Origin of the sequence: Streptomyces sp. NPDC002088 (assembly GCF_040296605.1) — a bacterium.
In the GTDB taxonomy this organism is placed as follows: Bacteria; Actinomycetota; Actinomycetes; order Streptomycetales; family Streptomycetaceae; genus Streptomyces.
The window spans coordinates 1-55,039 of the sequence record NZ_JBEOXO010000044.1; the positions used below are offsets into that span (position 1 = coordinate 1).

Here is a 55,039-nt window from a genome sequence, read left to right on the forward strand (position 1 = left end):
TGTCCGTGCACAGCCACACGGCAGCCCAACAAGACGCTGCCACCGCGGGGTTCGGGGGGCCCGCCCCCCCCCCCCCCACCCCCCCCCCCCGGGGGGCGGACCCCGAGCCCACCCCCGCCCCCCCCGGGGGGCCCCCGCGGGCCCCCCCCGCGCCCCCCGCCCCTGTCGTACGGCGTCCCGAGTCAGCCCTGCTGGGCCTGACCGCCCTGCTGGCCGCCACCCGGGCCGCCGCAGCCACCGCCCTGACCGCCGCCGGGGCCACCCTGACCACCGCCGGGCGCGCCGCTCGGCATGCCCGACGGTGCGCCCGACTGGTTGCCGCTGGGAGCTCCCGACGGCGCGCCCGAGGGGGCGCCGCTCGGCCGCCCGGACGCGTTCCCGGTCGGCATGCCGGACGGCATCCCGGACGGCATCCCGGACGGTGCCTGACAGGCCTGCTGACCGGAGTTGCCGCTGTTCGAGGACGACGAGTCGCCCGAGCCGCAGGCCGCCAGGACCAGAGGCGAGAGCGCCAGCAGGGCCACTGCGGGAACGAGACGCACACGCTTCATGAGAGACAACTCCAGGGAAGATGAGGGAACTTTGAGAAGCGCACTCAACCAACGCCCCTTAAGGCTTCCTTGGGGGCGTGCTGTCCCCGGCCTGTCAATCAGGTAAAGCGCGAGTCAAGGCACCGCGCTGACCTGGACTTTCACTCGGAGCTTTCGACTACTCGCTGGTACAGGTCCGTGACAGAAACGCCCGCGGACCGCAACTCCTCGCGCACAACGCCCCCGACGGACCGCGTGACGGGCGCCCCTTCGAACCGCCCGTGCCGGCCCCCGAAGGAGCCGGCCTCTACGAACGGCCGGCCGCGCGGCCGGGCCGGGAGCCCGTCAGCCGAGCCTGACCCGGGCCAGCTGGCGTGACTGCGCCACCAGCCGGTCGGCGCTGTCCCAGACCTCGGCGTCCTCCTCCAGGAAGCCGCCGGCGAGGTTGCGGGTGGTGATGGAGACGCGCAGCGGGCCCGGAGCGGGGCGGCAGCGGACGTGGACCGTGAGCTCGACCGTCGGGACCCAGCCGGACAGGCCGATCTCGAAGGCGGTGGGCGGAAGGGCGTCCACCGCGAGCAGGAGGGACAGCGGGTCGGCGTCACGGCCGTCGGCGAGGCCGAACCAGGCCCGCATCTCCCCCTTGCCGGACGGCTGTCCGAGCGCCCAGCCCAGGGTCGACGGGTCGAGCTTGAGGAACAGGCGGTCGGCGATGGCCGAGCTGCCGGGGACGGGGCTCGGGCCGTCCTGGGGGCCGAAGCACTGCTCCAGCGGCGGGATCGCGGGCGGCTTCGCCGACGTACGGACGTCGTCGGGGAGGGAGTCGAGGTCGCCGTAGGAGGCGAGGACGCGGATCCGCTCGACCTCGTTGCCCTCGGCGTCGTACTGGAAGAGCGAGGCCTGGCCGGTGGAGAGCGTGCGGCCGGTGCGGACGAGGTCCGTGCGGACGACCGCCGGGCCGGGCTGCGACGCCGTCAGGTAGTGCGCCGAGATCGTGAACGGATCCGGGTGCGGCAGGGCGTCGGCGAGGGCACGGCCCAGGACGGCCAGCAGATAGCCGCCGTTGACGGCGCTGATGATGGTCCAGCCGGCCGAGAGGTCGATGTCGTAGACGCCGGGTTCGCGGCGGGTGAGCGCGGTGTCCCGGTCGAACTCGCTGTCGCCGACCATGGCCCGCACGGCCGGTGCGGAAGCTGCTTCTGGCATACCTGAACCGTACAAGAAGTGACTACTAAGCGGTAGCTTTGGATGTTGCCGCTACGTGACATCGGACCGCGCACCCGGGTGAGGTTCCGGCAATTTCTTGGTAAGTGCCCGTACTCGTCCGTAACCCGGGGCCCGTCATTGCCCTCTATGGGGACATGAGCCTTACCGGGACCGCGTTCCTCTCCACCCTGATCGTGCTGTCCATCGTCGCCGTCGCGCTGCCGCTGCTGCTGTGGTCACGGATGCGGGGCCCGAGGGTCGTCCGCGTGGCCGCCCGGATGCTGATGCTGCTGTTCGCCCAGGGCACGGCCGTCGCCCTGGTCTTCACCCTGGTCAACAACGCCAACAACCTCTACGACAACTGGGCCGACCTCCTCGGCACCGGCAGCCATGTCCAGCAGGCGGCCGACCTCGGTTCGGACGGCACCGGCGGCATAGCGCTGGAACGGCTGCCCAAGGTCGGACAGCGCTTCACCCACGCCGACGGACGGGGCATGCACGCCGCCGGCGGGGTCCGCGTCACCCAGCTGAAAGGCCGGGTCTCCGGCATCGACGCCGAGGTCTACGTCTGGCTGCCGCCGCAGTACGACGAGCCCGCCTACCGGCATCACAGGTTCCCCGTCGTCGAGGTGCTGCCGGGCTACCCCGGATCGGCGAAGGCGTGGTTCGGCTCGTTGCGCGCACACGAGCAGCTGCTGCCGCTGATGCGCTCCGGCCAGATCGCGCCGTTCATCCTGGTCGCCCCGCGGACCACGCTCCTCGCCGGGGTGGACACCGGTTGCGCGAACGTCCCGGGCACGGTCAACGCCGACACCTGGCTCAGCGTCGACGTGCCGAAGATGGTCATGGACAACTTCCGGGCCGAGCCCGCGCCCAGCGGCTGGGCGGTCGCGGGCTACTCGGCCGGCGCGCACTGCGCGGTCAAGCTGGCCGTCGCCCACCCCGACCGCTACCGGGCCGCGGTGAGCCTGTCCGGCTACAACGACCCGATCGGCGAACGCGACTCGCTCACCGCCCAGAACCCGGCCCTGCGCGCCGCGAACAATCCCTACCTGATGCTGCGCGGGGCGACCACCCCGCCCCCCGTCGCGCTCTATCTCTCCGGCCAGCCCCACGACGGCTACGAGGCCGCCGTGGCCCTGGAGCAGACCGCGCAGGCGCCGACGCGCGTGCACGTGGTGTACGTCCCGAGGAGCGCGGGCGGCCACACCATGGCACTGTGGCGGCCTCAGGTGGTCCCGGCGTTCCGCTGGCTGACCCAGCAGTTGGGCCGGCACCACGTCACCGTCAGGGGCGCTACTCCTCTCGTACCGTCGACCGGCGATTCCACGCGCGCGGCGCTCGCCAGTGGTACTTCATCGCGAGCAGGCGCAGAACGAAGGCAGTGAGGGCGGCGAATCCGCTGGCCAGCGGGGTGAGGGCGTCGTAGCGGATGCACACCACGACCATGATGGCGCCGACCATGGCCGGCACCGCGTACAGGTCGCGGTCCCAGCGCAGCAGCGACGGCACCTCGTTGGCCAGCACGTCCCGCAGCACACCGCCGCCGACGGCGGTGGCGAGTCCGAGGGCGGCCGACTGGGGCAGCCCGAGCCCGTAGTCGTACGCCTTCGTCGTGCCGGCGACGCAGAACAGGCCGAGGCCTGCCGCGTCGAAGACGTTCACGCCTGCCTGGATGCGCTCCACGTGGGGGTGCAGGAAGATGACCAGGAGGGCGGCGAGCAGCGGCGTGAGGAAGTAGCCCAGGTCCGTGAACGCGGCCGGCGGCACCGCGCCGATGATCAGGTCCCGGAACAGCCCTCCGCCCAGCGCGGTCACCTCGGCGAGGACGGCGATGCCGAAGACGTCGAAGTTCTTGCGGACGGCCAGCAGCGCACCCGAGATGGCGAACACGAAGATGCCGATCAGGTCGAGCGTGTGCTGGACGGAGGGACTGAATAGTTGCTGGAGCACCCTCACATTCTTACCTGCCGCAGGGTATGGACCTTACAAAGCGAGGCCTGCGGGGCAGATTGCTCCTGAACATGCCGAACGGGAGACCGCCATGAGTCGTCTTCGGACGCGGACGACTCTGCGCTCTCCCGTTTGGGCATGTGCATGACTTCGACATCTCGCCATGCGCTACTTGTCGGTCGACTCCTGCTTCTCGGCGTCACCGGGCTCGGGGGCATCGGCCTCGGCATCGGCGGGCTCGGCGTCACCGAGCTCGTCAGACGCCTCAGCGGAAGCCGCCTCCTCGGACGGGGCTGCCTCCTCGGCGGCAGGCGCCTCCTCGGTAGAAGGCGTCTGCTCGGTGGAAGGCGTCTGCTCGGTGGAAGCCACCGCCGCCGCCGCCACCGCCGCCGCCACCGCCGCCGACGTCTCGGCCGACTCGGCGAGGACCTCGTCCGCCACCAGCTCCGCGGCCTCCTTGGCAGCGGTCAGCAGCACCGTGTCCTGCGGGGCCTGGTCCGCGAAGTTCTCCGGGTGGTGGCAGGCGACCTGCTGGCCGGGCCGCAGCTCGATGAGCTTGGGCTCGGTCGTCCTGCAGATCTCCGTCGCCTTCCAGCACCGGGTGTGGAACCGGCAGCCGCTCGGCGGCGAGATCGGCGAGGGCACATCCCCCTTGAGCAGGATGCGCTCGCTCTTGGCACCCCGGCGCTTGGGGTCCGGGACCGGCACCGCCGACATGAGCGCCTTGGTGTACGGGTGCATCGGTGACTCGTACAGCGAAGTGCGGTCAGCGAGTTCGACGATCTTCCCGAGGTACATCACCGCGATGCGGTCCGAGACATGGCGCACCACGGACAGGTCGTGCGCGATGATCACGTAGGTCAGGCCCAGCTCCTGCTGGAGGTCGTCCATCAGGTTGACGACCTGTGCCTGGATCGACACGTCGAGCGCGGAGACCGGCTCGTCGGCGACGACCAGCTTCGGCTTCAGGGCGAGCGCGCGGGCGATGCCGATGCGCTGGCGCTGACCGCCGGAGAACTCGTGCGGGTAGCGGTTGTAGTGCTCGGGGCTCAGACCCACCAGCTCCAGGAGCCGCTGGACCTCCTTCTTCACCCCGCCCTCCGGCTCCACGCCCTGGAGCCGGAAGGGCGCCGAGACGATCCCGCCGATGGTGTGCCGCGGGTTCAGTGAACCGTAGGGGTCCTGGAAGATCATCTGGATGTCCCGCCGCAGCGGACGCATCCCGGCCGCGTTCAGCCTCGTGATGTCCTTGCCCTCGAAGTGGATCGAGCCGCCGGTCGGGTCCTGGAGCCGCGTGATGACCCGGCCCATCGTCGACTTGCCGCAGCCCGACTCGCCGACCACGCCGAGGGTCTCGCCCTTGCGTACCTCGAAGTCGAGACCGTCGACCGCCTTGACCGCGCCGACCTGCCGCTGGAGCACGCCTTTGCGGATCGGGAAGTGCTTCTGCAGGCCCTCGACCTTGAGCAGCACCTCCCGCTCCTCGGGAGCCGACGCCTGCTGCGGAACCGAGGAGGCCACGTCCGTTTTCTTCGTCTCACTCACAGCTTCGGCGCAATCTCTTCGGTCCAGATCCGCGTACGGTCCTCCGGCGAGAGGTGGCACGCGGAGAAGTGTCCGCTGCCGACCGGCTGGAGCTCCGGGCGCACGGTACGGGTGACATCGCCCTTGGGGACGTCCGCGTACGGGCAGCGGGGGTGGAAGGCGCAGCCCGAGGGGACGTTGATGAGGCTCGGCGGCTGACCCTTGACCGGGATGAGCCGCTCGGAGGTCTCGCGGTCGATGCGGGGCATCGAGCCGAGCAGACCCCAGGTGTACGGGTGCTGCGGGCGCTCGAAGACGTCGTCCACCGAACCTCGCTCCACGCACCGGCCGCCGTACATCACCAGGACGTCGTCGGCGATCTCGGCGACCACGCCGAGGTCGTGGGTGATGAGGACGACCGCGGAGCCGAACTCCTTCTGCAGGTCCCGGATGAGGTCGAGGATCTGCGCCTGGACGGTCACGTCGAGGGCGGTCGTCGGCTCGTCCGCGATGAGCAGCTCGGGGTTGTTGACCAGCGCCATGGCGATCATCGCGCGCTGGCGCATACCGCCGGAGAACTCGTGCGGGTAGCCGTCCACGCGCTTGGCCGGCTCGGGGATGCCGACCCGGTCGAGCATCTCGATCGCCCGCTTGCGGGCGACCTTCTTGCTGACGTCGTGGTGGACCCGGTACGCCTCCACGATCTGGTTGCCGATCGTGTAGTACGGGTGCATCGCGGACAGCGGGTCCTGGAAGATCATCGCCATCTCGCGGCCGCGCAGCCGGCGCACCTCGTCCGGGTCGGCGCCGACCAGCTCCTGGCCGCCGAGCCAGATCTCGCCGGACATCTGCACGTTCTTGCCGCGCGCGCCGAGCCGGTGCAGGCCCATGATCGCCAGCGAGGTGACGGACTTGCCGGAGCCGGACTCGCCCACGATGCAGAGGGTCTTGCCCTTGTCCACCTGGAAGCTGAGCCCGTCGACGGACTTGACCAGACCGTCGTCGGTGGGGAAGTGCACCTTGAGATCGCGGACCGCGAGGAACGCGTCGGGCGCGTTCGACGGCGAGCTCGTGGGTTCGCCCACGGCGGCACCGGTCTTGGAGAGTTCGGTCACGAGAGCCTCACGCGCGGGTCGGCGGCGGCGTACACCAGGTCCACCAGGAGATTTGCGATCACGACGAAGACGGCGGCGAGCAGGGTGACGCCGAGGATCGGGGGCAGGTCGTTGTCGGTGATGCCCTGCACCGCGTACTGGCCGATGCCGGGCAGCGAGAACACGGTCTCGGTGATCACGGCGCCGCCGAGCAGCAGGCCCAGGTCCATACCGAAGACGGTGATGATCGGGGTCAGCGCGGCCCGCAGCCCGTGCCGGGCCACGACCTTGCGCTCGCGCAGGCCCTTGGCGCGGGCCGTGCGGATGAAGTCCTCGTTCATCGTCTCCAGCATGCCCGAGCGGGTGAGCCGCGCGTAGATGGCGGAGTAGAGGAGGGCCAGAGAACACCACGCGGGGAAGAGCGTGTTGGCCCACTGGGCCGGATTCTCGGTGAACGGTACGTAGCTGCGGCCGAAGATCGGCCACTGGTAGGTGAAGAGCAGCAGCGCCAGGTTGCCCGTGAAGAACATGGGCAGCGAGACACCCGCGAGCGCGACGCCCATGAAGGCGCGGTCGAAGAAGCTGCGGGGCTTGAGCGCGGAGACCACGCCGATCAGCACACCGGACACCAGCCACAGCACAGCGGCGCCGGCGGCCAGTGAGATCGTCACCGGAAGGCGCGAGGTGAGCTGCGGCCAGACCGCGACGTGGTTCTTGAAGGAGTAGCCGAAGCACGGCGCGTCGCAGTGCGCCGTCGTGGGCCCCAGGTTGTAGGTGGCACCGGACACGATCCCCTTGATGAAGTGCCAGTACTGGGCGTACAAGGGCTGGTCCAGACCGAGGTTCTGCTTGACTGCGGCGATGTCGGCCTTCGTCGGGCTCTTTCCGATGTACTGCTGCGCGAGCTGGTCGGCGGTCTGGCCGGCCATCCGTGGCAGCAGGAAGAAGATCGCGAAGGTGACCGCGGTGACGACCAACAGCAGGATCACTGCCGCGAACGTCCGACGGAGGATGTACGAGATCACGGGGACCGGCGTCGGTGCCCGCGGGCCGCGAAGCCCGCGGGCACCAATGCCTTCACCTGCCTTCCGGGGCTACTTCTTGGTCGTGCCGATGTTGAGGTAGTCGTACTGACCGCTGAAGGCCGCCGTGGACACCAGGTTGGTGAAGTTGGCCGGGCGGTACAGCAGGACCTTGAAGTAGGTCAGCGGGACGATCGCCGCCAGGTCCATCGTGCGCTTGTCGATCTCGCCGTACATGCTGTTGCGCTTGGCCTCGTCCTGGGTGGCGATGGCCGTCTCCAGCATCTCGTTGACCTGCTTGTCATCGAGGTACGAGATGTTGGTGTTGCCGGACGCGCCGATCGCGTCGCCGTGCAGGATCTGCTGCAGGAAGCCGTAGCCGCCGGGCCAGTCGGCACCCCACTGCATCATGTGCAGACCGATGTTCTGCTTCTTGTCGAACGTCGGCACACCCGCGTAGTCGGTGAAGTACTTGCCCGACGGGTACTGCTTGAGGGTGGCGTTGATGCCGACCTTCTTCAGCGAGGCGATGATCGCGGTGGCCGCGTCGATCTCCTGCTGACGGTCGCTGCGCGCCGAGATGTTGGTGGTGATGGTCGACTTGCCGCAGGCCTTCAGCTGCTCCTTGGCCTTGGCGACGTCACCCTTGTTGCCCGTGGTGGCGTAGACGTCGGCCTTCTGGTAGCCCGGGATGTCCGGCGGCAGGACGGTGGTGGCGATGTCACCGCGGATCGGGCCGCCCTCGGCGGTCTGCACGGAGACCTTGTCGATGGCGTACTCGACGGCCTTGCGGCAGGCGACGTTGTTGAACGGCGCGACCTGGGTGTTGATCGCCATGTAGACCAGGCGGCCACCGTAGGTGTTGTCGGTGTTGGCCTTCAGCGAGGCGTCGTTGACGATCTTCGCCTGCGTCGCCGCCTGGACACCCGTACCGCCGAGGTCGATCGCGTCACCGGCCTGGACGTCCTGGTCGATGGTCTCGGCGTTGACCTTGAGCTTGACGACGATCTTGTCCGGGTACTGCTTGCGCAGCGGGTCCGTCGACGCGTCCCAGTTCTTGTTGCGGACGAGGACGGCCTGCTTGCCCTCCTCGTAGCTCTGGAACTGGTACGAGCCCGAGGACACGATGCTCTTGACGTAGTCGATGCCCGTGTCCTTGGCCTGCGGCACCGGAGCCGTCTGCGGCGTCGCGACCAGGTAGTCGAACTCCTGGAAGGCGCGGTTGAGCTTGAAGACGATCGTGGTGTCGTCCGGCGTCTCGATGGACTTCAGGCCCTCGGCGCTCTTGTCCTTGTAGGGGCCCTTGTACTTGTCGCCGCCATCGAGGAACTGCTGGAAGTAGTTCGGGCCGAGGGAGAGCACGTCACGCGCGAAGTTGGAGCGCTCGACGGCGTACTTGACGTCCTTCGAGGTGATCGCGGTGCCGTCCTGGTACTTCAGGCCCGAACGCAGCTTGTACGTCCAGGTCTTGCCGCCGTCGCTCGGCACACCCGCGCTCGCGGCGAGGTCCGGGACCAGCGTGTTGCCCTCCTCGCCCGCACCGGGCTTGAAGGTCATCAGCGGGCGGGCGTACAGCCGGCTGAGGTTGTACATGTACGCGTAGTACGTGTTGCCGGGGTCGAAGGAGTCCGGGACGTCGCTGTACTCGTACGTGACCGTCCCACCCTTCTGGGTGGAGGCGTTGACGACGTCCTTGGTCGCTGCGTTGGCCCCAGCCGACTTGTTCCCGTTTTCCTTGTTGTCATCGGCCTTGCTGCAACCTGCAAGCAGCAAGCTCACACTGCCGATGGCCGCGACCGCGGCCAGCGCTGACCTTCGCATGATGGTCTGCTTCCCCTCCATTGTCGGAAACTTGTGGACTCTCACCGCGACCGGATCAGCGGCTGCGCGGGTCGAGAGCGTCGCGGAGACCGTCGCCGAGCAGATTGAACGCCAGCACGGTCACGAAGATGGCGAGACCAGGCACGATCATGTACTCCGGGTCCACCTGGTAGAAGTCGACCGCCTGGTTGAGCATGCCGCCCCAGGACGCCTGCGGGGGCTGGATGCCGACGCCGAGGAAGCTCAGGGACGCCTCGAAGAGGATGTTGGTCGGGATGAGCAGCGTCGAGTAGACGATGATCGGGCCCACGAGGTTCGGCAACAGCTCCCGGAAGAGGATGTACGGGCCCCTGGCCCCCATCCCCCGCGAGGCGTCGACGAACTCCCGCTCACGCAGGGCCAGCGTCTGACCTCGGACGATACGGCCCAGATAGGGCCAGTTGAAGAAGCCGATGACGAAGATCAGCACACTGATGTGCAGCGGCAGGCCCTCCAGCCCGAAGGCACCGCCCTGCAGGGTGGCGGAGATGGCGATCGCGAACAGCAGCAGGGGGAACGCCAGGAAGGTGTCCATCAGCCGGCTGATGATCGTGTCGACCCGCCCGCCGTAGTAGCCGGCCACCACACCGAGGACCGCGCCGATCGTGTTCGACAGGATCGTGGCGCCGAAGGCGACGACCAGCGACACCCAGGAGCCCTCCAGGATGCGGGTGGCGATGTCGCGGCCGAACTTCGGCTCCACACCGAGCGGGTGGTCCCAGCTCATGCCGCCGAAGTCGCCCTTGGGCAGCGAGGTGTTGGGATCGATCAGGTCCTGGTGCAGGGCGTTCGGGTCCAGGCCGAACAGCGCCTGGAGGGGCCGGGAGAGCACCGCGAGCAGGATGAGCAGGATGACGATCACGCCACCGGCGACCGCCACCTTGTCCTTCTTGAAGCGGGACCAGGCGATCTGCCCCAGGGAACGGCCCTCGATCTGCCCCTTCTCGACACCGACGAGCACAGCCTCCGGCTGTACCTCGGCTGCCGATCCGGTGGTCTCGATCGGTGCGGTCACGGTGACCCGACCCCTCTCGCCGGTGGTGACCGGCCTTCATCCGCCGCTGTAGACGGCTTGGTTCACTTACCTGCTACGCGGCCTGCGCCGAAGGAGTGCGGCCCAGCTGTCCAGTTGATCCTGGATTGGCGCCGATAGGCACTCGCTCACTGGATCCACGGCCTCGCGTCTGAGAGGCGAGTCTTCAACGCATTCACGATCACACGCCAGGCCTCACAGAGAATGTATGCGCAACCGTGATGCCGATCTGGGTGATCCGTTATCCGAACACGGGGCTTCGCCCTCCGGAGATCGGCCTTCCGGCTCCCCGCGTCGCGATGCGAACAAGCTCTCCCGGCAAGGTACTTGCCGGGCCTGGGGCCGACCCGCTTCCCTCAGCGGGTCGAAGGGGCCGTCGTGAACTGCGCGGATCGGGTCACCGCGCACTCGCTCGCGGCCAAGGCCCCAGCTCAGGCCAGGTATCGCCGCGGCTGATCCCCCGTTGGGGACGGCTCACGCACCACCGTCGCCAGACCTCACGGCCGCCGGGGTCGGCGGTCCGTAACGGCTGCCGGGGTCGGCGGTCAGTAGGGGCGCGAGCCCGGGTAGCCGTAACCGCCCGCGGGAGCCTGGGCCGGGGCGGCCGCCGCGTGGGCCTCGCGGTCGTAGAAGGGGCGGGCGTTGGCCCGCATCCACATCACGACCGGGTCGTGCTCGTCGGACATCGCCACGGTCGACACCGGCAGCCCGTCCGGCACCGCGCCGATGGACTGCTGCATCATCCCGCGGACGGAGTCGACGGCGGGCGGCGAGGTGTCGTACACGTCGAGGCCGATGGCGAGGTACGGCGCCCCGAGCGCGGGCTGCACCCAGGCGCGGCGCAGCGCGCGGACCGCCGGGGTGCGGTGGGCGTTCTGCGCGAGCAGGGCGTAGAACTGGGGGATCTCGATTCCGGGCTCGGACAGCCGCAGCGGGCCGGCCGGCTGGCGCTCCAGGCCCGTCGCGATCCGGCGCAGGTCGAGCCAGGGGATGCCGAGGCCGCCGCCGGGGGCGTGCGGGTTCAGCCAGAGGCCGAAGTGGTCGGGGTACAGCGTGCGGGCGACGTCGAGGCCGTCGACCACCTCGTACGAACGGTTCCAGCCGCTGGCCGAGAGCTCCTGGGCGGAGGTGACACAGGGCGCGTAGCCGTAGCCGTCGACCTCCATGTTCCCGTACTGGGCGTCCGGGGAGCCGGCCTGGCCGTGCCACAGCAGCATCCAGACCTGGCCGGAGGACGGGGTCGCGAGCGCACGAAGGAGCGCCTCGTAGGCGTCGTAACGCCCGGGCGTCACCTGGCGCAGCATGTGCTCGACCTGCCCGGTCGCGGCAGTGCCGCTCGCGCTCACCCTTTACCGCCCCTTCGAGAAACGTGGCCTTGGATATGAAACCACCTTAGGTGGCTCGTTAGACAACAGCCGCCCAGGAGTTCGAGGGTTGTTCTGCGTTCGGGGGTTGTTCCGCGTCGGCGGGTGCGGTCGTTCTCAGTGGCCCCGTTGGTAGAACGGGCGTACCCGCTCCCGCATCCAGTCCGTCACCGGGTCCTCGACCACGTCCAGGAGGACGAGGTTCACCGGCCACTGGACGGCGACCTCGGCGAGTGCCCGGCCGAGCGCGTCCATGGGGAGGACACGCAGGTCGCCCTCCCACTGGGACAGTTCGACGCCGACGAACAGGACGGGGTCGCCGGTCTCGATGGCGGCCAGGCAGCGGCGGGCGGTCAGTACGACGCCGGTGTCGGCGAACTCGGCCGAGGCCGCGGCGAGGAAGTCCACCGGGTCGTCCTGCCAGTCGGGCTCGAACAGCCGCACCCGGCCGCCGCCGGCGAACCCGTCCAGCGGGGTCCGCCCGCTCCGGCACAGCTCGGCCACGGCGGCCGGCGGCAGCGGGATGCCCACCACGCCGTCCGGGTTCACGACGATGCCGACCTGCGGCGGCAGACCGCGGGCGAACTCCACGGCGGGCGCGACGGTGTACGACATGTGCGAGCCGACGACCTGCCGGAACTGCTCCTCGGAGCTGAAGACCGGCACGTACACCTGGCCCTCGATCTCCAGCGTGGGCAGGTCGAGCGGGCCGCTGTGCGGGCCTCCGCCGTTGGGCAGCGGCACCCAGACGAAGCTGCGGCCGAGCACCTCGACGATCCGTCCGCCGGCCGTCGGGACGCCGAGGGAGGCGGCGAGCACCTCCTCCAGCTCGTTGCCGGGCCATCCGCCGTGCGAATGGGGGTGCGCCTGTGCGGGGAAGCCCGCCGGGAAGTCCGCGGGAAGGTCCGCCGGGAAGTCCATCTCTCTACCGCCTGCTGGAAACCGCTGCTGTGGCTGGAAAGGCTAACCGGTACGGACCCCGACGGAATCGTCCCGGAGACCGATCCGCCGCCTGCCACGAACCGATCCGCGCGGACCGCGCCTCCGTTCCGCCGCGGCCCCACCGCCCCGGAAACCCGTCCGGCTCAGGTCGTGAAGGCGATCCGGCGCAGTACGTCCGCCGCGTTCCGGTCCAGCAGCACCGCCGAGCCGCAGCCCGGGGGCAGCTCGCCCTTCTCCACGGCGCGCAGCAGGCGGGCGGCCGCGCGGCGGTGGCGCAGGAAGGCGTAGCGCGAGACGCCCCGGCCGCGGTCGTGCTGGCCCTCGAGCGCCGTGCCGGGGGTGACGTCGAGCAGCAGCAGGTGCAGGGTGCCGCCCCGGCTGCGGGCCTCGCGGGCCAGCCAGTCGCGCACCCAGGTCTGGGTGCCGCAGTCGTGCACGACGACTCCCTCGCCGGTGCGCAGGGCGCGGCGCAGTCCGGCGTAGTGGGCGAGGCGGACCAGCGGGCGGTAGACGGCGTACGGGAGGAAGCGCGGCGCCCGGGCGTCCCAGCGGTCGCGGGTGTCCTGGGAGTCGATGCGTACGCCCCGTACCGCCCGCCGCATCAGCGTGGACTTGCCGCTGCCGGGCAGGCCGGTGATCACGACCAGGTCGCGGGGGCCGAAGACCAGGCCGTGCGGGCTGTGCCCGGAGCGCTCGCGCAGATCGCGGACGACCGGCGCCGGCCGCGGGCCGCACGCCTCCACGGCCGGGGCCGCGGGCTGCTTGGGCAGTGCCGCGGCCGAGCTGGTGGCGTACGCCGTGATCCTGTTCACCGTGATCGTCCTCCCCTGGGGTCAGGTAAGTCCTTTCCCCACCGAGCGTAAAGAGAAGGTAATGCGCGGTGTCTCGCTTTTTCGTTCGCGTACCGCCACAGCCCGGTTACAGATGCGGCCTGCCCCTCGGCGGGCGATGCGTGCAATGATGTGCGCGCCAACTGCATACCGGCCGCTTGAATCCGCGCGGGAGAGTCCCCAGCAGCAGTGCTGCACTGGGGCGCCGAAGGAGCAAGTCCCTCCCTTGAATCTCTCAGGCCCCGTTACCGCGCGGGCGAGGCACATCTGAAAAGCGGGCCGCTGCGTCAGCGGCTCCACCCAAGGTGCAACCCATGATCAGGTGTGATCATGGCGAACCTCTCAGGTTCCGATGACAGATGGGGAGGAAAGACCTCGCCCGTCATGCCCTGGGAGACGACCGACCGATGAGCAGTACCCCACTCCGTCACACCGCCCTCGATGCCCTGCACCGCTCGCTCGGCGCGACGATGACCGACTTCGCCGGCTGGGACATGCCCCTGCGCTACGGCTCCGAGCGCGACGAGCACAACGCGGTGCGCGCCAAGGCCGGCCTGTTCGACCTTTCGCACATGGGTGAGATCACGGTCACGGGGTCAGAGGCGGCGCAGCTGCTGAACTACGCCCTGGTCGGCAACATCGCCTCCGTCGGCGCCGGCCGCGCCCGCTACACCATGATCTGCCGGGCCGACGGCGGCATCCTCGACGACCTGATCGTCTACCGGCTGGGCGAGACGGAGTACATGGTCGTCGCCAACGCCTCCAATGCCCAGGTCGTGCTGGACGCGCTCGTGGAGCGTTCCGCCGGCTTCGACGCCGAGGTCCGCGACGACCGCGACGCCTACGCCCTGATCGCCGTCCAGGGCCCCGAGTCCCCCGGCATCCTCAAGTCCCTCACCGACGCCGACCTCGACGGCCTGAAGTACTACGCGGGCCTGCCCGGCACCGTCGCCGGCGTCCCCGCGCTCATCGCGCGCACCGGGTACACCGGCGAGGACGGCTTCGAGCTGTTCGTGAAGCCGGAGCACGCCGTCGAACTGTGGCAGGCCCTGACCAAGGCCGGCGAGGGCGTCGGCCTGGTCCCCTGCGGCCTGTCCTGCCGGGACACGCTGCGCCTGGAGGCGGGCATGCCGCTGTACGGGCACGAACTGAGCACCTCTCTGACCCCCTTCGACGCGGGGCTCGGGCGGGTCGTGAAGTTCGAGAAGGAGGGCGACTTCGTGGGGCGTACAACGCTGGAGGCGGCCGCCGAGCGCGCTGCTTCGCAGCCCCCGCGCGTCCTCGTGGGCCTGATCGCCGAGGGCCGCCGCGTCCCCCGCGCCGGGTACGCCGTCGTCGCCGGCGGCGAGGTGATCGGCGAGGTCACCTCCGGCGCCCCCTCCCCCACGCTGGGCAAGCCGATCGCCATGGCCTACGTCGACGCGGCACACGCGGCGCCGGGCACGCCGGGAGTCGGCGTGGACATTCGAGGCAGCCACGAACCGTACGAGGTCGTGGCGCTGCCGTTCTACAAGCGCCAGAAGTAGACACTGGGCGCGGTCCTTACGTTCCTTACGTGACACCGCGCACATTTCCGCTGCTCACCAGCGGTTCCAGCAGCCCCCCATTCACCAGCACTCCCCCGCGTACAGGAGAATTCAGGCCATGAGCAACCCCCAGCAGCTGCGCTACAGCAAGGAGCACGAGTGGCTGTCGGGCGCCGAGGACGGCGTCTCGACGGTCGGCATCACGGAGCACGCGGCCAACGCGCTCGGCGATGTCGTCTTCGTCCAGCTCCCGGAGGTCGGTGACACGGTGGCCGCGGGCGAGACCTGCGGCGAGCTGGAGTCGACCAAGTCGGTCAGCGACCTGTACTCCCCCGTCAACGGTGAGGTCACCGAGGTCAACGAGGACGTGGTGAACGACCCGTCGCTGGTGAACTCGGCTCCCTTCGAGGGCGGCTGGCTGTTCAAGGTGCGCGTGGCGGAGGAGCCGGCCGACCTGCTCTCCGCCGACGAGTACACCGCTTTTTCCGCCGGCTGAGGAGTCACGTACACATGTCGCTTCTGAACACGCCCCTGCACGAGCTCGACCCGGACATCGCCGCCGCCGTCGACGCCGAGCTGCACCGCCAGCAGTCCACCCTCGAGATGATCGCCTCGGAGAACTTCGCCCCGGTCGCGGTCATGGAGGCGCAGGGCTCGGTCCTCACCAACAAGTACGCCGAGGGCTACCCGGGCCGCCGCTACTACGGCGGCTGCGAGCACGTCGACGTCGCCGAGCAGATCGCCATCGACCGGGTGAAGGAGCTGTTCGGCGCCGAGTACGCCAACGTGCAGCCGCACTCGGGCGCCTCTGCCAACCAGGCCGCCCTGTTCGCCCTGGCTCAGCCCGGCGACACCATCCTCGGCCTGGACCTGGCCCACGGCGGCCACCTGACCCACGGGATGCGGCTGAACTTCTCCGGCAAGCAGTTCAACGTGGTCGCGTACCACGTGGACGACTCCGGCCTGGTCGACATGGCCGAGGTCGAGCGGCTCGCCAAGGAGCACCGCCCGAAGGTGATCATCGCGGGCTGGTCGGCGTACCCGCGGCAGCTGGACTTCGCCGAGTTCCGCCGGATCGCGGACGAGGTCGAGGCCTACCTGTGGGTCGACATGGCGCACTTCGCGGGCCTGGTCGCGGCCGGCCTCCACCCGAACCCGGTGGAGTACGCGGACGTGGTCACCTCCACCACCCACAAGACGCTCGGCGGGCCCCGCGGCGGGATCATCCTCGCCAAGAAGGACTTCGCGAAGAAGCTGAACTCGTCCGTGTTCCCGGGCTTCCAGGGCGGTCCCCTGGAGCACGTGATCGCGGCCAAGGCGGTCTCCTTCAAGGTCGCGGCGAGCGAGGACTTCAAGGAGCGCCAGCGTCGTACGGTCGAGGGGGCGCGGATCCTCGCCGAGCGTCTGACGGCCGCCGACACCCGCGAGGCCGGCGTGAACGTCCTGTCGGGCGGCACCGACGTCCACCTCATCCTGGTCGACCTGCGCGAGTCCGAGCTGGACGGGCAGCAGGCCGAGGACCGCCTCCACGAGGTCGGCATCACGGTCAACCGCAACGCCGTCCCGAACGACCCGCGCCCGCCGATGGTGACGTCGGGCCTGCGGATCGGCACGCCGGCCCTCGCGACCCGCGGCTTCCAGGCCGAGGACTTCGCCGAGGTCGCGGACGTGATCGCGGAGGCGCTCAAGCCGTCGTACGACACCGAGGCGCTCAAGGCCCGGGTCAAGGCCCTGGCCGACAAGCACCCGCTGTACCCCACCCTGGGGCAGTAGTACCGCTGTACGGGGCACCGCGCGCACACTGAGAGGTGAGCCCGGTGCCCCACCCTTTGTTCCACCCCCGTTCTGAGGAGTCACCGTGGCCATCTCGGTCTTCGACCTGTTCTCGATCGGCATCGGCCCGTCCAGCTCCCACACGGTCGGCCCGATGCGCGCGGCACGCATGTTCGCCCGCAGGCTGCGCAACGAGGACCTGCTGGCCTCCGTCGCGTCCGTCCGCACCGAGCTGTACGGCTCGCTCGGCGCGACCGGCCACGGCCACGGCACCCCCAAGGCGGTGCTCCTCGGTCTGGAGGGCGACTCGCCGCGCACGGTGGACGTGGAGCGGGCCGACGAGCGGGTGGAGGAGATCAAGGAGGCGGGACGGATCCGGCTGCTCGGCGAGCACGAGATACCGTTCTCCTTCGACGACGACCTGGTCCTGCACCGCCGTAAGACACTCCCGTACCACGCGAACGGCATGACCCTGTGGGCGTACGACACCTCGGGGGCGGAGCTGCTGTCGAAGACCTACTACTCCGTCGGCGGCGGCTTCGTCGTCGACGAGGACGCGGTGGGCGCGGACCGCATCAAGCTGGACGACACGGTCCTGAAGTACCCCTTCCGCACGGGGGACGAGCTGCTGCGCCTGACGAAGGAGACGGGCCTGTCGATCTCCGCGCTGATGCTGGAGAACGAGCGCGCCTGGCGTACGGAGGATGAGATCCGCTCCGGCCTCCTGGACATCTGGCGGGTGATGCAGGCCTGCGTGTCACGCGGCATGTCCCGCGAGGGCATCCTGCCGGGCGGTCTGCGGGTGCGTCGCCGCGCGGCGGTGACGGCGCGTCAACTCCGAGCCGAAGGCGACCCGTTGGCCCACTCCATGGAGTGGATCACGCTCTACGCGATGGCGGTGAACGAGGAGAACGCGGCCGGCGGCCGCGTGGTGACGGCTCCCACGAACGGCGCGGCGGGCATCATCCCGGCCGTCCTGCACTACTACATGAACTTCGTCCCGGGCGCGGACGAGGACGGCGTGGTCCGCTTCCTCCTCGCCGCCGGCGCCATCGGCATGCTCTTCAAGGAGAACGCCTCCATCTCCGGCGCCGAGGTCGGCTGCCAGGGCGAGGTCGGCTCCGCCTGTTCCATGGCGGCCGGCGCCCTCGCGGAAGTCCTGGGCGGCAGCCCCGAACAGGTCGAGAACGCCGCCGAGATCGGCATGGAACACAACCTCGGCCTGACCTGCGACCCGGTCGGCGGCCTGGTCCAGATCCCCTGCATCGAACGCAACGGCATGGCCGCGGTGAAGGCCGTCACGGCCGCCCGCATGGCGATGCGCGGCGACGGCTCCCACAAGGTGTCCCTCGACAAGGTCATCAAGACGATGAAGGACACCGGCGCCGACATGAGTGTGAAGTACAAGGAGACGGCGCGGGGCGGGCTGGCGGTCAACATCATCGAGTGCTGAGGGGACGGGCCCTGACCAGCGCGTTCGTGTCTTTCAGTGCTGTCGGGGCCTCCCCTGCTTACGCGGCGGAAAGTCCCTGAAAAATCCCTGGGAAGACACCCTGAGATGGGCGTCGGATCTGGGAGTTCGTGACGCTCGCCGGATGGCGAACCGCAGCGGTCCGGGCCAGCGGGCCATCCTGCGCAGTGACGTGGCGGGCTCGGTGGGCGCCGCGTAGAGCGGCACCCTCGTCCTGGACTGCGAGGGCCTGTCCAAACTGGTACGACGACGTGCACCCGAGCTCACCGAGTGGCCGTCTGCCGCCGGGGCCGAGGACATCAGTCTGCTCTGCGGATCGGCCATCGAGGTCATCAAGGTCATCAAGGTCTGACCATCCGACACGGCCCAGATCGGCCGTTCCGTCCACGTCGATCGCGGGCCCACCCGCTTCCGACCGGTCCCCACCGCCGCCGGCGCCGGCCGTGGAGCAGCCGGTCCGGCCGACCCGCGATGCTGCTGATATTCCGCCAGCGGCGAGGGATCACCCATGCCAAGGCGGGGCAGGCATACACCAACTCCAACTCCTGTCCCCCCACTGACAGTCAAGGGAGCCCCCACATGCTGCGCGGCATCGACGTGAGCGCGTACCAGTCCTCGTCCTACGACACGGACGGTCTCTCCTTCGTCTTCATCAAGGCGTCGGAGGGGCGTTCGTACGTCAACCCCAGACTCACCGCCCAGACGAAGCACGGCCGTGACGCCGGCCTGGTCGTCGGTTTCTACCACTTTCTCTGGCCCGGCAACATCACCGACCAGGCGGAGTACTTCGTGAGCAAGGCCCCGGAGAAGGCGGGCGACGTCCTCGCCGTCGACTGGGAGACGACCAGCGAGGGCACGCACGCGAGCAACGCGGAGAAGGACCGGTTCATCCGGAAGGTGAAGGAGCTGCGGCCGAACAATCAGGTCGTGCTCTATTGCAATCGCCATTTTTGGTTGAATGTGGACACTACGTCCTACGCCGGTGACGGTCTCTGGATTGCGGACTACGTGACTGCAGGCAAGCCCCGCATCAAGGCGAAGTGGCGCTTCCACCAGTACACCGACGATCCGCGGGACAAGAACGTGGCGGACTTCGCGAGCAAGGCCGCCCTGCGGGCGTGGGCGACCGTGGACTGATCGCTGCCCTTAGGCTCCGACCTGCGGCCGGACAGCGACCGCAGGGAAAAGGGAGCTTCTCGACATGGGTGGGACCATCGCTGCGGTCAGCAGCAACGGCGCGTACTCCTTCACCAAGCCCAACCGCGACAGCATCACGCTGCTCGCGGGGCTCGGGGTGGAGGGGGACGTGCACGCGGGTACGACGGTGAAGCATCGGTTCCGGATGGAGAAGGATCCCTCGCAGCCGAACCTGCGGCAGGTGCACCTCATCCACGAGGAGCTGTTCGACGAGGTGCGGGAGGCCGGGTTCGAGGTGGCGGCCGGGGAGCTCGGGGAGAACGTCACCACCCGTGGGATCGATCTGCTGGGGCTGCCCGTGGGGACCCGGCTGCGGCTCGGGGGCGAGGCCGTCGTCGAGGTGACCGGGCTGCGCAATCCCTGCGCGCAGATCGACACCTTCCAGAAGGGGCTCATGAAGCAGGTCGTCGGGCGGGGCGAGGACGGCACGGTGCGGTTCAAGTCCGGGATCATGAGTGTCGTCCTCACCGGCGGTGCGGTGCGGCCCGGGGACTCGATCGAAGTCGAGCTGCCGGATGGGCCGCACCTGCCGCTGGAGATCGTCTGAGCGAGGTGAGGTGCGGCGCTATGCGCGGAACTCCGGCTTGCGTTCCCTCGGCGCCTCCGCCAGTGCCTTGGTGACCGCCTCGACGCCGGCCTGCAGACCGTAGACCGGGGTGCCGGGCTGCTGGCGCCAGGAGTCGTCGATGCCGCCCGCGTCGACGGTGTCGAAGCCGAGCTCGTCGATCAGGGCCCGTACCTTCGCCTTGGCCGCCGTGTCGTCGCCGGCGACCGGGAGGGCCATGCGGCCGGGGTCGCCGGCCGGAAGCGGCCGCTCCAGGATGTCCTGGGCATAGGTGCCGTTGAACGCCTTGATCACGGGGTGGCCGAGGTGCCGCTCCGTGAAGCGGCTCTCGGTGAGGCCCTCGTCCTCGATCTCCACGATCCTGCCGTCCCGCTCCTGCGGGTAGTAGTTGCCGGTGTCGATCACGGCGACGCCCTTCGCCGCGCCGTCCAGCAGGCCGGACGGGAGGTTCGGGACCGCCTTCACGGGGACGGTGACCACGACGACCTCGGCGTCGCGCGCCGCCTGCTCGGCCGGGACGGCGGTCGCGCCGGTCTCCTCGGCCAGCGCGGTGAGGGTGCGCGGGCCACGGGAGTTGGCCACGGACACGTCGTGGCCGAGGGCGGTGAGCCGCCGGGTCAGGTTGCCGCCGATGTTGCCCGCGCCGATGATGCCGATCTTCATGACTGGCCCTCCGGAATTGATGCACATGCATGCTTCTTGCGTGGCATCAACCCCGGAGGTCCGGCCGCTATTCCGGAGCCGTGGCAACCGGGTGAACGGCCCGCTCAGACCCCGGCATGACGAAGGGGCGCCCGCCGCCGCGAAGGCCGGGCGCCCCTTCCACGTGCGTCACTTGCTCAGGTAGGTCCAGAACTCGTCGAACGACAGGACCTTGTCGCCGTTGAGGTCACGGGTCTTGATGATGGCCTCCGCGACCGACTCCGTGACGTTCCAGTCGCCCTCCTGAGCCAGGGCGGCCTTGAACTCGGCGGCGGTGATGGAACCGTCACCGTCCGTGTCGATCCGCTGGAACTGCTTGCGTGCTTCCTCGATGTCGGCCATCGATCCGCCCCTCTTCGTCGTACCTTGCTGTCATCCTGACGCAGGTCAGATTAACGGCCAGTCCGAACACGCAGCGCAGCGACCACCCAGGCGAACTCCTCCTCGTGCGAGGACTGGGGTTCGAGGCCGTTCACGATGGCCGACAACTCGCGATAACGGTTGACCCGGACGTTCGCGGTCGCGGTCAGCCGCTCCAGTACGGCGGCCCGGTCGCCGTCGCCGAGCACCTCGCGCAGCACGTCCTCGGCCTCCGGCGCCTCGGGGGCGATGCCCTGCCGCAGTGCCTCGCCGGAGAGCTGGATCAGCCGGCTCATGAACCACAGGGAGGTGCCCGGCGGGACGTCCGGTCCCCGGTCCGCCGCGTTGAACTCGATCATCCGGCGCATCAGGGCCCGGAATTCCGGGTCCTGGATCAGCTCGGCGAGTTCCACCCAGGCGTCCACCTGATCGGGCGTGGGGTCGTCGGGCAGGTTCGCCGCGGCGAACCGCAGCCGTTGGCGGATGTCGGGGTCCGCCGTGTCGATCCCCTCGAAGATCTCCGTCATGAAGTCCTCGACGATCCGCCTGCGCTCGGCGGCCGACAGCCGCGCCAGCTTGTTCATCAGGGTCATCTCCTCTGCGGTCGAGCCGCGTCGCGCCACGGTCGACAGCACCGCACGGGTCACCTTCAGCGAGTGGATCTGCGCGTCCAGCGCCTTCACATGCGCGGCCGCGACCTCCGCGACCGTCGTCTCGCCGGCCAGCACCTTGCGTACGTCGCCCAGACCGAGACCCAGTTCGCGCAGGGTGCGGATCAGTTCCAGGCGGGCGACGGACGCGGCGTCGTACAGGCGGTAGCCGCCCGCGGAACGGGCCACCGGGGGCAGGGCGCCCTCGTCGGACCAGTAGCGGATGGTGCGCACGGACAGGCCGGTCGCCCGGGCCAGCTCCCCGATGGTGAAAAGTCCGGTGCCGTCGTCGATCATGTCTGCGAGTCTGGGCCTTCCAGTGAGTGGAGACTCAAGTGAGGAGACGCGGCACGATGGCGGAGACCCTGCGGGACATTCTCGACGCCGCGGCCCGGGGTGTCTTCCCTCCGGCGGACGGCGGTACGACCGTCGTGCCCCAGCACTGCCACCGGGACGCCGGGGTCATCGCTTTCACCGCGCACTCCGTCGTCTTCACGGACGAGGATCCGCAGTGGGTGCACCAGGCGCTGCGGGCGGCGGACTGCGACGCGCTCGCGGCGACCATGAACGCGCGGTTCCTGACGGCGTTCCTGGACCGCACGGGGCGTGGGACCGACACGATCGATCTGCTCACGGTCGGTTCTCCGCTGCCGGGCGGGCCGTCGCTGCTCCTGACGGAGATCGAGGATCCGGGGCACCCTCGGGTCGTCAGCTCCCGCCGACGGCGGGACGACGTACGGGTGTGGACCGTCGAGGGTGGTGTGCTGGTGCTGGGGCGTGGGGTCGCGGGGCGTCTCGAGGTCGCGGTCGAGGTGGACGAGGACGTACGGCACCGGGGGCTGGGGCGGCAACTCGTGACGGCGGCGCGGCACCTGAGCGGGGGCGAGCCGGTGTGGGCCCAGGTCTCGCCGGGGAACGCCCGCAGTCTGCGGGCGTTCCAGGCGGCCGGTTATCTGCCGGTGGGGGCGGAGGCGCTGCTCGTCCCCCGGTAGCCGGCCGGCTCAGTGCCAGGGCTTGTAGTACGGGTTGCTCTCGCAGGCGCTCATGATCTCGACCTTGGTGGTCTTGTCGACCGGGCAGACGCCGATGATGTATTGCCGGGCGACGCCGCCGGGGAAGGCGACCTCGACCTGGTCGGCCCACCTGTGGGTGTCGCCGATGGTCTTGTTGACGTCGATGCCGCCGGGGGCGTCGACGTAGTAGTTGAAGCCCGACTTGTACCAGGTCTTGTAGAGGTCGTGGTCGTAGGTCGTCGACACGTACGGGGACGGCTGGTTGACGAGGACGTACTGCTCGATGTCGTACTGGCCGTTGACGACGTCCTTGGGGAGGAAGCCCTGCTCGAAGACGACCGACGGGCCCCGGCTGTCACTGCGGTAGAGCGTGCCGCAGGTCGTGCGCCAGACCGGGTCGGGCGTGATCCGGTCGACATCGACGCGGCGGTCCGCGGCGGCCTTGATCTTGTCGTCGAACTGGGGGCAGTCGGGGGCGGCGGCCTTCGCGGTCGCTGTGGCGGGGAGCGTGGCGGGGACTGCGGCGGGGACGGTGGCGGCCGAGGTCGCGAAGACGGCCGCGAGGGAAAGGACGGCGGCGGCGGCCCGCCGCCGCAGACAAGTTGCGATCATGGACAGCACGATCGCGGTTCCGCCGGGGCGGGTTGCGGATCTTCACTCGTACGGCGGCGTGTCAACTGACCTCGCGTCAGCGGAAGACGCCCGTGTGGCCGAGTGAGTAGCGGCCGGGCTGGGGGTAGACCGCGAGGCCGTGCGGGCCGCTGCCGACCTTGATGCGGGCCAGCTGGTGACCGGTGCGGGTGTCGATGGCGTACACCTCGGAGTTGTAACGGCCCGACAGCCACAGGACCTTGCCGTCGGCCGAGACGCCTCCCATGTCGGGGCTGCCGCCGTCGGGCAGGTGCCACTTCTTCGTGAGCCTGTTCTTCGTGAAGTCGAAGATGGAGATGGTGCCCTCTCCGCGGTTGGAGATGTACATCTCGCGGGAGTCCCGGCTGACGTACAGGCCGTGGCAGCCCTTTCCGGTGGGCAGGAGGGTCGGTCTGGTGAACTTGTCGCCGTCCAGGATCCACACGCCGTCGGCCACCATGTCGGCGATGTAGAACCTCTTGCCGTCGGGGGAGAGCTTGACGTCCTGCGGCATCGCACCCTGGAAGGGGAGCTTCTCCTGCGCGACGACCTTCATCTTCTCGGTGTCGACCTTGAGCAGTTCGCCGCTGAACTCGCAGGAGACGATGAAGTACCGGCCGTCGGCGGAGAAGTCGGCGTGGTTGACGCCGTAGCAGCTGACCGGCTCGGTCTTGACGCGCTTCATGGTGTGCGCGTCGCGGAAGACGAGTTCGCGGTCCATGGAGGCCATGACGACGGCGTACTTGCCGTTGGGCGTGAAGTAGAGGTTGTACGGGTCGTGGACCGGCACGGGCTTGCCCGCCCTGCCGGTCCTCGGGTCGATGGGGGTGAGGCTGTGGCCGAGGTCGTTGTTGACCCACAGGGTCCTCATGTCCCAGGAGGGGACGACGTGCTGGGGCTGGTGGCCGACGTGGATCGTGTCGATGATCTCGTACGTCTTCGGGTCGATGACCGTGACCGTGTCGGACAGGGTGTTGGGGACGTAGACGCGGGACGGGAAGTCCTTGACCACCGGGGAGAGCTGGTTCGGGCGGTCGGCGGCGTAGATGTCGTGCGGGTCGAGGACGGGCGGCATGCCGGGCAGGCCGTGGGGTTCGGTCTTCTTCTTCGGCTGGGGCGGGCGGACGGCCGCCTTGGTGGCGTGGGCCTCGTGCGCCTGGTCCTCGGAGTCGGCGCCGCAGGCGGCGAGGAGGGTGAGGGAGACGAGAGCGGCGCCGGCGAGGAGGGTGCGCCTGAGGGGGTTCGCGTGCATCAACTGAGCAGCTCCGTGGTGGTGACCGCGTGCAGTCCGCGGCGGTCGAGTTCTGCGAGTACGGCGGGGAGCGCGGCGACCGTGTCCGGGTAGCCGAAGTGCAGGCTCACCACGGATCCGTTGCGGACCTCGCCGAGGATCTTGCGGGTGACGGCGGGGGCGCCGGGCTCGGTGAAGTCGAGGGAGTCGACGTCGTAGGAGAGGACGTGCGGGTAGCCGGCGCGGGCTGCCAGGCGTTCGACGAGGGGAGAGGCGCGGGGGGCGCGGGAGGGGCGGAACCAGGTGCCGATGGAGCCGGTGAGGCGCTTGAGCCGGTCCGCGCAGGCGGTGATCTCCGCCTGGGCGTCGGTCTCGGACATCGCGTTGATGTCGAGGTGGCGGTGGGTGTGGTTGCCGAGGTCGTGACCGCCGTCGAGGATGCGGCGGGCCAGCTCGGGGTGGGCGTCGAGCCAGGTGCCCACGGCGAGGACGGTGAGGCGGGCGCCGTGCTTCTCGGCCTCGGCGAGGAGGGAACGGGCGATGGCCGGGTCGCCCTGGCCGTGGAAGGTGAGGGCTACGCGAGGGCGGGTGCGGGGGCCGTGGGTGAGCTGGGCGGGCTGGTGGGGGTAGTGGTGAGGGGCGGGGGCGGCGAGGGGCGTTGGTGTCTTCGCCGGTGCGAGAGGCGTGGGGCCGGGAGGCGTGAGGGCGAGGGGCGTGGGGGCGAGGGGCGTGGGGGCGGGGTGGGCGACGGCGCCGGTTGTGGCGCATCCGGCGGCCAGCGCTCCGCCGGCGACGAGTCCGGCGCCCGTGCGCAGTGCCGTGCGGCGGTCGGTCTGGGTCACCCGCACCATTTAAGGGGGGTTATGGGGGGAAATGAGTGATTGGCCCGACTGGCGGGCGGTGCGGGTCGCGACCAGGGGACTTCTCGCCCCCGCCGCCCCTACCCGTCCCATCCCCAGGGGCTCCGCCCCTTCGACCCCGCCAGGGGGCTCCGCCCCCTGGACCCCCGCTCCTCAAACGCCGGAGGGGCTGAATTTCCGAGAAGTGCCGCTGTCAGCGGTCCGCCACCCTCATCTCGAACCACGTCGTCTTTCCCCGCGGGAGCAGGTCGACGCCCCAGCGGTCGGAGAGCTTGTCGACGAGGAACAGGCCGCGGCCGCTGATGTCCATCTCCTGGACCGGCATGAGACAGGGCAGACCCCGGGAGGGGTCGCGGATTTCGATGCGGATCCAGCCTGGGCGGCGCCGCATGCGGAGGCCGAAGACGCGGGCGCCGGTGTGGCGTACGGCGTTGCCGACGAGTTCGGAGACGAGTAAGACCGCGTCCTCGGTCATCTTGGGGGTCAGGCGCCACTGACGCAGGACCACTACCTGAGCCAGCCGGCGCGCGGTCGCCGCGGACTCGGGGCGGGACGGCAGCGAGACTTCCGCCTCCGTCGGGTTGCCGAACAACTCGAGCGCCCTGAGCGCCCGTTCGTCCTCGATCGCGGGCGACCAGCGCGCCGTCACAGTCGGACGGCCGTGTCCCCGCGGCTGTTCGATACCCTCCAGCCCCGCCATGCCCCCATCATGGCCGCCAGCGGGCCCCTTCGGGGTCGTTCTGGAGGAATACGCCCCCCGGAACGCACCATTCAGGTCGATTCGGATGGCATATGCCAGTGGCAGTTCGGAGGACTCCGCAGCCCCTCTGACCTGCGGCGACGGACCGGCTGATGGCAATCGACAGGCACCCTCGACGAGGCAGGCTTAAGGTCACCTTAAGGTTCCCATAAACCGCCCCATCGAGGGACGGCGGATCAGACACCGCGTCAATTGCAAGTGATTCAGAGGAGTTTCAGCTCACAGAAACTTCGCCTTGCCCGGGCCCTCTTCCACGAAGCTGCGCATCCCGCGCTCCCGGTCCTCCGTCGCGAACAGGCCCGCGAACCAGTTCCGTTCCACCGCCAGGCCGGTCTCGATGTCCGTCTCCAGACCCGTGTCGATCGACTCCTTCGCCGCGCGCAGCGCCAGCGCCGGGCCCTGGGCCAGCTTGGCGGCCCACGCGTGCGCCTCCTGATAGACCTCGGCGGCCGGCACGACGCGGTCCACCAGGCCGAGCGTCAGCGCCTCCTCGGCCTTCACCATGCGGCCCGTGAAGATCAGGTCCTTCGCCTTGGAGGGGCCGATCAGGCGGGCCAGGCGCTGGGTGCCGCCCGCGCCCGGGATCAGGCCGAGCAGGATCTCCGGCTGGCCGAGCTTGGCGTTGTCCGCCGAGATCCGGTAGTCCGCGCACAGGGCCAGTTCGCAGCCGCCGCCCAGCGCGTAACCCGTCACGGCCGCGACCACCGGCTTGGGGATGCGGGCCACCGCCGTGAACGAGTCCTGCAGGGCGCGCGCCCGCAGGACCATCGCCGTGTGGTCCATCACCTGCATCTCCTTGATGTCCGCGCCCGCCGCGAACACCTTCTCCCCGCCGTACAGCACCACCGCGCGCACGTCCTCGCGGCGCGTGGCCTCCTCGGCGAGTTCCTTGAGGCGGTCCTGGGTGGCGACGTCCAGCGCGTTCATGGGAGGCCGGTCCAGGCGGATGGTGCCCACGCCTGCGGCGACTTCGAGTTGCACAGTCATGCAGGCAGGTTAACGAAGACTAACGGCAACGGCCCCGGTGCCGTACCTCACACCGGGGCCGCCGTACGTCAGGAGTGGCTTACGCCTTCCACTTCTCCCACGACATGTTCCAGCCGTTCAGGCCGTTGGACGGGTCGACCGTCGGGTCGGTGGAGTTCTTGACCGTCACCACGTCGCCGACCATCGAGTGGTTGAAGAACCACGCGGCCGGCACCCCGCTGTCGTAGCCGCCGCGCACGTCGCGCAGGCCGATGCAGCCATGGCTGGCGTTGTAGTTGCCGAAGGCACCGCCGCCCCAGTAGTTGCCGTGCACGAAGGTGCCGGAGTCGGTCAGGCGCATGGCGTGCGGGACGTCCTTGATGTCGTACTCGCCGTCATAGCCGACGGTGTCGCCGTTCATCCGAGTCACCGTCAGCTTCTGACTGATGACCATCTGGCCGTTCCAGGTGGCGTAGCCGGGCTTGCCGGTGGTGACCGGGATGGTCTTGACGACCTTGCCGTCCTGCGTGACCTTCATCGTGTGCTTCTTGGCGTCCACGACGGACACCTGGTTGCGGCCGATGGTGAAGGAGACGGTCTTGGACTGCTTGCCGTAGACGCCCCGGCGGCCCTCGACGCCGTCGAGGTTCAGCTTCACCGTGACCTTGGTGCCGGACTTCCAGTACGTCTCGGGCCGGAAGTCCAGGCGGTCGTTGCCGAACCAGTGGCCCTCGACGTCCACGGCCGGTTCGGTCTTGATCTCGATGGCCTTCTCCACGTCGTCCGGCTTGGTGATGCCGCGCGTGAAGCGGATCGAGAACGGCATTCCGACGCCGACGGTGGAGCCGTCCTCGGGCGTGAAGTTGCCGATGAAGGTGTTCTGCGGGCTGAGCGTGGTGAAGGCGGAGTCCTCGGCGGCCGTGCGGCCCTCGGAGTCCTTGGCGACCGCGTGCACCTCGTACTTGGTGGACGCCGCCAGGTGCGTGGCGGGCGTCCAGCCGGTGCCGTCCGCCGATATCGAGCCGTCGATCTCCGTACCCTTGGTGTCCTTGACGGTGACCTCGGTCAGCTTGCCCTTGGCGGCGGTGACCTTGAGGACGCCGCTGGTGTCGACGTCCTTGGCGCCGGCCTTGGGGGCGATGGTGACGACCGCCTCCGACTGCGCGCTCTGCGCCGTGGCCGACTCCTTGCCCTTGTCCTTGCCGTCCGCGGAGCCCGATCCGGAGTCCGAGCCGCCGCCTCCGCCGCAGGCGGTGACGGCGACCAGCAACGCCCCGAGAGCCAGCGCCCGCAGCCCCCCGCGGCCCCTCCCCGCTGTTCGACCCGAGCGCGCGTCAACCGACGCCCCCGATATCGGTCGCACGTTCAATTTTTCTCCCCTCGCCGGACCCCGGCCCGGCCCACACCCCAGCGCGTCCCACGCGCACATTGGCGCATATTAACCGCATGATCAGTGCGGTCGGCGCCCGGCGATTGTCACTGTTCAGTCCCAACTCCCCCTGCTGCCGGGCCCCGATCCCGCACCTCACCTGGTTACTTGTCCGCGCCGCCCGCTTTCCACTCCTTCCACCCCATGTTCCACCCGCCGAGCCCGTTGTCAGGAGCAACCTTTTTGTCATCGCTGTTCACGATCTCGACGACGTCACCGATCATGCTGCGGTCGAAGAACCAGCCCGCGGGCGTGTCCGAGCTCCCGCCCTTCACGTCCCTGAGGCCCACGCAGCCGTGGCTGACATTGGTGCTCCCCGGGGCGTCGGGCGCCCAGTAGTTGCCGTGCAGGAAGGTGCCGGAGTCGGTCAGCCGGATGGCGTGCGGGACGTCGGGGATGTCGTACTCGCCGCCGAAGCCGACCGTGCGGCTGTTCATGCGGGTGACCTCGAGCATCTCCATCATCACCATCTTGCCGTTGTAGGTGGTGTGCTTGGGGGCGCCCGCGGTGATGGGCACGGTGGCCAGCAGTTCGCCGTCGCGCCGCACCTCCATGGTGTGCGCGGCGGCGTCGACCAGTGAGACCTGGCTGCGGCCTACGGTGAAGGAGAACGTCTTGTACTGCAGCCCGTAGACCCCGCGTGCTCCCTCGACGTCCCGGAAGCGCAGGGCGACCGTGACCTGGGTGCCGGGCTTCCAGTAGTGCTCGGGGCGGAAGTCGAGGCGGGACTTGCCGAACCAGTGCGGGCGGACCTCGACGGCCGGCTTGGCGGTGACGTGGACGGCGCGCTCGACGGCGGCCCGGTTCTCGATCTCCCGGTTGAAATCCAGCGAGATGATCATCCCGGTGCCGACCGTGGAGCGGTTCTCGGGCGTGGCGTACCCGATGAACCGCTGCTCGGGGACGTACGTCGTGAAGGTCGTGTGCCGCGCGGAGCGGTGGCCGTCGCCGTCGACGGCCACCGCGTCGACCGTGTACCTGGCGGCGAGCGCCAGTTTCTCCCCGGGCTCCCAGCGCCGCCCGTCCGCGGAGATGCGGCCGGACACCGGAGTCTCCTGCGCGTCCTGCGACTTGACGACCTTCACCGACTCCAGGCGCCCGCTGGGTACCTGGATCCGCAGCGCCTTGCTGGGGCGGACGTCCTTGCTGCCGTCGTCCGGCGAGATCCGGATGACGTCCTGGGGTTCCGGGGGTTTGCCGAGCACTCTGTCGACGTCGATCCCTCCCGTCGGGTCCGAATCGCAGCCGGCGGCGCCCGCAAGCAGCCCTGCCCATGTCAGTACCGCGGCCAGCGCGGCCCCCGCGCGCCGCGCGCGCCCTTGTACGTGCCTCACACCGACCCCAACGACCGGCCCGCCCCGGGGAAACGTGAGTGCGAGCCATGAGCTGGGCAGAACAGTGGGGAGGACGACGCGATGGGGAGCCGCGGCCGGGACGCCGCACGCCCGTTTCTTTGTGTTCCACGTCGTGCCATGAGCCGCGGGAGGCCGAACCGTGTCCAGCGCAGCCGAGCAGGAGGCGGTGGCGGAAGAGCGCGCCACCGAGTACGGGCGCCCGGCCGCCGCGGCGAACGGCGCGCAGCGCAGGACGCCGGGCGTGCCCGTGTGGCCGGGTGCGCCGATGCCGCTGGGCGCCCGGTTCCGGGTCGGCCCGGACGGGGTGGCGGGCACCAACTTCGCGCTGTGGGCGGGCGGGGCGGAGGCGGTCGAGCTGTGCCTGTTCGACGGGCCGGGCCCCGGGAGCAAGGAGACCCGCGCCCGGCTGACCGAACTGACGCACGAGATCTGGCACGGCTTCGTGCCGGGCGTGATGCCGGGGCAGCGCTACGGCTTCCGGGTGCACGGCCGCTGGGACCCGTGGACCGGCGCCCGCTGGAACCCGGCGAAGCTGCTCCTCGACCCGTACGCGCGCGCGGTGGACGGCGACTTCAGCCTGCCGCCGGAGGTGTACGGGCATGTGCGCGACTGGCCCCAGCAGCAGGTCGCGGACACCGTGCGCGACGACCGGGACTCGGCGCCGTACGTCCCGAAGGGCGTCGTCGTCCACGATGACGCGCCCGACGACGAATGGACGGACGACCGCCGTCCGAAGACACCGTGGGCCGACTCGGTGATCTACGAACTGCATGTCAGGGGATTCACCAAGCTGCACCCCGGCATCCCGGAGGAACTGCGCGGCACCTACGCGGGCCTCGCGCACCCGGCGGCGCTCGAGCACCTGGTGCGGCTGGGCGTCACGGCCGTGGAGCTGCTGCCGGTGCACCAGTTCGCGCACGAGGACCATCTGCTGCGGCGGGGGCTGAAGAACTACTGGGGCTACAACTCCATCGGCTACTTCGCCCCGCACGCCGGTTACGCCGCCTCCGGGACGACGGGACAGCAGGTCGGCGAGTTCAAGAGGATGGTCCGGGCTCTGCACGCGGCCGGGATCGAGGTCATCCTCGACGTGGTCTACAACCACACGGCGGAGGCCGGCGAGCTGGGCCCGACGCTCTCTCTGAAGGGCATCGACAACCGCGGCTACTACCGCCTCCAGTCGGACGCCCGCCGCTACGCCGACTACACGGGCTGCGGGAACACCCTGCACGTCGTCCAGCCGCACGTGCTGCGGCTGATCACCGACTCGTTGCGCTACTGGGTGACGGAGATGGGCGTGGACGGCTTCCGCTTCGACCTCGCCGCCGCGCTGGCCCGCTCCATGCACGACGTCGACATGCTCTCCCCGTTCCTGGCGGTCATCGCCCAGGACCCGGTGCTGCGCAGGGTGAAGCTCATCGCGGAGCCGTGGGACGTCGGCTCGGGCGGCTACCAGGTGGGTGCGTTCCCGCCGCTGTGGACGGAGTGGAACGACCGCTATCGCAACGCCGTACGGGACTTCTGGCGGCACGCCCTGCCGGACGTGCGGGAGATGGGCTACCGGCTGTCGGGGTCGAGCGACCTGTACGCCTGGGGCGGGCGGCGGCCGTACGCCTCCGTCAACTTCGTCACCGCGCACGACGGTTTCACCCTGCGGGACCTGGTGTCGTACGAGCGCAAGCACAACGAGGCGAACGGCGAGGGCAACCGGGACGGCACGGACGACAACCGGTCGTGGAACGGCGGGGCCGAGGGCGGGAGCGACGACGAGCGCGTACGGGCGCTGCGCCGCCGTCAGCTGCGGAACCTGCTGACCACCCTGCTGCTGTCGACGGGCGTGCCGATGCTGGTCGCGGGCGACGAGCTGGGGCGCACGCAGCGCGGCAACAACAACGCCTACTGCCAGGACAACGAGATCAGCTGGCTGGACTGGAGCCTGCTGGACGACCCGGGCTGGCGCGCCCTGTTCGACCTGACCGCGCGGCTGATCGAGCTGCGCCACCGGCACCCGGTGCTGCGGCGCCGGGCGTTCTTCTCCGGGCGGGCGCACTCGGCGGACGGGCTGCGGGATCTGGCCTGGTTCACCGCGCGGGGCACGGAGATGACGGAACGGGACTGGTACGCGCCCGCCGCCACGCTCGGCATGTACCTCTCCGGGCGGGACATCCCGGGCCGCGACGAGCGGGGCGCGCCGATCGTCGACGACAGTTTTCTGGCCGTACTGCACGCCGGGGACCGGCCGGTGAGCTTCGTGCTGCCGGGGCCGCCGTGGGCGGAGCGGTACGAGGTGGTCGTCGACACGTCGCGGGAGGAGCAGGCGGGAGCGCCGGACGTGGTACATCGGGCGGGGGTGGCGATCACGGTGCCGGCGCGGGCCGTGCTGCTGCTGAGGGTCCGCTGAGCACCGGTTTCCGGTCCGTGGACAGCCCCTTGACGCCTCACCGGGCCGCCTGGCAACGTCCGTGGCCATGAGGCCTTCCGCTGATCACCCGTGCGCGTGCGTCGCGCTCGTGGAGCGGCGCCACGTCGATCTGTGCCGGCAGTCCAGCGCCATCTGTCGCTGAGCCGTAGCCCCCGCTTCTCCTCTCTCCTCCCCCTTCCTTTTGCGTGCCCCGGCGTGGGGTGCGCCGGTTTCGAGGATTCCGTATGCCTGAAATATCCCGTCGTGTCTTCGCTGGTCTCGTCGGTGGCGGTGCTGTGAGCGCTGTTTCCGGTACGGCCGGCGCCGCGGAGGCGGCCCCCGCCGAACGCCCTTTCAAGGCCCGCCCCGCCGCCTCCGCCGAACGCCCCAACTTCCTGGTCATCCTGGGCGACGACCTCGGCTGGGCCGACCTCTCCTCGTACGGCGCGCCGCACATCAAGACGCCCAACCTGGACCGGCTCGCCCGGCAGGGGGTGCGCTTCACGGACGCGTACTCGGGGTCGGCGACCTGCTCGCCGACCCGGTTCAGCCTGTACACGGGGCGCTATCCGGGCCGTACGAAGGGCGGGCTCGCCGAGCCCATCGCGAACAAGACCCAGGGGCTCGACCCCAACCACCCCACCCTGGCCTCCCTGCTGAAGAAGGCCGGCTACTCGACGGCGCTGATCGGCAAGTGGCACTGCGGCTGGCTGCCGGACTACAGCCCCACCAAGTCCGGTTGGGACGAGTTCTTCGGCAACTTCGGCGGAGTGCTGGAGTACTTCTCCAAGCTGGGCCAGCTCGGCACCTACGACCTCTACGAGGGCGACGCCGAGTACAAGGACCTGCGCTACTACACGACCGTCCTGACCGAGCGGGCCGTGGAGTACGTCGGCCGGGAGCACACCTCGCCCTGGCTGCTGAACCTCAACTTCACCACCCCGCACTGGCCGTGGCTCTCGGAGGACGACGCGGAGACCGGCGCCGAGGTCGCCGCGAAGATCCGCGCCGCGAAGAGCCCGGCGGAGGTCACCGCCGCGCTGCTGCACAACGACGGCGGCTCGGTGGCGACGTACACGAAGATGGTGGAGAGCCTGGACGCGGCCGTCGGAAAGGTGCTCGCGGCGCTGCGCCGCAGCGGGCAGGAGGACAACACCGTGGTGCTGTTCGCCAGCGACAACGGCGGCGAACGCTTCTCCTACCTGTGGCCGCTGAGCGGCGAGAAGTCCTTGCTGCTGGAGGGCGGCATCCGGGTGCCGGCCATCGTGCGCTGGCCGGACGCGATCGACGCGGGCCAGGTCAGCCACGAGCCGAACTTCTCCCCCGACTGGACCGCGACCCTGCTGGAGCTGGCCGGCGCACGGCCCGACCCGGCGTACCCGCTGGACGGCACCAGCCTCGCGGGCTATCTGCTGCGCGGCGAGAAGGTGCCCGAGCGCGACCTGTTCTGGCGGGTCCGGGCCAACCGGGCGCTGCGGCGCGGGGACTGGAAGTACTACCAGGACGCCGACGGCAAGGACCACCTCTACGACCTCGCCGCCGACGCTCGCGAACAGGCCGACCTCGCGGCCGACCGGCCCGAGCTGCTCGCCGAGCTGAAGGCGGCCTGGGAGAAGACGGCGGGCGGGCTGCTGCCGTACCCGGCGGCCTGATCGGCCGAGGGTCAGCCGAGGATTCCCCGGTCGTACGCCACCGCCACCGCCGCCGCCCGGTCCTTGACGCCCAGCTTGGCGTACAGGTGGGTGAGGTGGGTCTTCACGGTCGCTTCGCTGATGAACAGTTCGCGGGCGATCTCGCGGTTCGACGTGCCCTTGGCGACCAGGGCCAGCACTTCGCGCTCACGCGCGGAGAGGGGCTCGTTGCCGGGGGCCCTGGGGGTACGGACCGCGGAGACCAGGCGGGAGGCGACGGCCGGGGAGAGGACCGTGCGGCCCTCGGCGGCGGCGCGGACGGCCGTGAAGAGTTCGTCGCGCGGGGCGTCCTTGAGGAGGTAGCCCGTCGCGCCCGCCTCGATCGCGGGCAGGGTGTCGGAGTCGGTGTCGTACGTGGTCAGGACGAGGACCTTGGCGCGGGCGCCGCGCCGGGTCAGTTCGGCGATCGCGTCGACTCCGCCGCCGCCCGGCATGCGCAGGTCCATGAGGATCACGTCGGGGTCGAGAGCGGCGGCCCGTTCGAGGGCCTCGAGGCCGCCCGCGGCCTCCCCCAGCACGGTGAATCCGGGCGCGGACTCGAACATGCCGCGCAGGCCGTCGCGTACGACGGGATGATCGTCGACGATCAGCAGGGAGATCAGCGCGTCATCGGTCATGGCGGACCAACGGTACGCGAGCCGAGACCGCCGTGCCCTGCCCCGGCTCGGACTCCACGGTCAGCGCGCCCCCGATGCGTTCGGCGCGGGCCCGCATGCCGTCGAGGCCGAAGCCGCCGATGGGGGTCCCCCCGCTCATGGGGGTCCCCCCGCTCGAGCGAAGTCGAGAGTGGGGGAGAAGTCGAGAGTGGGGGAAGGAGCGGGCGGGGAGGGCGAGAAGGTCGAAGCCGGTGCCGTCGTCTCGGATGTCGAGGATGACCTCGTCGCCCAGGAAGGTGAGGGTGACGCCGACTCGGGTCGCCCGCGCATGACGGGCGGCGTTCGACAGTGCCTCCTGGACGATCCGCAGGAGGGTGGCCGCGAGCTCCTCGTGGAGCTGTTCCGCGGTGCCGGTGAGCGTGAACTCGGCGCGCACACCGGTCCGTTCGCCCCATTCGGTGACCGTCTTCTTCAGGGCTTCGGGCAGTCCGTCGTTCTCCAGCGCCACCGGGGCCAGGTTGTGCACGGAGCGGCGGGCCTCGCCGAGGCTGTGCCGGGCCAGGTCGGCCGCGCGGTCCAGGTGGATGCGGGCCACGGCCAGGTCGGAGACGTTCGCGACCACCTGGAGCTGGGCGATGATGCCGGTCAGGCCCTGGGCGAGGGTGTCGTGGATCTCGGCGGCCAGGCGCCGGCGTTCGTCGGCGACCCCGGCCTCCCTTGCCTGGACGAGGAGTTGGGCGTGAAGGGCGGCGTTCTCGTCGAGGGCCTGCTGCAACGCCGCGTTGGTGCGTTCGAGTTCGGCGATGGTGGCGACCTGGACGCGGGCGTGCTCGTCGTCCTGGGCCGCCAGGCGGCTGAAGACGGCGAGCAGGCCCACGTTGACGCCGAGCACCAGGCCGAAGCCGAGCCAGAGCACCCGGCCGTGCGGCGGCATGCCGCCGACCTGGGAGCCGGACATGGTGATGGCCGTGGCGAAGAAGCCCACCTTCATCAGGCGAGGGCGCAGCAACCGGCCGGCGTCGTAGTACCCGGTGACGGCGTAGAAGGCGAAGAACGGGTTGAGCCAGGACAGGACGAAGCCGAGGGCCCAGCGGACGCTGTAGTAGACGGTGCCCACCGTGGACGGGCCCGGCCGGCTCCGGGCCGCGCTGCCCCACACCAGCTGGAGGGCGAGGCTCGCGAGCACGAGGACCGCGGCCACGTACTCCTCGCCCGTGGTCATGCCGACGACGCCGGCCGAGACGACGGAGGCGACGGTGCCCATGGCCAGGAGCCCGTAGGGCCCCCAGCGATAGAACGCCGCCCGGCGCGGCCCGACCGCCGCGGCGTCGGCCCGCGCCGCGATGCCGGGCATCGCCAACGAGGTCCCGACCGCCCTCGTGAAGCCCGCCCGGGCGTTGTCCGTCATGGCGCCAGTGTCGTGCACGGCCGGGCTCACTCCCAGCGGAACCAGCGCGTCGCCGCGCCGGACAGCAGCAGGATCCACGCCACCAGCATGCCCAGGTGGGTCCAGCCCGGCCAGTGGCCCGCCGCCGCCTGGTTCAGGGCCTGCGCGGCCGCCCCGAAGGGGGTGTAGCCGACGATCCGGGCGAGGACGTCCGGCATCGCCTGCACCGGCAGCCACACGCCCGCGCAGAACATCGACGGGAAGAACACCGCGGACCCGATCGCGCCCGCGATCTTGGTCGTGCGGGACAGCGCCGCCACCAACGCCCCGAGAGCCAGGGCGACCAGGACGGCCAACAGCAGGGCGAGGACGTATCCGAAGAGCTGTTTCGGCACGCGTACGTCGAAGCCGAGCCGCCCGACCACGAGGACCAGCAGTGCCGACGCCAGGGAGGCGGCGCCGTACACGAGCATCTGCGCGGAGAGCAGGGAGGAGGGGCGGACCGGGGTGGCGGCCATGCGGCGCAGGATGCCGCGCTCGCGGTAGCCGGTGAGGGTCTGCGGCATCGACTGCAGGCCGCCGACGATCAGGCCGAGCAGCACGGCGACCGGGACGTAGGCGTCGACGGTGCGCAGGCCGCCGAAGTCGTCGTCGGGCTGCCGGAAGGACGGGATGGAGCCGAGGATCACCAGGAGGAGGGTCGGGAACAGCAGGATCCAGAAGATGCTGCCGGGTTCGCGGCGGAAGAGGCGGACCTCGGTCCTCAGTACGGCGGTGCTCATACCGCTGCCTCCTTCGTCAGGTCGAGGAACGCGTCGTCGAGCGTGGCGTCCACGACGCGCAGCTGGTGGGCGGTGATGCGGTGGCGGGCGAGGAGGGTGATGACGGCGTTGACCGTCTCGTCCGTGCCGGAGAGCGTGATCCGGCCGTCCTTGTACTCGACGGACGCGAGCTCGGGGAGCGCGTTCAGGTCACGGTCGTCCAGCGGGACGGACGGGGTGAAGCTGATGACGGTGGCGCCCGCCGAGCGCCGGATGAGACCGGCCGGGGTGTCCAGGGCGGCCACCCGCCCCTTGTCGATCACGGCGATCCGATCGCACAGGCGCTGCGCCTCCTCCATGAAGTGGGTGACCAGCAGGACGGTGACCCCGCCCGCCCGCACATCCTCGATGAGCTGCCAGGTGTCGCGGCGGGCCCTCGGGTCCAGGCCGGTGGTCAGTTCGTCCAGGACGACGATCCGCGGGTTGCCGATCAGGGCGAGCGCGATGAACAGGCGCTGTTTCTGGCCGCCGGAGAGTTTCGCGAACCGGGTGGTGAGCTTGGCCGTCAGGCCCAGGCGCTCGGCGAGCGGGCGCCAGTCCAGCGGGCTCGGGTAGAAGGCCGCGTACAGCTCCAGGGCCTCGCGGACGGTGAGCTTGGGCTGGAGCTCGCTCTCCTGGAGTTGGGAGCCGAGAACGTGGGCCACGCGCGCGTGGTCGGCGACGGGGTCCAGGCCGGTGACGCGGACCCGGCCCGCGTCGGGGACGCGCAGGCCCTCGACGCACTCGACGGTGGTGGTCTTGCCGGCGCCGTTCGGGCCGAGGATCCCGAAGATCTCGCCCTCCTCGACAGCGAAGGAGACACCGTCGACGACGGCGCGGCCCCCGTAGACCTTGCGCAGGGCGGTGACTTCGATGACGGACATGCGTCGAGCGTGCCACGGAGCCCGGGCCGGGCACATCGGCCGTCCCGCTCGAAGGCGCATCAGCCGATCGGTTGATACGCCCGTACGACCTCTCGAACACGCAGGTCGTAGGACCAACGCCCGATCCGGGTCCGGCCAAAACTCGGTGGGCGTTGTCAGTGGCGATCCGTAGGCTCGCCCCTGATGCCCACGACACGTGCAACCACCAAGGACCGCTCCGCCGTACGTACCCTGCTGCGCCTGTGGCCGTACGTGCGGCCGGTGCGGGGGCGGCTGTTCACCGCCGCGTTCGTCGCGATCCTCGCCTCCTGCGTGGGGCTGGTGATACCGCTCGTCCTGAAGTGGATGGTGGACGGACCGGTCGCCGACCGGGACCCCGGAGGCGTGTGGCTGGGCGCGCTGTACCTGCTGCTGCTCGGGCTCGCCGAGGCGCTGCTGTTCGGGCTGCGGCGGTGGCTGGTCGCGCGGCCGCTGTCGCATGTCGAGGCGTCGATGCGGGCGCGGCTGTACCGGCACCTCCAGCGGCTGCCGGTGGCCTTTCACGACCGGTGGGCGTCGGGGCAGTTGCTGTCCCGGGGGACCACCGATCTGATGCTGGTGCGCATGTTCCTCGCCTTTCCGCTGACGTTCCTTCTGGTCAACTCGGTGACGATCTTCGTCGGCGTGGTCATCATGCTGCTCCAGGACTGGACGCTGGGTCTGGTGATCCTCGGGCCCGCGCTGCCCGTGATGGTCATGTGCGTGGTCTTCGAGAAGCGGTACGCCGATGTGGCGCGGCTCGCGCAGGACCAGGTGGGCGATCTGACGACGGTCGTCGAGGAGAGCGTGCTCGGCATCCGCATCATCAAGGGGTTCGGGCGGCACCGGAGTCAGGCCCGGGCGTTCCGGGAGCTGTCCCGGACGCTGCGGGGCACGGAGCTGCGCAAGGCGCGGCTGCTGGCGACGATCTGGTCGGTCATCGTGACGCTGCCGGAGCTGTCCATCGGGGCGGCGCTGGTGGTCGGGTCAGTGCAGGTCGCGGACGGGGGCCTGTCCGCGGGCACGCTGGTGGCCTTCCTGTCGACCGCGCTCGCGCTGCGCTGGCCGGTGGAGTCCATCGGCTTCCTGCTGGCGATGAGCCAGGAGGCGTCGACGGCGACGGAGCGGTACTTCGAGGTGATGGACGCGGAGCCGGAGTCGTCCACCGTGTGCGGGGCCGCCGGGGAGCCCGCGGACAGCGGGGACAGGGGACTGTGCTTCCACGACGTGCGGTTCCGCTACCCCGACGCCCCGCCCGACTCCCCTCCCCTGCTCGACCGCATCGACCTGCACATCCGCCCCGGTGAGTCGATGGCCCTGGTCGGGGCCACCGGCAGCGGCAAGACCACGCTGACCGCGCTCGTCCCCCGGCTGCACGAGGTGACGTCCGGGCGGATCACGCTGGACGGCGAGGACATCACCGCGATGTCCCGCGAGGAGCTGCGCTCGAAGGTCGCCGTCGCCTTCGAGGAACCCACGCTGTTCTCCGCGAGCGTCGGCGACAACGTCCTCATGGGGGCCGACGGCAGCGCCGGCGCACCGGAGCTGGAACGGGCGCTCGCCGTCGCCCAGGCCGACTTCGTGCACGCGCTGCCGCAGGGGACGCGGACCCAGGTCGGCGAGCAGGGCCTGAGCCTGTCCGGCGGCCAGCGGCAGCGACTGGCGCTGGCCCGGGCGGTGGTCGGCCGGCCGAGGTTCCTGGTCCTCGACGACCCGCTGTCCGCGCTGGACGTCCACACGGAGGCCGCCGTCGAGGCCGCCCTCCGTCACGTACTCGCGGACACCACGGCCCTGATCGTGGCCCACCGTCCCTCCACGGTCCTCCTCGCCGACCGCGTCGCCCTGCTCTCCGCCGGCCGTATCTCGGCTGTCGGCACACATCAGGAACTACTGCGCACGAACACGGAGTACGCCCGGCTGATGTCCGGCGACGAGCCCGGGGAAGCGTCCGGCAATGAGGAGGACGACCGATGACCACCGCCACGACGTCCGTTCCCGCCGCCGACGGTGAGGAGGAACTGACGCGCCGCGAGGACACCGGCGACCCCTTCGACCGTGACATCCTGCCCACCCCGCCCGGCGCCACGGCCACGCTGCTGCGCTCCCTGCTGGCTCCGATGAGGGCTCGGGTCGTGCTGACCACGGTCCTGCTGCTGCTCCAGCAGGCAGCCGTGCAGGCGGGGCCGCTGCTGGTGGCGTACGCCATCGACCGGGCCGTACCGGCGTTCCGGGACGACAACCACGGTCCGCTGATCGCGGTGGCGGTCGCCTATCTGATGTGCTCGCTGGCTTCCGGCGGGTTGCAGTACGCGTTCACCGTCGCCTCCGCCCGGGTGAACCAGGACGTGCTGCTCGATCTGCGCGGCCGGATCTTCCGCCACGCCCAGGCGCTCAGCGTCGACTTCCACGAGCGCTACACCTCGGGCCGGCTGATCTCCCGCTCCACGGCGGACGTCGAGGCGCTGCGCGAGCTGCTCAGCGAGGGGCTCCAGGAGCTGGTGACGGTCCTGCTGTCGTTCGTGTACATCTCGGCGATGCTGCTCTGGCTGGACCTGGGCATCGGCGCGGTCGCGGTGGCCTCGGCCGTGCCGCTCTATCTCCTCGTACGGGCGTACCAGCGGCGGGCGGGCGAGGTGTACCGGGAGCGGTCCACGGCGATCGCGGCCGTGATCGTGAAGTTCGTGGAGACGATGAACGGCATCCGGCCGGTGCGCTCCTTCCGCCGCGAGGACGCCAACGACGCCGAGTTCGCCGTCCTCAACCGACGGCACGAGCTCAAGAACGGCGACGCGCTCCTCGAGATGGCCCGCTATGTCGTGGGCTCCCGGCTGGTGTCCAACGCGGCCCTCGCGGTGACCGTGCTGTGGGGTGCCTACCGGGTGGCGGACGGCTCGCTGGAGCTGGGCGTGCTGGCGGCGGCCGTGCTGTACCTGCGGCGGCTGTACGACCCCATCGACCGGCTCGGCATGTTCCTCAACTCCTATCAGTCGGCGGCCGCCTCACTGGAGAAGATCGCGGGACTGCTGGCCCAGACACCGTCCGTGCCGGAGTCCGCGGAGCCCCGGGAACTTCCGGCGCTCGAGAGCGAGCACCCCGGCCGTGAGGTCGTCTTCGACGGCGTCCGCTTCGCCTACCGCACCGGCGGCGAGGTCCTCCCCCGCTTCGACCTGACCCTCCCGGCCGGACAGACCGTCGCGGTCGTCGGCTCTACCGGCGCCGGCAAGTCCACCCTGGCCAAGCTGCTCGCCCGCTTCTACGACCCCTCCGACGGCCGGGTCCTGCTCGACGGGGTCGATCTGCGCGACCTCGCCCTGCCGGAGCTGCGGCGCGGGGTGGTCATGGTGACGCAGGAGGCGTTCCTGTTCTCCGGCACGGTCGCGGAGAACATCGCCATCGGCCGCCCGGACGCGACCCGGGAGGAGATCGAGCGGGCGGCGAAGGCGATCGGCGCGCACGAGTTCATCAGCGCCCTGCCCGACGGCTACGACACGGACGTACGCAAGCGGGGCGGCCGTATCTCCGCCGGGCAGCGCCAACTCGTCGCGTTCGCCAGGGCGTTGCTCGCCGACCCGGCGGTGCTGATCCTCGACGAGGCGACCAGTTCGCTGGACATCCCCGGGGAGCGGGCGGTGCAGCGCGCGATGTCGACGGTGCTGCTCGGCCGTACCGCGGTCGTGATCGCGCACCGGCTGTCGACCGTCGAGATCGCCGACCGCGTGCTGGTCATGGAGCACGGACGGATCGTGGAGGACGGCAGCCCGGCCGAACTGACCGCGGGTACCGGCAGGTTCTCGGACCTGCACCGGGCCTGGCGGGACAGTCTGGTCTGAGCGGGGGGACGAAGGATGATCGACGCGTACGAGGAGCCCGGCACGCCCGACTGTCGCGGCGGCTGGCGGTATCTGTGGTGGCTGGTGACCCGGCAGCCGTGGCGGTCCGTCGCGGGGGCGGCGATCGCCAGTGTCTGGATGGTGCTGGCGGCGGCGACGCCGTATCTGATGTCCCGGGCGATCGACGACGGTCTGGAACCGGGCGACCTGGGCGCGCTGACGGGGTGGACGGCCGTGCTGGTCGCGGTCGGGGCGTTCAACGCCTGGCTGGGGATCATGCGGCACCGCACGATGACCCGGGTGCGGATGGACGCCAACTTCCGCACGGTCAAGGTGGTCGTCGGGCACGCGGTGCGGCTGGGGGCCGCGCTGCCGCGCCAGGTCGGGGCCGGTGAGGTGGTCACGATCGGCGTGGGCGACGTGCAGACGATCAGCACGTCCCTGACGGTGGTCGGGCCCGGCGTCGGCGCGATCGTCGCCTACGCCGTGGTCGCCGGGCTGCTGCTGTCGGTCTCCGCACAGCTGGCCGCGGTGGTGCTGCTCGGGGTGCCGGTGATCGCCGTGCTCGTCGGGCCGCTGATGGGACGGTTGCAGGGCGTGGAGTCGGAGTACCGGGAGCGGCAGGGCGTGCTGACCGCGCGCATCGGCGACCTGGCGGGCGGCCTGCGGGTTCTCAACGGCCTGGGCGGCAAGGGTCTGTTCGCCGACGCCTTCCGCCAGGACTCGGGGCGGCTGCGGGAGCAGGGGTACCGGGTCGGTGCGGTGACGAGCTGGATGCAGGCGCTCGGGGTGGGGCTGCCGACGCTGTTCCTCGCCGTGGTGACCTGGCTCGCGGCCCGGCTGGCGGCTCAGGGGGACATCACCGTGGGCGAGTTGGTGGCGGTGTACGGCTATGTCGCGGTCCTGGTGGTCCCGGTGGCGTTCTTCATCGAGTGCGGATACCAGCTGAGCCGGGGCGTGGTGGCCGCCCGGCGGGTGGTACGGCTGCTGCGGCTGGAGCCCGAGACGGACGACGGCCCGTGCGAGGCTCCCGCCGAACCGGCGGGGCTGCACGACCCGGAGTCCGGGGTGCGGGTGGCGCCGGGGCGGCTGACCGCGCTGGCCGGGGCGCGGCCCGCCGACACCGCCGCCGTCCTCGACCGCCTGGGCCGGTACGCCCCGTCGGCGGCGACCTGGGGCGGGACGCGTCTGGACGAGATCCAGCTGCCGCACGTCCGCGCGCGGATCCTGGTCGCCGACCACGAGGCGGACCTGTTCGCGGGGACGCTGCGTGAGCTGGTCGGCGGGCGCCGGGAGGCGGATGAACAGACCGTCCGCGCCGCTGTGCACGCGTCAGCGGCCGACGACATCGTGCAGGGCCTGCCGGACGGGCTCGACTCGGCGATCGACGCCCAGGCCCGCAACCTCTCCGGCGGCCAGCGTCAGCGCGTCCGGCTGGTGCGGGCGCTGCTGGCCGACCCCGAGGTGCTGCTGGCGGTGGAACCGACGTCGGCACTCGACGCGCACACCGAGGCGGCGGTGGCCGCCCGGCTGCGGCTGGCGCGCAGCGGCCGTACGACCGTGCTGACCACCACCTCCCCGCTCGTGCTCGACCACGCCGACACCGTCCACTACCTGGTCGACGGCAAGGTCATGGCCACGGGCAGCCACCGGCAACTCCTGGTGGAGCAGGCGGGCTACCGGGCGCTGGTCGCCCGGAACGCCGCCGACGCCGACATCGACACCGAGGAGGCCCTGGCATGAGCCGCGGACAGCTCCCCATCGCCGTACCCGCCGACGTGCGGCGGGCCGCGGTGCGGCTGGTGCGGGCGGACGGGCGGGGGTTCGGGGCCGTGCTGGGGCTGAACGCGGCGGCCGCCGGGGCCGGGCTCGCCGGGCCGTGGCTGCTGGGGCGGATCATCGACGAGGTGCGGGCCGGGAGCGGGGTCGGGGCGGTGGACCGGCTGGCGGCCGGCATCGTCGTGTGCTCGCTGGCCCAGCTGTTGCTGGCGCGCTGGGCGCGCTACGTGGGTCACCGGTTCGGGGAGCGGATGCTGGCGCGGGTGCGCGAGGAGTTCGTCGACCGGGCGCTGGCGCTGCCCGCGTCCGTGGTGGAGCGGGCCGGCACCGGGGATCTGACGGCGCGCGGTACGGCCGACGTGGCCACCGTCGGCACCACACTGCGCGACGCCGGTCCCGATCTGGTCATCAACACCGTGCAGGCGCTGTTCCTGCTCGGCGCCGTCTTCGTGCTCGACCCGCTGCTCGGCGCGGTCGGGGTGTGCTGCCTCGCCCCGATCGCGGTGGTCCTGCGCTGGTATCTGCGCCGGGCGCGGGACGGCTATCTGGCCGAGGGCGCGGCCAACTCGGAGGTCGCCGAGATCCTCGCGGCGACCGCGTCCGGGGCGCGTACCGTCGAGGCGTTCCGCCTCGGGGAGCGGCGGATCAGGGCGAGCCGGGAGGCGCTGGAGGTCTCCCGGCGCAGGCGGCTGTACACGCTGTTCCTGAGGACGGTGTTCTTCCCGGCGGTGGAGGTGTCGTACGTCCTGCCCGTGGCGGGGGCGCTGCTGGTCGGCGGGGTGCTGCACGCGCACGGGGCGATGAGTCTGGGCGCGGTGGTGGCGAGCGCGCTGTACCTGAGGCAGTTGAGCACCCCGCTCGACGAGATCCTGTCGCGGGTCGAGCAACTGCAGAGCAGCGGCGCGTCGTTCGCGCGGGTGGAGGGGCTCGCGCGGGCCCCGCAGGCGGGCGATGCCGCGGATTCCCCGGCCCCCTCGGACGACCGCATCGACGTGACCGGCGTGCGGTACGCCTACGACCGCGGCGGTGAGGTGCTGCGCGGGGTCGACCTGACGGTGCGGCCCGGGGAGCGGCTGGCGGTGGTCGGCCCCTCCGGCGCCGGCAAGACCACGCTGAGCCGGCTGCTGGCGGGCGTCGACGCGCCGAGCGCCGGCGCGGTGACGGTGGGTGGGGTGCCGGTCGCCGGGCTCGGGCCGGAGCGGCTGCGCCGCCAGGTCGTACTGGTCACCCAGGAGCACCACGTCTTCCTCGGCACGGTCCGCGACAACCTGCGGATCGCCGAACCGTCCGCCACGGACGAGGAGCTGTGGGCCGCGCTCGGCGCGGTCGGCGCCGAGGCGTGGGTGCGCGAGCTGCCGGACGGCCTCGACACCCCTCTGGGAGAGGGCGGTTGCGGCACCGACGGCTCACAGGCCCAGCAACTCGCCCTGGCCCGCGTGGTGCTGGCCGATCCGCACACCCTGATCCTCGACGAGGCCACGGCGCTGCTCGACCCGACGACCGCCCGGCACACCGAGCGCGCGCTGGCCGCCGTGCTGGAGGGTCGTACGGTCATCGCCATCGCGCACCGGCTGCACACCGCGCACGACGCCGACCGGGTGGCCGTGATGGAGGACGGCTGCCTCACCGAACTCGGCACGCACGAGGAACTGGTGGCGGCGGGCGGGGCGTACGCGGCGCTGTGGCGGACCTGGCACGGGGACCCGACGGACGGCAGCACTGTCTGACACCCCGCGCCACCCACCCAACGATCCGCATATCGAACACGAACTCCCGGACAACGGACTGTTTCTGGCCAACTTTCTGACGCGCCCCTGACAGACAGCGCAATCTCCTGCCACTCTTCCCACGGCCACTTCACAGCAACCCCACAGCTTCGTCGCTGTGCCGGGGCCGTAGCTCTCATGCACGTGGTTCTGCGTACCGCCCTGTTCCGCCCGGACGGCCGACCCTCCGCCCGGTCTCCCCTGGCCGCGCGATCCGCGGCCGCGCAGAAGGAGTCAGTGTTGAGCAGCAGTCCCTCTCGCAGACGCACCTCCCACACCACGCACCGCCGGGCCGCCGCCGTCGCCCTCGCCGGCGTCACCGCCCTCCTCGCCGCAGCCGTCCAGTCGGGCGCCGCGAGCGCCGCTCCCGCGAGCGCCCCTGCGGGCAAGGCCGATCCGGCCCACGCCGCCGTCAGGCTCTCGCCCTCGCAGCGCGCCGCGCTGATACGCGACGCCGACACCGCCCGGGCCCGGACCGCCCAGGACATAGGCCTCGGCGCCAAGGAGAAGCTCGTCGCCCGTGACGTCGTCAAGGACGCGGACGGCACCCTCCACACCCGCTACGAGCGCACCTACGACGGCCTCCCGGTCCTCGGCGGCGACCTGGTCGTCGACACCGCAAAGTCGGGCGCGACCCAGCGCGTCATCAAGGCGACGAGCGCCGCCCTCACGGTCTCGGACGTCACCCCGGACATCACCGAAGCGGCCGCCGAGCAGCAGGCCGTGGGGCGCGCCAAGGCCCTCGGCGGCACCAAGTCGACCGCCGACAGCGCGCCGCGCAAGGTGATCTGGGCGGCGAGCGGTAAACCGACTCTGGCGTACGAGACGGCCGTCGGCGGCTTCCAGGACGACGGCACGCCGAACGAGCTGCACGTCATCACGGACGCGGCCACCGGCAAGAAGCTCTACGAGTACCAGGGCATCAAGAACGGCATCGGCAACACCCAGTACAGCGGCCAGGTGACGCTGACGACGACCCAGTCGGGCTCCACCTTCACCCTGAACGACGGCGCGCGCGGCGCCCACAAGACGTACAACCTGAACCGCGGGACGTCGGGCACCGGCACGCTCTTCTCGCAGACCAACGACACCTGGGGCAACGGCACCACGTCGAACGCCGCGACGGCCGGCGCCGACGCGCACTACGGCGCCGCGGAGACCTGGGACTTCTACAAGAACACCTTCGGCCGCAGCGGCATCAAGAACAACGGCGTGGGTGCGTACTCGCGGGTCCACTACGGCAACGCGTACGTCAACGCCTTCTGGGACGACGGCTGCTTCTGCATGACGTACGGCGACGGCTCCGGCAACGCGGACCCGCTGACCTCGCTGGACGTGGCGGGCCACGAGATGAGCCACGGCGTCACGTCGAACACCGCAGGCCTCAACTACAGCGGCGAGTCCGGCGGCCTGAACGAGGCGACCTCCGACATCTTCGGCACGGGCGTCGAGTTCTACGCGGCCAACTCGACCGATGTGGGCGACTACCTCATCGGCGAGAAGATCGACATCAACGGCGACGGCACTCCGCTGCGCTACATGGACAAGCCCAGCAAGGACGGCGGCTCCGCCGACTCGTGGTACTCGGGCGTGGGCAACCTCGACGTGCACTACTCGTCGGGTGTCGCCAACCACTTCTTCTACCTGCTCAGCGAGGGCAGCGGCGCCAAGGTGATCAACGGTGTCAGCTACAACTCGCCGACCTCCGACGGCCTTCCGGTCACCGGCATCGGCCGAGACAAGGCCCTGCAGATCTGGTACCGGGCACTGACGACGAAGTTCACGTCCACCACCAACTACGCGGCGGCCCGTACCGGCACGCTCGCGGCGGCGGGTGAGCTGTACGGCACGACGAGCGCCGAGTACAAGGCGGTGCAGGACGCCTGGGCGGCCGTCGCGGTCGGCTCGCGCTCCGGTGGCGGCGGCGGTGGCGGTACGTCCTTCGAGAACACCGCCGACGTATCGATTCCGGACAACGGAGCGGCCGTCACGTCGTCCGTCACGGTCTCCGGGCGGACCGGCAACGCCCCGTCGAACCTTCAGGTTTCGGTCGACATCGTGCACACGTGGCGCGGCGACCTCGTGATCGACCTGGTGGCCCCGGACGGGTCGACGTACCGCCTGAAGAACTTCAGCTCCTCCGACTCGGCGGACAACGTCAGCACGACCTACACGGTCAACGCGTCCTCCGAGGTCGCGAACGGCACCTGGAAGTTGAAGGTCCAGGACCAGGCGGCCCAGGACACCGGCTACATCAACAGCTGGAAGCTCACCTTCCCGTAGGCCTCCCCGCTCGCCAGGCACCCGCAGAGAGGGCGCCGCCCCGGTGGTCCGACTCCCCGGGGCGGCGTCCCCTTTTTGCCATGCGCATGCCCACCCCTGGTCGGCCCTTTACCCGGGTCAAGTCCGTTTACATTCCGGCAACGTTCACCCGGTAGTTGATTTTCAGCCAACATCACTTCGGGGTCCTGACATGTACGCGCCCTTGATGTCACGCTTCCCCCAACCGCCGCAGCACAGCAACTTCACATCACCTCCGGTCAGTCCCCACGCTGTCCGGACTCCCCCACCAAGGAGCTTGCGTGAGCCCCCTCTACGCGCGTCACAAGCGCACCACTCTGGCCATCGCCACCGCGGTCGCGGCCGGAGCCCTGCTCACCACCGGTCTGACCACCGGTACCGCTGCCGCCCAGACCCCGGCGGACTCCGGTAAGGCTGCGCCCCTCGCGGCGGCCCCCCTCCAGCTGTCCTCGGCCGCCCGCACCACGCTCATCCAGCAGCAGCAGGCCGACGCCCCCGAGACCGCCACGGAGATAGGCCTCGGCGCCAAGGAGGAGCTGGTCGTCAAGGACGTCGTGAAGGACGTCGACGGCACCGTCCACACCCGTTACGAGCGCACCTACGCGGGCCTCCCGGTCCTCGGCGGCGACCTGGTCGTCCACCAGTCGGCGTCCGGCGCGACCAAGAGCGTGACCAAGGCCGTCAAGGCGGACATCAAGGTCGCCTCCGTGAAGCCGCAGATCACAGCCGCGAAGGCGGAGAAGCAGGCGCTGACCGCGGCGCAGGCCGCCGGCTCGGAGAAGACCGCGGCCGACTCCGCGCCCCGCAAGGTGATCTGGGCGGGCAGCGGCACCCCGGTCCTCGCCTACGAGACGGTCGTCGGCGGCCTCCAGGACGACGGCACCCCGAACGAGCTGCACGTCATCACCGACGCCGCCACCGGCAAGAAGCTCTACGAGTACCAGGGCGTCGAGACCGGCACCGGCAAGACCCTCTACTCGGGCACGGTCACCCTCAACACGACCCTGTCGGGCTCGACGTACCAGCTGACCGACGGCACGCGCGGCGGCCACAAGACGTACAACAAGGCGCACTCCACGTCCTCCTCCGCGGGCACGCTGTTCACCGACGCGGACGACGTGTGGGGCACCGGCGCGGCCTCCAGCTCCACCACCGACCAGACCGCGGCCGCCGACGCCGCCTACGGCGCTCAGGTGACCTGGGACTTCTACAAGTCCACGTTCGGCCGCAGCGGCATCAAGAACAACGGCGTGGCCGCGTACTCCCGCGTCCACTACGGCAACGCGTACGTCAACGCGTTCTGGGACGACAGCTGCTTCTGCATGACCTACGGCGACGGCTCGGGCAACACCCACCCGCTGACCTCGCTGGACGTGGCCGGCCACGAGATGAGCCACGGCGTCACCTCCAACACCGCGGGCCTGAACTACTCGGGCGAGTCCGGCGGCCTGAACGAGGCCACCTCGGACATCTTCGGCACGGGCGTGGAGTTCTACGCGGCCAACTCCAACGACGTCGGTGACTACCTCATCGGCGAGAAGATCAACATCAACGGCGACGGCACCCCGCTGCGCTACATGGACCAGCCCAGCAAGGACGGCGGCTCCGCCAACTACTGGTCCTCCAGCGTCGGCAACCTCGACGTGCACTACTCGTCGGGTGTCGCCAACCACTTCTTCTACCTCCTGTCGGAGGGCAGCGGAAGCAAGACGATCAACGGGGTGAGCTACAACTCGCCGACGTACAACGGCTCCACGGTCACCGGCATCGGCCGCGCCAAGGCGCTGCAGATCTGGTACAAGGCGCTGACGACGTACTTCACGTCGACGACCAAGTACGCGGGCGCCCGAACGGGCACCCTCTCGGCGGCGGCCGCGCTGTACGGCTCCGGCAGCACCGAGTACAACGCGGTGGCGGCGGCCTGGACCGCCGTCAACGTGAGCTGATCCAAGGGACTTGAGCAGGGCGGTACCCCGGGACGAAGGTGTCCCCGGGTGCCGCCCTACCCTTGTCTCCCATGTCCTTCACGTACGCGGACGTCGGCGCGACCCGCGAGAGCGCCGGTTTCTGCCCACCCGGCTTCCACTCCCTGCACGTACGCACCCGCCTCGGCGAAGGCGAGGAACTCTTCCGCCGGGCCGCCGAGGCCGTCCTCACCTGGGAGATGCACCGCGCGATGAGCGTCGGCGTCGACGCGGACGCCGGCCGTGCCGCCCCCGGCGTCGACATCACCATCACCCTCGCCGGCATGATCAAGGCTCCGTGCCGCGTGGTGTGGACGGTCGAGGAATCCCGCCGCGCCGGCTGGGCCTACGGCACGCTGGCCGGCCACCCCGAGTGCGGCGAGGAGTCCTTCGTCGTCGACCGCACCGGCGACGGCACGGTCTGGCTGACCATCTCCGCCTTCAGCCGCGCCGCCAAGTGGTACGCCCGGGCGGGCGGGGCGGCGACGCGGGGGTTGCAGCACGCGTACGCTCGGCGGTGCGGGGTGGTGCTGCGCCGCATGTGCGCGGATGCCGACGAAACGTGACGCACCTCGAACTGAGACCGGAGATCGGGCTGGACCGTCGGGGAAAAGGGCGTCCCGGAGTACCGGAACGCCCCTTTCGCATGCTCGGTTCTGCGGTCGTACCGCGCGCAGCAGGTGCCTTGACGGCGGTCGCTACCTCATCAACACCCCCGCCGCCTCCACCAGCTCCTCCGACGGAACCGCCAGCAACCCCAACTCGGCGCCGGACGCCAGGAGTCGGTGCGCGGGAAGGATGCGGACCGTGTAGCCGTAGGGCCCGGTACGGTCCAGCGACAGCGGGCCCTCGTACATCCACCGCCCCTCCAGGTCCGGCCCGCCCGTCGGCTTCAGCGGGACCGTCGCCGCGTCCGTGATGCGGTCCTCGGAGTCCACGCGGCCCGAGACCGCCTGCACCTCGACGTCGTCGGTGCCGAGCTCGCCCAGGGCGACGCGCACCCGCAGGACGAGCGTGGTGCCGAGTTCGGCGGTGGCCGTGGCGGTGGCCGTCTCCACGTGGTCGACGCTCACGCCGTGCCAGGCGGCGCGCACCCGGGCCTTCCAGGCGGCGAGTTCACCGGCGGCGGCCGGGGTCATCGAGCGGTGGGCGTGGGAGGCGGGGGTGTAGAGGCGTTCGACGTACTCGCGGACCATGCGGCCTGCCAGCACCTTCGGGCCGAGCAGGGTCAGGGTCTGGCGGACCATCTCGATCCAGCGGTCGGGCAGACCGTGCTGGCCCCGCTCGTAGAAGCGGGGCGCCACCCGCTGTTCGAGGAGGTCGTAGAGGGCGGCCGCCTCGATGTCGTCGCGGCGGTCGGCGTCCGTGCCGGAGCCGTCCGCCGTGGGGATCGACCAGCCGAAGTCCGGCTGGAACCATTCGTCCCACCAACCGTCCAGCACGGAGAGGTTGAGGCAGCCGTTGAGGGCCGCCTTCATACCGGAGGTGCCGCAGGCCTCCAGCGGCCTGAGCGGGTTGTTGAGCCAGATGTCGCAGCCCGGATAGAGCTTCTGCGCCATCGCCATGCCGTAGTCGGGCAGGAACACGATCCGGTGACGCACCCGCGGGTCGTCGGCGAACCGCACCAGCTCCTGGACGAGCCGCTTGCCGCCGTCGTCCGCCGGGTGCGCCTTGCCCGCGACCACGATCTGGAGGGGGTGCTCGGGGTGTAGCAGCAGGTCCATCAGACGGTCGCGGTCACGCAGCATCAGCGTCAGCCGCTTGTACGACGGGACCCGGCGCGCGAAACCGATGGTGAGGACGTCCGGGTCGAGGACGCCGTCGATCCAGCCGAGCTCGGCCGCACCCGCGCCGCGCTGCCGCCAGGAGGCACGCAGCCGTTCCCGCACCTCCACCACCAGCTGCTCGCGCAGTTCCCGGCGCAGCTCCCAGATGTCCTGGTCCGGGATGTCGCCGACCGCGTCCCACCGGTCCGAGCCGCCGACGGTCAGCGCGTCCTCGGCGCGCTGGGCGCCGATCTGGCGGGCGCCGAGCCGGAGGACCTCCGGGGCTACCCAGGTCGGGGCGTGCACGCCGTTCGTCACGGAGGTGATCGGCACCTCCTCGGGGTCGAATCCCGGCCACAGACCGGCGAACATCTCCCGGCTGACCTGGCCGTGCAGCAGCGACACGCCGTTGGCGCGCTGGGCCAGGCGCAGGCCCATCACGGCCATGTTGAAGAGGTTGGGCTCGCCTCCGGGGTAGGTCTCCATGCCGAGCCGCAGGACGCGTTCGACATCGATGTGCGGGAGTTCCGCTTCGGGTCCGAAGTGGCGGGCGACCAGCTCGCGGTCGAAGCGGTCGATGCCGGCCGGGACGGGGGTGTGGGTGGTGAAGACGGTCCCCGCGCGGACCGTCTCCAGGGCCGCGTCGAACTCCAGCCCCCGGTCGCCCAGCTCCGCGATGCGTTCCAGACCGAGGAAGCCCGCGTGGCCCTCGTTGGTGTGGAACACCTCCGGTTCGGGGTGGCCGGTCAGGCGGCAGTACGTGCGTACCGCCCGCACACCTCCTATACCGAGCAGCATCTCCTGGAGCAGCCGGTGCTCGCTGCCGCCGCCGTAGAGCCGGTCGGTCACGCCGCGTTCGCCGAGGTCGTTCTCCTCGACGTCCGAGTCGAGCATCAGCAGCGGTACCCGGCCGACCTGCGCCAGCCAGATCCGGGCGCGCAGGGACCTGCCGCCGGGCAGGGCGAGGGAGACCTGCGCCGCGGTGCCGTCGGCCTCCTTCAGCTGGGCGACCGGCAGCTCGTTGGGGTCGAGGACCGGGTAGTGCTCCTGCTGCCACCCGTCCCGGGAGAGGCTCTGGCGGAAGTAGCCGTGCCGGTAGAGCAGCCCGACCCCGATGAGCGGTACGCCGAGGTCGCTGGCCGCCTTCAGATGGTCGCCGGCGAGGATGCCGAGGCCGCCGGAGTACTGGGGCAGGGCGGCCGTGATGCCGAACTCGGGGGAGAAGTAGGCGACGGCGGCCGGGAGTTCCGCGGCCTGCGTCTGGTACCAGCGGGCGCCGGTCACATAGTCGTTGAGGTCGTCCGTGGCCGCGGTGAGGCGGCGCAGGAAACGGCGGTCGTCGGCCAGCTCCGTGAGCCGCGCGGGCGGCACGCTGCCCAGGAGGCGTACGGGGTCACCGCCGGAGGCGGCCCAGCACTCGGGGTCGACGGACTGGAAGAGGTCGCGGGTCTCCGCGTGCCAGGACCAGCGCAGATTACGGGCCAGGTCGCTGAGCGGCCGGAGGGAGTCGGGGAGAACGGGACGGACGGTGAATCGACGGATCGCCTTCACATTCCACCTCGGCGCAAGTCGCTGTGCGGACGCACGGCGGTGTGCGTCTCGTCGTCGCTCTCGACGGTACCGGCGTTGGTGTCGCCGTCGCTGGGGGCTACGCCCGCAGACCCCCCGTTTCGGCCCGAACAGACGCACCCGGCCGATATGGCCGATTCCACCCCCGTAGGCCTTCTTGTGGTGCTTCACGCGGCACGAAAGGCTGCCAGTGGCGTACCGGCCGGCGCGGGGTGCACCCGGCGCGGCGGCTGCCGTATGCCGAGTCGAGGAGGGGAACTCGGACCATGGCACGGACGCGAACACGGCGTCTGCGCTGGGGGGCGGGCCTGACCGCGGTCACCACGGCCGCGGTGCTTTCGGCCATCACCCTGCCCGCGCACGCCGCACCGGAAGGGCGGATACTCGGCGCCGGACAGCCCGGCTCCGTCAGCGGAAGTTACCTGGTGGCACTGAAGGGGGGAACGAAGGCCCCGTCGGCGGCCGGTAAGGACGTCGCCGAGAAGTACGGGGTGAGAATCAGCCATACCTACGGCACGGTTCTGAACGGTTACGCCATCCGGGCCGACGAAAGACAGGCGAAGCTCCTCGCGGCCGACTCCCGCGTCGCCTCGGTCGTCCAGGACACCCGCGTGACCCTGGACCACACGCAGAAGAACCCGCCGTCCTGGGGCCTGGACCGCGTCGACCAGCCGAACCTGCCGCTGGACAAGAGCTACACCTGGCCGGAGTCGGCGGGGGCCGGGGTGACGGTGTACGTGATCGACACCGGTATCCGGATCACCCACAAGGACTTCGGCGGGCGCGCGAGCTACGGCTGGGACTTCGTCGGCAACGACCGCACGGCCGCGGACGGCAACGGCCACGGCACGCACGTCGCCGGCACCATCGCCGGCACGGGCTACGGCCTCGCCAAGAAGGCCAAGGTGGTCGCCGTACGGGTCCTCGACGACACGGGGGCCGGAACCACGGCCCAGGTCATCGCGGGCATCGACTGGGTCACCCAGCACGCGAAGAAGCCGGCGGTCGCCAACCTCAGCCTGGGCGGCTTCCACAACGCCCAGCTCGACGCGGCCGTACGCACCTCCATCGCCTCCGGCGTCACGTACACGGTCGCGGCGGGCAACGACGGTCTCGCGGCCGCCCTGTACTCGCCCGCGGACGTGAAGGAGGCCGTCACGGTCGGCGCGACCGACAAGAAGGACGCCCGGGCCGCCTTCTCCAACTTCGGCTCGGCCCTCGACCTGTTCGCGCCGGGCGTGTCGATCACGTCGGCGTCCAATGCGAGTGACACCGGCAGGGCGACGTACTCCGGTACGTCGATGGCGGCGCCGCACGCGGCGGGCACGGCCGCGCTCTATCTGGCCGACCATGCGAAGGCCACGCCCGCGCAGGTCGCCAAGGCGCTGGTCGCGCAGGCGGCGAACGGCAAGGTGTCCGGCCGGGGGCTCGGCTCGCCGGACAAAATCCTTCAGGTGCCGCCCTCTTGACGACAGAGTCCGGGACCGGTCCTGGCAGAGTCCCGGGCTCGTGGTGGCAGAGTCCCGGTACCGGCCCCGTTCCTCTCGAACGGGGCCGGTCTTGTGTGCAGACATACGCGTGAGTAGTTAACAAAGTGCCGGATTGCCCACTCGAATAGGGTGGGAAGGCTTCCTCGGTACACCCGTCACCCCTCAGGTACACCCCAGGTACACCACGCAGGTTGACCCCCAGGTGGACCAACGCAGGACCCACCTCCCCACAGCCATCCGCCCACCCACGTTGACGCGGACAGGAGCGGTCATGCCCGCCACGCACCACTCGTCAGCACCCCCGACACCCCGTACCGACGCACCCCCCGTGCGCCCCGCCGACGTCGGTCCGCCGGCCCCGGAGCCATCCTCCGCGGGCGACGCCACCGCCGTCGGGCGCATACCCGTTCTGGACGTCCGGCCGATCGTCCAGCTCGGCCGACGGCCCGCCAAGGCCGTGACCGGCGAGTCGTTCGAGGTCTCGGCCACCGTGTTCCGCGAAGGCCATGACGCCGTCGCCGCCAACGTCGTACTGAAGGATCCCGACGGCCGCCCCGGCCCCTGGACCCCGATGCGCGAACTCGCCCCGGGCACCGACCGCTGGGGAGCCACCGTCACCGCCGGCGCACCCGGCCGCTGGACCTACACCGTCGAGGCGTGGGGCGATCCGGTCACCACCTGGCGGCACCACGCACGCATCAAGATCCCGGCGGGGATCGACACGGGCCTGGTCCTGGAGGAGGGCGCGCGGCTGTACGAGCGGGCGGCCGCCGGAGTGCCGAAGGGCGGCGGGAAACGGTCCGTCCTGCGCGCCGCCGTGGCCGCCCTCCGCGACGAGACCCGTCCGGCCGCGTCCCGGCTGGCGGGGGCGTTGACGCCGGAGGTGGACGAGGTCCTGGCCCGGTATCCGCTGCGGGAACTGCTCACCGCCTCGCAGCCGTTGCCGCTGCT

Annotated in this window: 46 protein-coding genes and 2 riboswitches; of the genes, 20 read left to right on the forward strand and 26 right to left on the reverse strand. The window is 70.7% G+C overall.

What is annotated here, in order from left to right; genetic code table 11:
• Positions 1 to 182: 182 nt before the first annotated feature.
• Together ABT114_RS46595 and ABT114_RS46600 are read right to left on the reverse strand one after the other, a co-directional pair.
• Positions 183 to 551, reverse strand: a complete 369-nt coding sequence (locus tag ABT114_RS46595) for a hypothetical protein (RefSeq protein WP_351152398.1) — start codon at positions 549 to 551, stop codon at positions 183 to 185.
• 324 nt (positions 552 to 875) lie between these two features.
• Positions 876 to 1,736, reverse strand: a complete 861-nt coding sequence (locus ABT114_RS46600) for a thioesterase family protein (RefSeq protein ID WP_351152401.1) — start codon at positions 1,734 to 1,736, stop codon at positions 876 to 878.
• Positions 1,737 to 1,891: 155 nt separating this feature from the next.
• Here ABT114_RS46600 and ABT114_RS46605 point away from each other — a divergent pair, with 155 nt between their 5' ends.
• Positions 1,892 to 3,124, forward strand: coding sequence for an alpha/beta hydrolase (locus ABT114_RS46605; RefSeq protein ID WP_351152403.1), 1,233 nt, complete (start codon positions 1,892 to 1,894; stop codon positions 3,122 to 3,124).
• Here ABT114_RS46605 and ABT114_RS46610 read toward each other — a convergent pair.
• The 9 genes from ABT114_RS46610 to ABT114_RS46650 all read right to left on the reverse strand — a co-directional run bounded on the left by ABT114_RS46610 (position 3,033) and on the right by ABT114_RS46650 (position 13,346).
• Positions 3,033 to 3,689, reverse strand: a complete 657-nt coding sequence (locus ABT114_RS46610) for a trimeric intracellular cation channel family protein (RefSeq protein WP_351152406.1) — start codon at positions 3,687 to 3,689, stop codon at positions 3,033 to 3,035. The genes ABT114_RS46605 and ABT114_RS46610 overlap by 92 nt on opposite strands.
• Positions 3,690 to 3,857: 168 nt before the next feature.
• The gene (locus ABT114_RS46615; protein ID WP_351152408.1) at positions 3,858 to 5,234 is read right to left on the reverse strand and encodes an ABC transporter ATP-binding protein; all 1,377 of its coding nucleotides are present in this window, start codon (positions 5,232 to 5,234) and stop codon (positions 3,858 to 3,860) included.
• On the reverse strand, positions 5,231 to 6,328 hold the full coding sequence (locus ABT114_RS46620; RefSeq protein ID WP_351152411.1) for an ABC transporter ATP-binding protein: 1,098 nt from the start codon (positions 6,326 to 6,328) through the stop codon (positions 5,231 to 5,233). The genes ABT114_RS46615 and ABT114_RS46620 overlap by 4 nt, the downstream gene beginning before the upstream one ends.
• Positions 6,325 to 7,332: an ABC transporter permease gene (locus tag ABT114_RS46625; RefSeq protein WP_351152413.1), complete on the reverse strand. Its 1,008-nt coding sequence runs from the start codon at positions 7,330 to 7,332 to the stop codon at positions 6,325 to 6,327. The genes ABT114_RS46620 and ABT114_RS46625 overlap by 4 nt, the downstream gene beginning before the upstream one ends.
• 69 nt (positions 7,333 to 7,401) lie before the next feature.
• Positions 7,402 to 9,150: an ABC transporter substrate-binding protein gene (locus tag ABT114_RS46630; protein ID WP_502988515.1), complete on the reverse strand. Its 1,749-nt coding sequence runs from the start codon at positions 9,148 to 9,150 to the stop codon at positions 7,402 to 7,404.
• 55 nt (positions 9,151 to 9,205) lie between these two features.
• Positions 9,206 to 10,204 (reverse strand): ABC transporter permease, encoded by a 999-nt coding sequence (locus ABT114_RS46635; RefSeq protein WP_351152418.1) that lies wholly within the window; start codon positions 10,202 to 10,204, stop codon positions 9,206 to 9,208.
• A 563-nt stretch (positions 10,205 to 10,767) separates the two neighbouring features.
• Positions 10,768 to 11,568: an enhanced serine sensitivity protein SseB C-terminal domain-containing protein gene (locus ABT114_RS46640; protein WP_351152420.1), complete on the reverse strand. Its 801-nt coding sequence runs from the start codon at positions 11,566 to 11,568 to the stop codon at positions 10,768 to 10,770.
• A gap of 135 nt (positions 11,569 to 11,703) precedes the next feature.
• Positions 11,704 to 12,507 (reverse strand): enhanced serine sensitivity protein SseB, encoded by an 804-nt coding sequence (locus tag ABT114_RS46645; protein ID WP_351152423.1) that lies wholly within the window; start codon positions 12,505 to 12,507, stop codon positions 11,704 to 11,706.
• Between the two features lie 164 nt (positions 12,508 to 12,671).
• On the reverse strand, positions 12,672 to 13,346 hold the full coding sequence (locus tag ABT114_RS46650) for an AAA family ATPase (RefSeq protein WP_351152508.1): 675 nt from the start codon (positions 13,344 to 13,346) through the stop codon (positions 12,672 to 12,674).
• Between the two features lie 171 nt (positions 13,347 to 13,517).
• A riboswitch (glycine riboswitch) is annotated at positions 13,518 to 13,619 on the forward strand.
• Positions 13,620 to 13,727, forward strand: a riboswitch (glycine riboswitch).
• A gap of 38 nt (positions 13,728 to 13,765) precedes the next feature.
• On the opposite strand from ABT114_RS46650, the gene gcvT reads away from it, so the two are divergent.
• The 6 genes from gcvT to ABT114_RS46685 all read left to right on the forward strand — a co-directional run bounded on the left by gcvT (position 13,766) and on the right by ABT114_RS46685 (position 19,872).
• Complete coding sequence (gene gcvT / locus ABT114_RS46655) at positions 13,766 to 14,884, forward strand: glycine cleavage system aminomethyltransferase GcvT (RefSeq protein ID WP_351152425.1); 1,119 nt, start codon at positions 13,766 to 13,768, stop codon at positions 14,882 to 14,884.
• Between the two features lie 118 nt (positions 14,885 to 15,002).
• Positions 15,003 to 15,380 (forward strand): glycine cleavage system protein GcvH, encoded by a 378-nt coding sequence (gcvH, locus tag ABT114_RS46660; protein ID WP_351152428.1) that lies wholly within the window; start codon positions 15,003 to 15,005, stop codon positions 15,378 to 15,380.
• Positions 15,381 to 15,394: 14 nt separating this feature from the next.
• Positions 15,395 to 16,657 carry a serine hydroxymethyltransferase gene (glyA, locus tag ABT114_RS46665; protein WP_351152431.1) on the forward strand — a complete coding sequence of 421 codons (1,263 nt, stop codon included), beginning with the start codon at positions 15,395 to 15,397 and terminating at the stop codon, positions 16,655 to 16,657.
• An 85-nt stretch (positions 16,658 to 16,742) separates the two neighbouring features.
• Positions 16,743 to 18,110: an L-serine ammonia-lyase gene (locus ABT114_RS46670; protein WP_351152434.1), complete on the forward strand. Its 1,368-nt coding sequence runs from the start codon at positions 16,743 to 16,745 to the stop codon at positions 18,108 to 18,110.
• 597 nt (positions 18,111 to 18,707) lie between these two features.
• Positions 18,708 to 19,265, forward strand: a complete 558-nt coding sequence (locus ABT114_RS46680; protein ID WP_351152437.1) for a glycoside hydrolase family 25 protein — start codon at positions 18,708 to 18,710, stop codon at positions 19,263 to 19,265.
• A 64-nt stretch (positions 19,266 to 19,329) separates the two neighbouring features.
• Complete coding sequence (locus tag ABT114_RS46685) at positions 19,330 to 19,872, forward strand: MOSC domain-containing protein (protein WP_351152439.1); 543 nt, start codon at positions 19,330 to 19,332, stop codon at positions 19,870 to 19,872.
• 18 nt (positions 19,873 to 19,890) lie between these two features.
• On the opposite strand, the gene ABT114_RS46690 is transcribed toward ABT114_RS46685, so the two are convergent.
• From ABT114_RS46690 to ABT114_RS46700, 3 genes are all read right to left on the reverse strand, one after another.
• Positions 19,891 to 20,553 carry an NADPH-dependent F420 reductase gene (locus ABT114_RS46690; RefSeq protein ID WP_351152442.1) on the reverse strand — a complete coding sequence of 221 codons (663 nt, stop codon included), beginning with the start codon at positions 20,551 to 20,553 and terminating at the stop codon, positions 19,891 to 19,893.
• A gap of 168 nt (positions 20,554 to 20,721) precedes the next feature.
• Positions 20,722 to 20,934 (reverse strand): EF-hand domain-containing protein, encoded by a 213-nt coding sequence (locus ABT114_RS46695; protein ID WP_351152445.1) that lies wholly within the window; start codon positions 20,932 to 20,934, stop codon positions 20,722 to 20,724.
• A 50-nt stretch (positions 20,935 to 20,984) separates the two neighbouring features.
• The gene (locus ABT114_RS46700; RefSeq protein WP_351152448.1) at positions 20,985 to 21,899 is read right to left on the reverse strand and encodes a helix-turn-helix domain-containing protein; all 915 of its coding nucleotides are present in this window, start codon (positions 21,897 to 21,899) and stop codon (positions 20,985 to 20,987) included.
• A 56-nt stretch (positions 21,900 to 21,955) separates the two neighbouring features.
• Here ABT114_RS46700 and ABT114_RS46705 point away from each other — a divergent pair, with 56 nt between their 5' ends.
• Positions 21,956 to 22,594, forward strand: coding sequence for a GNAT family N-acetyltransferase (locus ABT114_RS46705; RefSeq protein WP_351152450.1), 639 nt, complete (start codon positions 21,956 to 21,958; stop codon positions 22,592 to 22,594).
• 9 nt (positions 22,595 to 22,603) lie between these two features.
• Here ABT114_RS46705 and ABT114_RS46710 read toward each other — a convergent pair whose 3' ends face one another.
• The 7 genes from ABT114_RS46710 to ABT114_RS46740 all read right to left on the reverse strand — a co-directional run bounded on the left by ABT114_RS46710 (position 22,604) and on the right by ABT114_RS46740 (position 29,825).
• On the reverse strand, positions 22,604 to 23,227 hold the full coding sequence (locus ABT114_RS46710) for an ADP-ribosyltransferase (protein ID WP_351152453.1): 624 nt from the start codon (positions 23,225 to 23,227) through the stop codon (positions 22,604 to 22,606).
• Between the two features lie 76 nt (positions 23,228 to 23,303).
• Positions 23,304 to 24,497: a YncE family protein gene (locus ABT114_RS46715; protein ID WP_351152455.1), complete on the reverse strand. Its 1,194-nt coding sequence runs from the start codon at positions 24,495 to 24,497 to the stop codon at positions 23,304 to 23,306.
• Entirely contained in the window at positions 24,497 to 25,327 is an 831-nt protein-coding gene (locus tag ABT114_RS46720) for a polysaccharide deacetylase family protein (protein ID WP_351152457.1), read from the reverse strand. Before ABT114_RS46720 ends, ABT114_RS46715 begins: the two co-directional genes overlap by 1 nt.
• Before the next feature lie 202 nt (positions 25,328 to 25,529).
• Positions 25,530 to 26,036 carry an ATP-binding protein gene (locus tag ABT114_RS46725; RefSeq protein WP_351152459.1) on the reverse strand — a complete coding sequence of 169 codons (507 nt, stop codon included), beginning with the start codon at positions 26,034 to 26,036 and terminating at the stop codon, positions 25,530 to 25,532.
• A 279-nt stretch (positions 26,037 to 26,315) separates the two neighbouring features.
• Positions 26,316 to 27,083, reverse strand: coding sequence for an enoyl-CoA hydratase/isomerase family protein (locus ABT114_RS46730; protein ID WP_351152462.1), 768 nt, complete (start codon positions 27,081 to 27,083; stop codon positions 26,316 to 26,318).
• A gap of 79 nt (positions 27,084 to 27,162) precedes the next feature.
• Positions 27,163 to 28,431, reverse strand: a complete 1,269-nt coding sequence (locus tag ABT114_RS46735) for a L,D-transpeptidase (RefSeq protein ID WP_351152464.1) — start codon at positions 28,429 to 28,431, stop codon at positions 27,163 to 27,165.
• A 164-nt stretch (positions 28,432 to 28,595) separates the two neighbouring features.
• Positions 28,596 to 29,825, reverse strand: a complete 1,230-nt coding sequence (locus tag ABT114_RS46740; protein ID WP_351152465.1) for a L,D-transpeptidase — start codon at positions 29,823 to 29,825, stop codon at positions 28,596 to 28,598.
• 160 nt (positions 29,826 to 29,985) lie between these two features.
• Here ABT114_RS46740 and glgX point away from each other — a divergent pair, with 160 nt between their 5' ends.
• From glgX to ABT114_RS46755, 3 genes are all read left to right on the forward strand, one after another.
• Positions 29,986 to 32,247 carry a glycogen debranching protein GlgX gene (gene glgX / locus ABT114_RS46745; RefSeq protein ID WP_351152467.1) on the forward strand — a complete coding sequence of 754 codons (2,262 nt, stop codon included), beginning with the start codon at positions 29,986 to 29,988 and terminating at the stop codon, positions 32,245 to 32,247.
• 67 nt (positions 32,248 to 32,314) lie between these two features.
• Positions 32,315 to 32,410, forward strand: a complete 96-nt coding sequence (locus ABT114_RS46750) for a putative leader peptide (RefSeq protein ID WP_351152469.1) — start codon at positions 32,315 to 32,317, stop codon at positions 32,408 to 32,410.
• A gap of 82 nt (positions 32,411 to 32,492) precedes the next feature.
• A complete protein-coding gene (locus ABT114_RS46755; RefSeq protein ID WP_351152472.1) occupies positions 32,493 to 33,899 on the forward strand; it encodes a sulfatase family protein in 1,407 nt (468 codons plus the stop codon).
• Positions 33,900 to 33,910: 11 nt separating this feature from the next.
• Here ABT114_RS46755 and ABT114_RS46760 read toward each other — a convergent pair whose 3' ends face one another.
• The 4 genes from ABT114_RS46760 to ABT114_RS46775 all read right to left on the reverse strand — a co-directional run bounded on the left by ABT114_RS46760 (position 33,911) and on the right by ABT114_RS46775 (position 37,605).
• Complete coding sequence (locus ABT114_RS46760) at positions 33,911 to 34,555, reverse strand: response regulator (RefSeq protein WP_351152474.1); 645 nt, start codon at positions 34,553 to 34,555, stop codon at positions 33,911 to 33,913.
• Entirely contained in the window at positions 34,545 to 35,888 is a 1,344-nt protein-coding gene (locus ABT114_RS46765) for a sensor histidine kinase (protein ID WP_351152510.1), read from the reverse strand. The genes ABT114_RS46760 and ABT114_RS46765 overlap by 11 nt, the downstream gene beginning before the upstream one ends.
• Positions 35,889 to 35,968: 80 nt before the next feature.
• Complete coding sequence (locus tag ABT114_RS46770) at positions 35,969 to 36,703, reverse strand: ABC transporter permease (protein ID WP_351152476.1); 735 nt, start codon at positions 36,701 to 36,703, stop codon at positions 35,969 to 35,971.
• Positions 36,700 to 37,605 carry an ABC transporter ATP-binding protein gene (locus tag ABT114_RS46775; protein ID WP_351152478.1) on the reverse strand — a complete coding sequence of 302 codons (906 nt, stop codon included), beginning with the start codon at positions 37,603 to 37,605 and terminating at the stop codon, positions 36,700 to 36,702. The genes ABT114_RS46770 and ABT114_RS46775 overlap by 4 nt, the downstream gene beginning before the upstream one ends.
• A 183-nt stretch (positions 37,606 to 37,788) precedes the next feature.
• Between ABT114_RS46775 and ABT114_RS46780 the strand changes: the two genes are divergently transcribed.
• The 7 genes from ABT114_RS46780 (at position 37,789) to ABT114_RS46810 (ending at position 49,829) form a co-directional block, all read left to right on the forward strand.
• On the forward strand, positions 37,789 to 39,597 hold the full coding sequence (locus ABT114_RS46780) for an ABC transporter ATP-binding protein (protein WP_351152480.1): 1,809 nt from the start codon (positions 37,789 to 37,791) through the stop codon (positions 39,595 to 39,597).
• Positions 39,594 to 41,453 carry an ABC transporter ATP-binding protein gene (locus ABT114_RS46785; protein WP_351152483.1) on the forward strand — a complete coding sequence of 620 codons (1,860 nt, stop codon included), beginning with the start codon at positions 39,594 to 39,596 and terminating at the stop codon, positions 41,451 to 41,453. The genes ABT114_RS46780 and ABT114_RS46785 overlap by 4 nt, the downstream gene beginning before the upstream one ends.
• Before the next feature lie 15 nt (positions 41,454 to 41,468).
• Positions 41,469 to 43,196, forward strand: a complete 1,728-nt coding sequence (locus ABT114_RS46790) for an ABC transporter ATP-binding protein (protein ID WP_351152486.1) — start codon at positions 41,469 to 41,471, stop codon at positions 43,194 to 43,196.
• Positions 43,193 to 44,959 carry an ABC transporter ATP-binding protein gene (locus tag ABT114_RS46795; protein ID WP_351152489.1) on the forward strand — a complete coding sequence of 589 codons (1,767 nt, stop codon included), beginning with the start codon at positions 43,193 to 43,195 and terminating at the stop codon, positions 44,957 to 44,959. Before ABT114_RS46790 ends, ABT114_RS46795 begins: the two co-directional genes overlap by 4 nt.
• 279 nt (positions 44,960 to 45,238) lie before the next feature.
• A complete protein-coding gene (locus ABT114_RS46800; RefSeq protein ID WP_351152492.1) occupies positions 45,239 to 47,281 on the forward strand; it encodes a M4 family metallopeptidase in 2,043 nt (680 codons plus the stop codon).
• A gap of 299 nt (positions 47,282 to 47,580) precedes the next feature.
• The gene (locus ABT114_RS46805; protein WP_351152495.1) at positions 47,581 to 49,245 is read left to right on the forward strand and encodes a M4 family metallopeptidase; all 1,665 of its coding nucleotides are present in this window, start codon (positions 47,581 to 47,583) and stop codon (positions 49,243 to 49,245) included.
• A 71-nt stretch (positions 49,246 to 49,316) separates the two neighbouring features.
• Entirely contained in the window at positions 49,317 to 49,829 is a 513-nt protein-coding gene (locus ABT114_RS46810; protein WP_351152497.1) for a DUF1990 domain-containing protein, read from the forward strand.
• A 132-nt stretch (positions 49,830 to 49,961) separates the two neighbouring features.
• Here ABT114_RS46810 and ABT114_RS46815 read toward each other — a convergent pair whose 3' ends face one another.
• Positions 49,962 to 52,580, reverse strand: coding sequence for a glycosyltransferase family 1 protein (locus tag ABT114_RS46815; RefSeq protein ID WP_351152500.1), 2,619 nt, complete (start codon positions 52,578 to 52,580; stop codon positions 49,962 to 49,964).
• Positions 52,581 to 52,864: 284 nt separating this feature from the next.
• Here ABT114_RS46815 and ABT114_RS46820 point away from each other — a divergent pair, with 284 nt between their 5' ends.
• Both ABT114_RS46820 and ABT114_RS46825 read left to right on the forward strand, forming a co-directional pair.
• The gene (locus ABT114_RS46820; RefSeq protein WP_351152502.1) at positions 52,865 to 54,067 is read left to right on the forward strand and encodes a S8 family peptidase; all 1,203 of its coding nucleotides are present in this window, start codon (positions 52,865 to 52,867) and stop codon (positions 54,065 to 54,067) included.
• Positions 54,068 to 54,359: 292 nt separating this feature from the next.
• A partial coding sequence (locus ABT114_RS46825) for a maltotransferase domain-containing protein (RefSeq protein WP_351152505.1) occupies positions 54,360 to 55,039 on the forward strand: 680 nt, incomplete at its 3' end.

Bases quoted from the DNA above. Each gene is read 5' to 3' on its own strand.
- ABT114_RS46775 (WP_351152478.1), bottom strand. From the start codon at position 37,605: ATGTCCGTCATCGAAGTCACCGCCCTGCGCAAGGTCTACGGGGGCCGC.
- ABT114_RS46685 (WP_351152439.1), top strand. From the start codon at position 19,330: ATGGGTGGGACCATCGCTGCGGTCAGCAGCAACGGCGCGTACTCCTTC.
- ABT114_RS46780 (WP_351152480.1), top strand. From the start codon at position 37,789: ATGCCCACGACACGTGCAACCACCAAGGACCGCTCCGCCGTACGTACC.
- gcvT (WP_351152425.1), top strand. From the start codon at position 13,766: ATGAGCAGTACCCCACTCCGTCACACCGCCCTCGATGCCCTGCACCGC.
- ABT114_RS46595 (WP_351152398.1), bottom strand. From the start codon at position 551: ATGAAGCGTGTGCGTCTCGTTCCCGCAGTGGCCCTGCTGGCGCTCTCG.
- ABT114_RS46690 (WP_351152442.1), bottom strand. From the start codon at position 20,553: ATGAAGATCGGCATCATCGGCGCGGGCAACATCGGCGGCAACCTGACC.
- ABT114_RS46820 (WP_351152502.1), top strand. From the start codon at position 52,865: ATGGCACGGACGCGAACACGGCGTCTGCGCTGGGGGGCGGGCCTGACC.
- ABT114_RS46795 (WP_351152489.1), top strand. From the start codon at position 43,193: ATGAGCCGCGGACAGCTCCCCATCGCCGTACCCGCCGACGTGCGGCGG.
- ABT114_RS46700 (WP_351152448.1), bottom strand. From the start codon at position 21,899: ATGATCGACGACGGCACCGGACTTTTCACCATCGGGGAGCTGGCCCGG.
- ABT114_RS46715 (WP_351152455.1), bottom strand. From the start codon at position 24,497: ATGCACGCGAACCCCCTCAGGCGCACCCTCCTCGCCGGCGCCGCTCTC.
- ABT114_RS46730 (WP_351152462.1), bottom strand. From the start codon at position 27,083: ATGACTGTGCAACTCGAAGTCGCCGCAGGCGTGGGCACCATCCGCCTG.
- ABT114_RS46755 (WP_351152472.1), top strand. From the start codon at position 32,493: ATGCCTGAAATATCCCGTCGTGTCTTCGCTGGTCTCGTCGGTGGCGGT.
- ABT114_RS46705 (WP_351152450.1), top strand. From the start codon at position 21,956: ATGGCGGAGACCCTGCGGGACATTCTCGACGCCGCGGCCCGGGGTGTC.
- ABT114_RS46630 (WP_502988515.1), bottom strand. From the start codon at position 9,150: ATGCGAAGGTCAGCGCTGGCCGCGGTCGCGGCCATCGGCAGTGTGAGC.
- ABT114_RS46645 (WP_351152423.1), bottom strand. From the start codon at position 12,507: ATGGACTTCCCGGCGGACCTTCCCGCGGACTTCCCGGCGGGCTTCCCC.
- gcvH (WP_351152428.1), top strand. From the start codon at position 15,003: ATGAGCAACCCCCAGCAGCTGCGCTACAGCAAGGAGCACGAGTGGCTG.
- ABT114_RS46725 (WP_351152459.1), bottom strand. From the start codon at position 26,036: ATGGCGGGGCTGGAGGGTATCGAACAGCCGCGGGGACACGGCCGTCCG.
- ABT114_RS46720 (WP_351152457.1), bottom strand. From the start codon at position 25,327: ATGGTGCGGGTGACCCAGACCGACCGCCGCACGGCACTGCGCACGGGC.
- ABT114_RS46785 (WP_351152483.1), top strand. From the start codon at position 39,594: ATGACCACCGCCACGACGTCCGTTCCCGCCGCCGACGGTGAGGAGGAA.
- ABT114_RS46765 (WP_351152510.1), bottom strand. From the start codon at position 35,888: ATGCCCGGCATCGCGGCGCGGGCCGACGCCGCGGCGGTCGGGCCGCGC.
- ABT114_RS46790 (WP_351152486.1), top strand. From the start codon at position 41,469: ATGATCGACGCGTACGAGGAGCCCGGCACGCCCGACTGTCGCGGCGGC.
- ABT114_RS46810 (WP_351152497.1), top strand. From the start codon at position 49,317: ATGTCCTTCACGTACGCGGACGTCGGCGCGACCCGCGAGAGCGCCGGT.
- ABT114_RS46750 (WP_351152469.1), top strand. From the start codon at position 32,315: ATGAGGCCTTCCGCTGATCACCCGTGCGCGTGCGTCGCGCTCGTGGAG.
- ABT114_RS46770 (WP_351152476.1), bottom strand. From the start codon at position 36,703: ATGAGCACCGCCGTACTGAGGACCGAGGTCCGCCTCTTCCGCCGCGAA.
- ABT114_RS46600 (WP_351152401.1), bottom strand. From the start codon at position 1,736: ATGCCAGAAGCAGCTTCCGCACCGGCCGTGCGGGCCATGGTCGGCGAC.
- ABT114_RS46680 (WP_351152437.1), top strand. From the start codon at position 18,708: ATGCTGCGCGGCATCGACGTGAGCGCGTACCAGTCCTCGTCCTACGAC.
- glyA (WP_351152431.1), top strand. From the start codon at position 15,395: ATGTCGCTTCTGAACACGCCCCTGCACGAGCTCGACCCGGACATCGCC.
- ABT114_RS46605 (WP_351152403.1), top strand. From the start codon at position 1,892: ATGAGCCTTACCGGGACCGCGTTCCTCTCCACCCTGATCGTGCTGTCC.
- ABT114_RS46760 (WP_351152474.1), bottom strand. From the start codon at position 34,555: ATGACCGATGACGCGCTGATCTCCCTGCTGATCGTCGACGATCATCCC.
- ABT114_RS46710 (WP_351152453.1), bottom strand. From the start codon at position 23,227: ATGATCGCAACTTGTCTGCGGCGGCGGGCCGCCGCCGCCGTCCTTTCC.
- ABT114_RS46695 (WP_351152445.1), bottom strand. From the start codon at position 20,934: ATGGCCGACATCGAGGAAGCACGCAAGCAGTTCCAGCGGATCGACACG.